Source organism: Microbacterium sp. ARD31 (assembly GCF_031844425.1).
Genome location: NZ_JAUZVE010000014.1, coordinates 112,393 through 169,429, shown reverse-complemented (window position 1 = coordinate 169,429; position 57,037 = coordinate 112,393). Strand labels below are relative to the sequence as shown.

The 57,037-nt window shown below is 72.6% G+C and carries 55 protein-coding genes (2 of these 55 running past the window's edge); 46 read left to right on the top strand and 9 right to left on the bottom strand.

What is annotated here, in order from left to right; all coding sequences use genetic code 11:
- The 5 genes from smc to ftsY all read left to right on the top strand — a co-directional run.
- Positions 1-2,988, top strand: partial view of a chromosome segregation protein SMC gene (gene smc, locus Q9S36_RS27195; RefSeq protein ID WP_311287962.1) — the 3' portion only. It extends 567 nt beyond the left edge of the window; the window shows 2,988 of its 3,555 coding nt (coding positions 568-3,555); its start codon lies off the left edge, out of view; its stop codon occupies positions 2,986-2,988.
- Entirely contained in the window at positions 2,985-3,479 is a 495-nt protein-coding gene (locus tag Q9S36_RS27190; protein ID WP_311287961.1) for a thioesterase family protein, read from the top strand. Before smc ends, Q9S36_RS27190 begins: the two co-directional genes overlap by 4 nt.
- Before the next feature lie 102 nt (positions 3,480-3,581).
- Positions 3,582-3,758 (top strand): hypothetical protein, encoded by a 177-nt coding sequence (locus tag Q9S36_RS27185; RefSeq protein WP_311287960.1) that lies wholly within the window; start codon positions 3,582-3,584, stop codon positions 3,756-3,758.
- A gap of 81 nt (positions 3,759-3,839) precedes the next feature.
- The gene (locus tag Q9S36_RS27180) at positions 3,840-4,763 is read left to right on the top strand and encodes a methyltransferase domain-containing protein (protein ID WP_311287959.1); all 924 of its coding nucleotides are present in this window, start codon (positions 3,840-3,842) and stop codon (positions 4,761-4,763) included.
- Between the two features lie 12 nt (positions 4,764-4,775).
- Positions 4,776-5,921 (top strand): signal recognition particle-docking protein FtsY, encoded by a 1,146-nt coding sequence (ftsY, locus tag Q9S36_RS27175; protein ID WP_311287958.1) that lies wholly within the window; start codon positions 4,776-4,778, stop codon positions 5,919-5,921.
- A 123-nt stretch (positions 5,922-6,044) separates the two neighbouring features.
- Here ftsY and Q9S36_RS27170 read toward each other — a convergent pair whose 3' ends face one another.
- Both Q9S36_RS27170 and Q9S36_RS27165 read right to left on the bottom strand, forming a co-directional pair.
- Positions 6,045-9,023: a glycosyltransferase gene (locus tag Q9S36_RS27170; RefSeq protein ID WP_311287957.1), complete on the bottom strand. Its 2,979-nt coding sequence runs from the start codon at positions 9,021-9,023 to the stop codon at positions 6,045-6,047.
- Positions 9,013-9,957 (bottom strand): rhamnan synthesis F family protein, encoded by a 945-nt coding sequence (locus tag Q9S36_RS27165; RefSeq protein WP_311287956.1) that lies wholly within the window; start codon positions 9,955-9,957, stop codon positions 9,013-9,015. Before Q9S36_RS27165 ends, Q9S36_RS27170 begins: the two co-directional genes overlap by 11 nt.
- A 235-nt stretch (positions 9,958-10,192) precedes the next feature.
- Here Q9S36_RS27165 and Q9S36_RS27160 point away from each other — a divergent pair, with 235 nt between their 5' ends.
- From Q9S36_RS27160 to Q9S36_RS27135, 6 genes are all read left to right on the top strand, one after another.
- Positions 10,193-11,467 (top strand): ammonium transporter, encoded by a 1,275-nt coding sequence (locus tag Q9S36_RS27160; RefSeq protein ID WP_311287955.1) that lies wholly within the window; start codon positions 10,193-10,195, stop codon positions 11,465-11,467.
- Entirely contained in the window at positions 11,464-11,802 is a 339-nt protein-coding gene (locus Q9S36_RS27155) for a P-II family nitrogen regulator (protein WP_311287954.1), read from the top strand. The genes Q9S36_RS27160 and Q9S36_RS27155 overlap by 4 nt, the downstream gene beginning before the upstream one ends.
- 25 nt (positions 11,803-11,827) lie before the next feature.
- Positions 11,828-14,050 (top strand): [protein-PII] uridylyltransferase, encoded by a 2,223-nt coding sequence (locus Q9S36_RS27150; protein WP_311287953.1) that lies wholly within the window; start codon positions 11,828-11,830, stop codon positions 14,048-14,050.
- Between the two features lie 189 nt (positions 14,051-14,239).
- Positions 14,240-15,817: a signal recognition particle protein gene (gene ffh / locus Q9S36_RS27145; RefSeq protein WP_311287952.1), complete on the top strand. Its 1,578-nt coding sequence runs from the start codon at positions 14,240-14,242 to the stop codon at positions 15,815-15,817.
- A gap of 265 nt (positions 15,818-16,082) precedes the next feature.
- The gene (locus Q9S36_RS27140) at positions 16,083-17,312 is read left to right on the top strand and encodes an aminopeptidase (protein ID WP_311287951.1); all 1,230 of its coding nucleotides are present in this window, start codon (positions 16,083-16,085) and stop codon (positions 17,310-17,312) included.
- A gap of 15 nt (positions 17,313-17,327) precedes the next feature.
- On the top strand, positions 17,328-17,690 hold the full coding sequence (locus Q9S36_RS27135; RefSeq protein ID WP_311287950.1) for a hypothetical protein: 363 nt from the start codon (positions 17,328-17,330) through the stop codon (positions 17,688-17,690).
- Here the strand turns inward: Q9S36_RS27135 and Q9S36_RS27130 are convergent, their stop codons facing one another.
- Positions 17,691-18,938, bottom strand: a complete 1,248-nt coding sequence (locus tag Q9S36_RS27130; protein ID WP_311287949.1) for an ROK family transcriptional regulator — start codon at positions 18,936-18,938, stop codon at positions 17,691-17,693.
- An 83-nt stretch (positions 18,939-19,021) separates the two neighbouring features.
- Here Q9S36_RS27130 and Q9S36_RS27125 point away from each other — a divergent pair, with 83 nt between their 5' ends.
- Positions 19,022-21,049 (top strand): glycoside hydrolase family 3 protein, encoded by a 2,028-nt coding sequence (locus tag Q9S36_RS27125; protein WP_311287948.1) that lies wholly within the window; start codon positions 19,022-19,024, stop codon positions 21,047-21,049.
- An 85-nt stretch (positions 21,050-21,134) separates the two neighbouring features.
- A complete protein-coding gene (locus Q9S36_RS27120; RefSeq protein WP_311287947.1) occupies positions 21,135-22,226 on the top strand; it encodes an amidohydrolase family protein in 1,092 nt (363 codons plus the stop codon).
- An 89-nt stretch (positions 22,227-22,315) separates the two neighbouring features.
- On the opposite strand, the gene Q9S36_RS27115 is transcribed toward Q9S36_RS27120, so the two are convergent.
- Both Q9S36_RS27115 and Q9S36_RS27110 read right to left on the bottom strand, forming a co-directional pair.
- Complete coding sequence (locus Q9S36_RS27115; RefSeq protein ID WP_311287946.1) at positions 22,316-22,846, bottom strand: hypothetical protein; 531 nt, start codon at positions 22,844-22,846, stop codon at positions 22,316-22,318.
- A 96-nt stretch (positions 22,847-22,942) separates the two neighbouring features.
- Positions 22,943-23,848, bottom strand: coding sequence for a VanW family protein (locus tag Q9S36_RS27110; protein ID WP_311287945.1), 906 nt, complete (start codon positions 23,846-23,848; stop codon positions 22,943-22,945).
- A gap of 89 nt (positions 23,849-23,937) precedes the next feature.
- Between Q9S36_RS27110 and Q9S36_RS27105 the strand changes: the two genes are divergently transcribed.
- From Q9S36_RS27105 to Q9S36_RS27045, 13 genes are all read left to right on the top strand, one after another.
- On the top strand, positions 23,938-24,807 hold the full coding sequence (locus Q9S36_RS27105) for a GNAT family protein (protein WP_311287944.1): 870 nt from the start codon (positions 23,938-23,940) through the stop codon (positions 24,805-24,807).
- Positions 24,786-25,325, top strand: coding sequence for a 30S ribosomal protein S16 (rpsP, locus tag Q9S36_RS27100; protein WP_311287943.1), 540 nt, complete (start codon positions 24,786-24,788; stop codon positions 25,323-25,325). The genes Q9S36_RS27105 and rpsP overlap by 22 nt, the downstream gene beginning before the upstream one ends.
- A 2-nt stretch (positions 25,326-25,327) precedes the next feature.
- On the top strand, positions 25,328-25,570 hold the full coding sequence (locus tag Q9S36_RS27095; protein WP_311287942.1) for an RNA-binding protein: 243 nt from the start codon (positions 25,328-25,330) through the stop codon (positions 25,568-25,570).
- A gap of 129 nt (positions 25,571-25,699) precedes the next feature.
- Complete coding sequence (gene rimM, locus Q9S36_RS27090) at positions 25,700-26,275, top strand: ribosome maturation factor RimM (RefSeq protein WP_311287941.1); 576 nt, start codon at positions 25,700-25,702, stop codon at positions 26,273-26,275.
- Positions 26,272-27,462, top strand: coding sequence for a tRNA (guanosine(37)-N1)-methyltransferase TrmD (trmD, locus tag Q9S36_RS27085; protein WP_311287940.1), 1,191 nt, complete (start codon positions 26,272-26,274; stop codon positions 27,460-27,462). Before rimM ends, trmD begins: the two co-directional genes overlap by 4 nt.
- Positions 27,463-27,659: 197 nt before the next feature.
- Positions 27,660-28,010, top strand: coding sequence for a 50S ribosomal protein L19 (gene rplS, locus Q9S36_RS27080; protein WP_311287939.1), 351 nt, complete (start codon positions 27,660-27,662; stop codon positions 28,008-28,010).
- Between the two features lie 59 nt (positions 28,011-28,069).
- Positions 28,070-28,882 (top strand): signal peptidase I, encoded by an 813-nt coding sequence (gene lepB / locus Q9S36_RS27075; protein WP_311287938.1) that lies wholly within the window; start codon positions 28,070-28,072, stop codon positions 28,880-28,882.
- An 8-nt stretch (positions 28,883-28,890) separates the two neighbouring features.
- Positions 28,891-29,679: a ribonuclease HII gene (locus tag Q9S36_RS27070; protein WP_311287937.1), complete on the top strand. Its 789-nt coding sequence runs from the start codon at positions 28,891-28,893 to the stop codon at positions 29,677-29,679.
- On the top strand, positions 29,676-29,984 hold the full coding sequence (locus Q9S36_RS27065; RefSeq protein ID WP_210648639.1) for a DUF2469 domain-containing protein: 309 nt from the start codon (positions 29,676-29,678) through the stop codon (positions 29,982-29,984). The genes Q9S36_RS27070 and Q9S36_RS27065 overlap by 4 nt, the downstream gene beginning before the upstream one ends.
- Before the next feature lie 168 nt (positions 29,985-30,152).
- Positions 30,153-30,548 (top strand): YraN family protein, encoded by a 396-nt coding sequence (locus Q9S36_RS27060; RefSeq protein ID WP_311287936.1) that lies wholly within the window; start codon positions 30,153-30,155, stop codon positions 30,546-30,548.
- A complete protein-coding gene (locus Q9S36_RS27055) occupies positions 30,548-32,146 on the top strand; it encodes a YifB family Mg chelatase-like AAA ATPase (protein WP_311287935.1) in 1,599 nt (532 codons plus the stop codon). The genes Q9S36_RS27060 and Q9S36_RS27055 overlap by 1 nt, the downstream gene beginning before the upstream one ends.
- Positions 32,143-33,318, top strand: a complete 1,176-nt coding sequence (gene dprA / locus Q9S36_RS27050) for a DNA-processing protein DprA (RefSeq protein WP_311287934.1) — start codon at positions 32,143-32,145, stop codon at positions 33,316-33,318. The genes Q9S36_RS27055 and dprA overlap by 4 nt, the downstream gene beginning before the upstream one ends.
- Positions 33,319-33,346: 28 nt before the next feature.
- Positions 33,347-34,285: a tyrosine recombinase XerC gene (locus Q9S36_RS27045; protein WP_311287933.1), complete on the top strand. Its 939-nt coding sequence runs from the start codon at positions 33,347-33,349 to the stop codon at positions 34,283-34,285.
- A gap of 106 nt (positions 34,286-34,391) precedes the next feature.
- Here the strand turns inward: Q9S36_RS27045 and Q9S36_RS27040 are convergent, their stop codons facing one another.
- Positions 34,392-34,964, bottom strand: a complete 573-nt coding sequence (locus Q9S36_RS27040; protein WP_311287932.1) for a M23 family metallopeptidase — start codon at positions 34,962-34,964, stop codon at positions 34,392-34,394.
- A 441-nt stretch (positions 34,965-35,405) separates the two neighbouring features.
- Between Q9S36_RS27040 and rpsB the strand changes: the two genes are divergently transcribed.
- The 10 genes from rpsB (at position 35,406) to Q9S36_RS26990 (ending at position 43,920) form a co-directional block, all read left to right on the top strand.
- Positions 35,406-36,401: a 30S ribosomal protein S2 gene (gene rpsB, locus Q9S36_RS27035; RefSeq protein WP_311287931.1), complete on the top strand. Its 996-nt coding sequence runs from the start codon at positions 35,406-35,408 to the stop codon at positions 36,399-36,401.
- 112 nt (positions 36,402-36,513) lie between these two features.
- Positions 36,514-37,326, top strand: a complete 813-nt coding sequence (tsf, locus tag Q9S36_RS27030) for a translation elongation factor Ts (protein ID WP_311287930.1) — start codon at positions 36,514-36,516, stop codon at positions 37,324-37,326.
- A gap of 156 nt (positions 37,327-37,482) precedes the next feature.
- The gene (pyrH, locus tag Q9S36_RS27025) at positions 37,483-38,199 is read left to right on the top strand and encodes a UMP kinase (protein WP_311287929.1); all 717 of its coding nucleotides are present in this window, start codon (positions 37,483-37,485) and stop codon (positions 38,197-38,199) included.
- A gap of 75 nt (positions 38,200-38,274) precedes the next feature.
- The gene (gene frr / locus Q9S36_RS27020; protein ID WP_396653855.1) at positions 38,275-38,817 is read left to right on the top strand and encodes a ribosome recycling factor; all 543 of its coding nucleotides are present in this window, start codon (positions 38,275-38,277) and stop codon (positions 38,815-38,817) included.
- 9 nt (positions 38,818-38,826) lie between these two features.
- Positions 38,827-39,729, top strand: a complete 903-nt coding sequence (locus Q9S36_RS27015) for a phosphatidate cytidylyltransferase (RefSeq protein ID WP_311287927.1) — start codon at positions 38,827-38,829, stop codon at positions 39,727-39,729.
- A gap of 2 nt (positions 39,730-39,731) precedes the next feature.
- A complete protein-coding gene (locus Q9S36_RS27010) occupies positions 39,732-40,508 on the top strand; it encodes a sugar nucleotide-binding protein (protein ID WP_311287926.1) in 777 nt (258 codons plus the stop codon).
- Positions 40,505-41,008, top strand: coding sequence for a histidine phosphatase family protein (locus Q9S36_RS27005; protein ID WP_311287925.1), 504 nt, complete (start codon positions 40,505-40,507; stop codon positions 41,006-41,008). The genes Q9S36_RS27010 and Q9S36_RS27005 overlap by 4 nt, the downstream gene beginning before the upstream one ends.
- A gap of 96 nt (positions 41,009-41,104) precedes the next feature.
- Positions 41,105-41,452, top strand: a complete 348-nt coding sequence (locus Q9S36_RS27000) for a hypothetical protein (protein ID WP_311287924.1) — start codon at positions 41,105-41,107, stop codon at positions 41,450-41,452.
- A gap of 46 nt (positions 41,453-41,498) precedes the next feature.
- Complete coding sequence (rlmN, locus tag Q9S36_RS26995; RefSeq protein ID WP_311287923.1) at positions 41,499-42,620, top strand: 23S rRNA (adenine(2503)-C(2))-methyltransferase RlmN; 1,122 nt, start codon at positions 41,499-41,501, stop codon at positions 42,618-42,620.
- A gap of 91 nt (positions 42,621-42,711) precedes the next feature.
- A complete protein-coding gene (locus tag Q9S36_RS26990) occupies positions 42,712-43,920 on the top strand; it encodes a glycosyltransferase family 1 protein (protein ID WP_311287922.1) in 1,209 nt (402 codons plus the stop codon).
- Here Q9S36_RS26990 and Q9S36_RS26985 read toward each other — a convergent pair.
- Positions 43,898-44,995, bottom strand: coding sequence for a Rossmann fold nucleotide-binding protein (locus Q9S36_RS26985; RefSeq protein WP_311287921.1), 1,098 nt, complete (start codon positions 44,993-44,995; stop codon positions 43,898-43,900). The genes Q9S36_RS26990 and Q9S36_RS26985 overlap by 23 nt on opposite strands.
- A gap of 66 nt (positions 44,996-45,061) precedes the next feature.
- Here Q9S36_RS26985 and Q9S36_RS26980 point away from each other — a divergent pair, with 66 nt between their 5' ends.
- Positions 45,062-45,673 (top strand): GNAT family N-acetyltransferase, encoded by a 612-nt coding sequence (locus Q9S36_RS26980; RefSeq protein ID WP_311287920.1) that lies wholly within the window; start codon positions 45,062-45,064, stop codon positions 45,671-45,673.
- A gap of 24 nt (positions 45,674-45,697) precedes the next feature.
- On the opposite strand, the gene Q9S36_RS26975 is transcribed toward Q9S36_RS26980, so the two are convergent.
- Positions 45,698-46,591, bottom strand: coding sequence for an RIO1 family regulatory kinase/ATPase (locus Q9S36_RS26975; protein ID WP_311287919.1), 894 nt, complete (start codon positions 46,589-46,591; stop codon positions 45,698-45,700).
- Between the two features lie 230 nt (positions 46,592-46,821).
- On the opposite strand from Q9S36_RS26975, the gene Q9S36_RS26970 reads away from it, so the two are divergent.
- The 8 genes from Q9S36_RS26970 (at position 46,822) to Q9S36_RS26935 (ending at position 54,710) form a co-directional block, all read left to right on the top strand.
- Positions 46,822-48,279 (top strand): M1 family metallopeptidase, encoded by a 1,458-nt coding sequence (locus Q9S36_RS26970; RefSeq protein WP_311287918.1) that lies wholly within the window; start codon positions 46,822-46,824, stop codon positions 48,277-48,279.
- Positions 48,279-48,866, top strand: a complete 588-nt coding sequence (locus Q9S36_RS26965; protein ID WP_311287917.1) for an AMP-binding protein — start codon at positions 48,279-48,281, stop codon at positions 48,864-48,866. Before Q9S36_RS26970 ends, Q9S36_RS26965 begins: the two co-directional genes overlap by 1 nt.
- 32 nt (positions 48,867-48,898) lie before the next feature.
- Positions 48,899-49,984 carry a 1-deoxy-D-xylulose-5-phosphate reductoisomerase gene (dxr, locus tag Q9S36_RS26960; protein WP_311287916.1) on the top strand — a complete coding sequence of 362 codons (1,086 nt, stop codon included), beginning with the start codon at positions 48,899-48,901 and terminating at the stop codon, positions 49,982-49,984.
- A 28-nt stretch (positions 49,985-50,012) separates the two neighbouring features.
- On the top strand, positions 50,013-51,356 hold the full coding sequence (locus Q9S36_RS26955) for a M50 family metallopeptidase (protein ID WP_311287915.1): 1,344 nt from the start codon (positions 50,013-50,015) through the stop codon (positions 51,354-51,356).
- 70 nt (positions 51,357-51,426) lie between these two features.
- A complete protein-coding gene (gene ispG, locus Q9S36_RS26950; RefSeq protein ID WP_311287914.1) occupies positions 51,427-52,578 on the top strand; it encodes a flavodoxin-dependent (E)-4-hydroxy-3-methylbut-2-enyl-diphosphate synthase in 1,152 nt (383 codons plus the stop codon).
- Positions 52,579-52,714: 136 nt separating this feature from the next.
- The gene (locus Q9S36_RS26945) at positions 52,715-53,566 is read left to right on the top strand and encodes a GNAT family N-acetyltransferase (RefSeq protein ID WP_311287913.1); all 852 of its coding nucleotides are present in this window, start codon (positions 52,715-52,717) and stop codon (positions 53,564-53,566) included.
- 191 nt (positions 53,567-53,757) lie between these two features.
- Entirely contained in the window at positions 53,758-54,255 is a 498-nt protein-coding gene (locus tag Q9S36_RS26940; RefSeq protein WP_311287912.1) for a sigma-70 family RNA polymerase sigma factor, read from the top strand.
- Entirely contained in the window at positions 54,252-54,710 is a 459-nt protein-coding gene (locus Q9S36_RS26935) for a hypothetical protein (protein ID WP_311287911.1), read from the top strand. Before Q9S36_RS26940 ends, Q9S36_RS26935 begins: the two co-directional genes overlap by 4 nt.
- Positions 54,711-54,716: 6 nt before the next feature.
- Here Q9S36_RS26935 and Q9S36_RS26930 read toward each other — a convergent pair whose 3' ends face one another.
- A complete protein-coding gene (locus Q9S36_RS26930) occupies positions 54,717-56,006 on the bottom strand; it encodes a S8 family serine peptidase (RefSeq protein ID WP_311287910.1) in 1,290 nt (429 codons plus the stop codon).
- 84 nt (positions 56,007-56,090) lie between these two features.
- Between Q9S36_RS26930 and Q9S36_RS26925 the strand changes: the two genes are divergently transcribed.
- A protein-coding gene (locus Q9S36_RS26925) for a CHAT domain-containing protein (protein WP_311287909.1) crosses the window boundary here: on the top strand, positions 56,091-57,037 show its start. Its footprint extends 1,645 nt past the window's final position; only the first 947 of its 2,592 coding nucleotides appear in the window; the start codon lies at positions 56,091-56,093; its stop codon lies off the right edge, out of view.

Here is a 57,037-nt window from a genome sequence, read left to right as displayed (position 1 = left end):
CGCCTTGCCGATCTCCTCTCCGAGATCCGCCGGCAGCTCAAGCCGCTGGGCCGCCAGGCCGAGGTCGCGCGGCAGGCGCAGACCGTGCAGGCTGATGTGCGCGACGCGCGGGCCCGGCTGCTGGCCGACGACCTGGTCACCGCCCGCACCGCGCTCGACCAGGAGATGGCCGACGAGACGCTCCTGAAGGAGCGGCGCGAGCAGGTCGAGGCCGAGATCGCCGCCGGCCGGGAGAAGGAGGCCCGCCTCGAGGCCGCGCTCCGCGACGACCTGCCCCGGCTCGCTGCCGCACAGGAGACCTGGTTCGCGCTGTCGGGGCTCAAGGAGCGGCTGCGCGGCACGGCGTCGCTGGCCGACGAGCGGATCCGCAACGCCGCCGGAGCCGCCGAGGGCGACACCGTCGACTCCGGGCGCGACCCCGACGAGCTCGAGGCCCAGGCCGAGCGGGTGCGGCAGCAGGAGGCCGAGATCGCCGAGCAGGTGGAGCAGCAGCGTGCCGCGCTCGACGCCGCCGTGGTCGCGAAGCGTGCCGCCGAGGAGGCCGCCGCCGAGGAGGACAAGCGGATCGCAGGCCTCCAGCGCGCTGCCGCCGACCGCCGCGAGGGCCTGGCCCGCCTCACCGGCCAGGTCAACGCACTGAAGTCCCGCGCGGAGGCCGCCGATGCGGAGATCCGGCGGCTCACCGACGCCCGCGAGGACGCCGTGACCCGCGCCGAGCGCGCCCAGCGCGACTTCACCGCGCTGGAGACGCGGGTCGCCGGGCTCGACGCCGGTGAGGAGGGCCTCGACTCCGAGCACGAGGAGGCCGTCGCCGCCCTCGACGAGATCGAGGAGCAGCTGGCCCGTGCGCGCGAGGACGCCCAGCAGGCCGATCGCGACCGGGCCGGGCTCATCGCCCGCCGCGACGCCCTCGAGCTGGGTCTCAACCGCAAGGACGGCGCCGGGGCGCTGCTGGCCGCGAGCGAGGAGGTGGGTGGCCTGCTGGGCTCGGTCGCCGCGCTGCTCGACGTCGACCACGGCTACGAGGCCGCTGTCGCCGCCGCCCTCGGCACCGCCGCGGATGCCGTGGTCGTCACCGATGCGCAGGCGGCGATCGAGGCGATCACCCACCTCAAGGACGACGACCTGGGCCGCGCCGGCCTCCTGCTCGGTGGTGCACCGCAGGTGGAGCGGGACTGGCCCGCCCTCCCCGCCAGGGCGACGTACGCCGTCGACGTGGTCACCGCGCCCGACGACGTACGCCCGGCGCTGGCGCGGCTCCTGCACCGGGTCGCCGTCGTCGACGACCTCCCGGCCGCCCGACGCCTGGTGGCAGACCTGCCCGACGTCGTCGCGGTGACCCGCGAGGGCGACCTGCTCGGCGCCCACTTCGCCGCCGGCGGCTCCAGCAGCCAGCCGAGCCTGATCGAGATCCAGGCCGCGGTCGACGAGGCCACCACGCGGCTGGCCGAGGCGACCGCGACGACCGAGCGCCTCGGCTTCGAGATCTCCCGGCTCGAGGCGAGCCGTCACGACGCCCTGAAGCGCGTCGACGTCGCCCTGGCCAAGCTGCACGAGTCCGACGCGACGCTCGCGGCGATCGCCGAGGAGCTCGGCCAGCACGGCTCGCAGGCGCGGGCCGCCAAGGGCGAGGCCGACCGGCTCGAGCGGGCCATCACGACCGCGCGCGAGGCGCGCGAGGCCGACCTCGCCGGGCTCGCGGAGCTCGAGGCCCGCCTGGCCGCCGCCGAGGACGTCACCGACGAGGAGCCCGACACCTCCGACCGCGAGAAGCTGGCCGAGGCGGCCCGCGAGGCCCGCCAGGGCGAGATGGACGCCCGGCTCGCGCTCCGCACCGCCGAGGAGCGGGCCCGCGCGCTCCACGGCCGCGCCGACTCGCTGCTCCGCGCCGCGCAGGCCGAGCGGGAGTCGCGCGCCCGTGCCGCCGAGCGCCGCGAACGCCTGATCCGCGAGGGCCGCGCCGCGCAGGCCGTGTCGGTCGCGGTGCGGATCGTGCTGCACCAGCTGGAGCGGTCCGTCATGGAGGCCGCCGACGAGCGCGCCGCCGTGGAGGAGTCGCGCCAGGGCAGCGAGCAGCAGCTCATGGCCGTGCGCACCCAGCTGCGCGACCTCGGGCGCGAGCACGACGAGCTGGTGAACTCCGTGCACCGCGACGAGATGGCCCGCACCCAGCAGCGGATGCGCATCGAGCAGCTCGAGGAGCGCGCGCTGGAGGAGCTCGGTCTCGACCCCGATGGCCTGGTGGGCGACTACGGCCCCGACACGCTCGTCCCGTTCACCGGTCAGGTGCCCGACGGCGAGGAGCCGCCCGAGCCGACGCCGTTCGTGCGCGAGGAGCAGGTCAAGCGGCTGCGCTCCGCCGAGCGGGCACTCTCCATGCTGGGGCGGGTCAACCCGCTCGCGCTCGAGGAGTTCTCCGCGATGGAGGAGCGCCACAAGTTCCTCACCGAGCAGCTCGAGGACCTCAAGCGCACCCGCAAGGACCTCCTCGACATCGTCCGCGAGGTCGACGCCCGCGTCGAGCAGGTCTTCACCGAGGCCTACGCCGACGTGGAGAAGGCCTTCGACCGGACCTTCGCGCGGCTGTTCCCCGGCGGCGAGGGCCGGCTGGTGCTCACCGACCCCTCCGACATGCTCACGACCGGCGTCGAGGTCGAGGCGCGCCCGCCCGGCAAGAAGGTCAAGCGGCTCTCGCTGCTCTCCGGCGGCGAGCGGTCGCTGGTGGCGGTGGCGTTCCTGGTGGCGCTGTTCAAGGCCCGGCCGTCGCCGTTCTACATCCTCGACGAGGTCGAGGCGGCGCTCGATGACACCAACCTCGGCCGCCTGCTGGAGATCTACGAGGAGCTGCGCGAGAACTCCCAGCTGCTCGTGATCACCCACCAGAAGCGCACCATGGAGGTCGGCGACGCGCTCTACGGCGTCACGATGCGCGGCGACGGCGTGTCCGCGGTGATCAGCCAGCGGCTCCGCGACGCCGAGTCCGCATGAGCGAGCAGTCGGGTGCCCCGGAGGGACCGGTCGCCACGGGGGAGCGCACCCGACCCGCGCGCCCGACCCGCGACGACTACGTCGCCTGGCGCACCGCGACGACCCGGTGGCGCGACGACGACGCCTACGGCCACCTCAACAACGCCACCTACTACGAGCTGTTCGACACGGCCGTGAACGCCTACCTCTACGACGCGACCGGGCTCGACGTGCGCGCCCTGCCGCAGATCGGCGTCGTCGCCGAGACCGGCTGCCGCTACTTCCGCGAGATCGGCTTCCCCGACCCCATCGAGATGGGGCTGGTCGTCGACAAGGTCGGCACGAGCTCGATCGTCTACCGGATCGGCCTGTTCCAGGGCGACTCCGACGAGGCCGCCGCCGAGGGCCGCTTCGTCCACGTGTACGTCGACAACTCCCGCGGCGCCGGTGACCGGCCGGTCGTCCCGATGCCGGACGCCGTGCGCGAGGCCGTCGTACCCCTCCTGCGCTGAGCGGCCGACGGCGCGGTCGACACGGCGGCGGGGATGCGTCGCGGCGCCCGTCGCTGTGCGATGGTGGAGGCGACCGGACCGGACCACCTCGGAGGAACCCCCGTGCTCGCGATCATCCTCATGATGACCCTCGGCGTGCTCGTCGCCGCCGCCGTCGGTGTCTACGTCGCCTACCCCCACCGCGGCGAGCAGATGCCCGTCGCCCCCCAGCTCGGCAACGCGATGCGCAAGGGTGTCGACGCCCTGCCGACGCTGGAGGACTCCGAGTCGCGCGTGTGAGCCTCGGCCCGGTTCCCACGAGCTGGTGACCTCCCGGCGCGGCGTCGCGACGTGACCGAGCAGCGGACTAGCGTGCAGGGCGTGAACGGCGCCCGCCAGCACCTTCCGAAGGGCTACTGCGCGGCCTGCGGATCGATGGTGGGCCGCCAGTTCCGCCCGGGTCCCGACGGGCGGCCCGACGCGGTGTGCCCGCGCTGCGGCAGCCTGGAGCGGCACCGCTTCCTCTCCCTCCTGCTCGGCGTGCTCGCGCCCGAGCTGCGCGACCTCGACACGGTCGTGGAGATCGCGCCGTCGCGGCAGTCGACCGTGCTCCTCGACCGCCTCGAGTGCCGGCGCCGGGTGACCTTCGACGCCGGATACGACGCGCGGACGGTCGACGCGCTGGCCAGCCTGACCGCGCTCCCGCTGCGCGACGACTCGGTCGACCTGCTGGTCTGCTACCACGTCCTCGAGCACGTCCCCGACGACGGCACGGCGATGCGTGAGATCGCCCGGGTGCTCAGCCCGCGCGGGATCGCGCTGCTCGAGGTGCCGATCAAGGGAGGCGTGGCCACCGAGGAGGACCCGGCCGCAAGCCCTGAGGAGCGGGCCCGGCGGTTCGGCCAGCGCGACCACGTGCGGTGGTACGGCGACGACTTCGACGCCCGCCTCTGCGACGCCGGCCTGGCCTCGGTGCGGGTGACCCCGCCAGCGCTGGTGGGGGAGTCGGCGGTGCGGTGGTTCCGGCTGATGCCGCACGAGGTGGTGTGGGTGGCGCACCCGGGCCGGGAGACGGCCTCGCCGATGCTGGCCGGGGGCACCGGCTCGGGCCTCACGGCCGCCTTCGACGCGGTCCTCGCCGACCTGGCGAAGGCGCAGGACCGCCTCGCCCGCTCCCGCGCGCGCGCCGACCGGCTCGCTGCCGAGCGCGACGCGCTGCGCGTCCGCCTGTCCGAGCTCTCCGCCCGGCAGCGGGCGCTCGAGCGTGGGCTGCTCACCCGGCTTCGCCGCGCGGCGCGCCTCTGATTGGATTGGCCCATGGGTGACTGGCTGTATCTGATCATCGGCATCGCTGTCGTCGGCGTGCTCACGCTCGCCGGGCTGCTGACCTCGGGTCGCCGGCGCAGGTCCGTGCCACCGTCGGGCGGTACCGACGTGATCGTCCCGCCGCCGACCGAGGGCGAGACCGCGGTCGCCGCACCGCCGGAGCCGCCGGTCGTCACCGAGGAGTCGGCCGCACCGGCCGCTCCGGTCATCGAGAAGCCGGAGCGCTCCGCCACCCGCATGCAGCGGCTCCGCGAGCGCCTGTCGCGCTCGCAGGGCGGGCTGGGCAGGGGCCTGCTCGCGCTGCTGAGCCGCGACCGCCTCGACGAGGACACCTGGGAGGCGATCGAGGACACGCTGCTCACCGCCGACATCGGTGTGGCCCCCACGCAGGCCCTCGTCGACCGGCTCCGCACGCGGCTGCGCGTGGAGGGCGGGCAGACGCCCGACCCGCGCACGGTGCTGCGCGAGGAGCTGATCGAGCTCGTCGGCACCGACCTCGACCGCCGCGTCCAGGTCAGCGGCACCGACGGCAGGCCCGGCGTCGTGCTCGTCGTCGGCGTCAACGGCGCCGGCAAGACCACGACCGTCGGCAAGATCGCCCGCATCCTCGTCGCGGAGGACCTCACGGTCACCCTCGGCGCCGCCGACACGTTCCGTGCCGCGGCGGTCGACCAGCTGGCCACGTGGGGCGAGCGCGTCGGCGTGGAGGTCGTGCGCGGTCCGGAGGGCGGGGACCCCGCGAGCGTGGCGTTCGAGGCGGTGAAGCACGGCATGGACAACGGCGTCGACACCGTCCTCGTGGACACCGCCGGCCGGCTGCAGAACAAGGCCGGCCTGATGGACGAGCTCGGCAAGGTCAAGCGCGTCATCGAGAAGCAGGCCCCGGTCACGGAGGTGCTGCTCGTCCTCGACGCGACGACCGGCCAGAACGGCCTCATCCAGGCCCGCGTCTTCAGCGAGATCGTCGACGTCACGGGCATCGTGCTGACCAAGCTCGACGGCTCCGCCAAGGGTGGGATCGTGGTCCAGGTCCAGCGCGAGCTCGGCGTCCCGGTCAAGCTCGTCGGCCTCGGCGAGGGCCCCGACGACATGGCGCCGTTCGACGCCGCCGCCTTCGTGGACGCGCTGCTCGGCTGACGCCCGCCCGCCCGTTCAGTGATCCCCGGTCAGCCGGGGATCGCTGAACATGTCAGGCCGTGCACGGGCCGACAAGTTCAGCGAGAGCCTGACAAGTCCGGGGTCGCACCCCCCGTTCGTCGATCAGCGGCGGGCGAGGATGCGGCGCACGGCGTCGTCGATCAGCGTCTCGGCACGCTTGTCGAAGCTGTGCTCGGCGATGATCCGGGTGGCGATCGCGCGGCGCGCCTCGTCGTCGGGGAAGGCGTCGTACGGCGGTGCGATGAGGCGGGCGAGCTCGTGCTCGTTGTCGAAGGGCAGCACCAGGCCCGAGAAGATCTCCTCGAGCCCGTCGATGCGGTCGCTGAGGATGCGCGCACCGCAGGCGGCGGCGTCGAAGAGGCGGTTGGAGGCGAAGCTGTCGCGCCGCATGTCGAGGTGGTGGTCGTTGAGGACCACGCCGGCGGAGGCGTAGAGGGCGCCGACCTCCTCGTTGGCCACCCCGCCGGAGGCGATCTGCTCGCGGTCGACGAACTCGGTCCAGTCGTTGCCGTGCAGCGTGAGGTCCGCGCCGATGGCCAGCGCGCTGCGCACGGCGTACCGGTAGACGCCTCGCGAGTTGCCGACGAACAGCACGGCCGGCCCGGTGTCGGGCCGGGCGCGGTCGGGGTGGAACCAGCGCGTGTCGGTGCACTGGAGCAGCGGCTCGATGGGGGTGCCCCACTCGCGGGTCATGCGCGCGGACCAGCTCGTGCTGGCGGCGTAGACGTGGTCGTAGCCCGCGACCTCCTCGGGCGTGATCATGTCGGGGTGGCTGATGATCCACTCCACGTTGAGCAGCCCCGGGCGGGGCGTGACGCGATCGAGCCCCCGCAGCACGAGGAGCACGTCGTCGTGGTCGCGGGAGTCGCGCTCGCGGGCGTCGCGGCGGTCGATGGCCACGTGCTGGCCGCGCCGCTCGAGCGCGTCGGCGAGCGAGCGGGCGAAGTAGGTGTCGCCCCAGCGGTCGCCCCGGTTGGCCGCGGGCGCCGCGATGTCGATGGCCCACCGCAGCCGCGGCGGCGACTCGTGCACCCCGCTCACGGGCCGCAGCACCAGCTCGGGCACCAGGACGGCGGGTGAGTGCCGGTCCTCGGGGTCGGCGCACACCCGTCGGTTGCGCCGGTCGGTGACCTCGAGCCCCGCTTCGCGCAGCAGGTCGGGCGCGGTGTCGGGCGGGGGCGTGAGGCCGCTCGACCGCAGCGAGGCCATCGCTCCGATCAGCTCCTCCGGTCCGGCGTAGTCGGTGCGGGAGGTGATGACCGCGTCGGGCACGACGACCGAGTCGCCGAGCCCGGCGTGGCGGGCGCGCAGCCCGAGGTCGGTCTCGGCGAGGACCGAGTGGAAGCGACCGCTGAGGCCGCGCAGCGCGACGGCCGTGTCGGTGCGCAGCGCGACGAGCGGGGCGGCCGGCGCGGCGACGGCGCACTGGCCGATGCGCACCGCGTCGCTCGTGGGCAGGCCGGCGAGGAAGAGCTCGGGGTTGGGGTTGTCGGCGTCGAAGCGGGCTCCCGCGCTCAGCACCACGCCGTCGAGGTCGACGACGAGGGGCTGCGCCAGGGCCACGCCGGGTGCGCGGAGCACGTCGGCCAGCCGCTCGGCGATCGGCTGGCGCGGCGGCGTGGCCTCGGGGCGGATCAGCAGCAACGTGCTGCCGTCGGCCTGCGCGATGCCGATGTTGGTCGCCGCCGAGGTGGAGACCGCGGTGGGCACCGAGACGAACCGGGCGCCGGAGATGACCGCGGCGATCGAGGCGGCGAGCACGTGGTGGGCGCGCCGCAGCCGCACGCCGACGAGGAGCAGCTCCGAGCCCTCGCGCGGCAGGGAGCTGAGCCACTCCACGGTGCGGCGCGGCTCGGGGCCGACCGGCAGGACGTGGGTGACGAGGTCCTCGGAGCGGGGGCGGGCGGCCGCGGCGTCCCAGTCGACGAGCTGGCGCTCGAGCACCACGGAGTCCCAGTCGTCGTCGTAGCCGCCCCCGCCGGCGTCGGGTCGCCGCAGCACGGGCACGTCGACCGGGACCGGCTCGTGGTCGCGGGTGAGGCGCAGCAGCAGGTCGCGCTCCGCCGACCCGCCGAGCGACTCGTCGAAGCCGCCGACGTCCTTGATCGCCGTACGACGCAGCAGCGCCGTCGCGAGGTCGACCGGTCGCCCGCCGACCAGCTCCAGCCGCGAGCGGCCGACCGCCCCAGCGCCGGCGAGGACCGCGGCGGCGCCGGAGTCGTGGGCGTGCGCGAGGAGACCGGCGAGCATGTCGGGCAGCCACTCGCGGCCCGGCGGCAGGAACGCGACGTGCTCAGCCGTGCTGTGCTCGAGGGCGGTGTTGAGCGCCCGGGCGTGCCCGCAGCGCGACTCCCGGACCAGGGTGATCCGGTCGTCGAAGGCCGCCATGCCCTGGAGGACCCAGGCGGTGTCGTCGTGGGAGCCGCGGTCGACCGCCACGAGGTGCCAGTCGGCGAACGTCTGGGCCTGGAGGGACGCGACGGTCTGCCGGACCAGCGGACCGCAGTCCTGGGCCGCCATCACCACTGTCACGGCCGGTGACGTGCCGAGCTTCTGCGGTAGCTCGGGCGAGGGTCCCAGCAGCCCGGGCCGCTCGAGCACGACCTCCTCACGCCAGGCGGTGGCCGCCTCGATCGCGGCCGCGCGGTAGGTCCCCCAGGAGACCTTCCGGGGCAGGATCCGGGTGGGCAGCGCGGTGCCGGGTCCGGACACCGAGAGCCAGTAGGACAGCGCGCCGTAGGGGTGGTGGCGGGCCTCGGGCATGGCCGCGAAGATGATCCGCGGGTCGACCAGCGGGTGCGGCGCGATCCGGTTGCGGCGGCGGCGCTCGGAGACGTACCAGAGGACGGGGTGCTGGCCCGAGCGCTGCCAGGAGCGGCGCCGGCCGATCCACTGCGCCTCGAAGAGCGGGTGCGGAGAGACCTCGCCGGCGTGCACCGCGGCGCGGGCGGCGTCGTACGCCGAGCCGAACCGGGTGCCGAGCTGCGCGGCGACGAAGTCGACGTCGACGAGCCCGGAGTCGACGAGCACCTCCGCCGGGTCGTCGAGCCTCACCTGGTGCTGGCGGCGCTCACCGCGCATCGGAGTACCTCACGCGCGGGAACAGCGGCTCCAGCGCGAGCGGGGTCGGCAGCAGCCGCTCGGTGTCGCGCAGCGGGTAGTACTGCGCGGTGTCGGCGAGGAACTGGCGCACCCCGTCGAAGCGCTCGGGGAAGCGGCGCTCGCACAGCTCGAGCAGCCGGTCGGCGTCGAGGTTGTAGGGGTCGTAGCGGAGGGTGTCGATCTTGACGTAGGGGAGGCGGGCGTTGTCGAGCACCCGGTCGGCCAGGCTGCGGGCGGGGTTCCAGGGCTCGTTGGCGCGCTCGCGCCACTCGCGCACCTCCGCGCGCGTGCGCGGGAAGGAGGAGCGGTGCGCCGCCCACCAGCGCATCCGCTCGCGCGCGATGCGACGGTCCTCGGGGGTCTCGACGAAGTAGGTGTCGGAGCAGAAGCCGGCCTCGTAGAGCCGGCGCGACATGCCGATCTCGTAGCGGCGGATCACCTGGCGCCGCTTGGAGATGGGCTCCATCTCCTCCCAGAACTCCGTGAACGCGTGTGATGCGACCACCCACGGACGGAAGGCGACGAAGAACGACTGGATGTGCGGGGCGAGGCGCTCCGCGGCGGTGAGGCCCCAGAAGTCGCACGGCCGGGTCGCCATCTCGTCGAAGACAGGAGCATAGGAGTCGAGGGCGAAGACGTAGGTGTCGTTGCAGACCACCACCTCGTCGTAGGCCGTCAGGTCGCCCGCCGCGTCGAGGCCGACCTTGTAGCTGAAGAAGTCGTAGCCGTAGTTCGCGCGCTCGACGACCTGGGCACGCTCGTTGAGCCACTCGCGCGCGGAGTCCTGCAGGTGGGCGGTCGTGCAGACCAGCAGCTTGTCCACCGACGCGGCCAGCGCCTCGACCTGGCCACGCACGTGCGGCCGAAGATCTCCGGCGACGTCGTAGTGCGCCATCACGGCCAGTCTGGACACGGCCGAACACTAACAAGGTGGCTCAGCGGGCCGTCCTGTTCACACACCCGTAACACGAGGCGGCATTCCGTTGCCTGCGCGCAACATGCGTCGCCGCCGTGCGAAACCTCCTCCGCGCAGGCTTCCGACGAACGCGTGGACCCCTGCATGACAGCGGCGTCATGACCCCGGCGGACCACACCCGTACGTTTCCTGCCCGATCCCTGGAGGTTCTGTGGACGGCTATTACGCCTTCATGCTGGTGGCGACTGCCTTCGTCCTGATGATGACGGTGCCCGCGCTGGCCCTGTTCTACGGCGGCATGTCCCGGTCGAAGTCCGTGCTCAACATGATGATGATGTCCTACGTCGCCGCCGCGATCGTGGGCATCCTGTACGTCGCCGTCGGCTGGTCGATGGGCTTCGGCGGGAACGGCACGCTGTTCGCCAACCCGCTCGAGCTGCTCTGGCTCGACGGCGTCTCGACCGGTGACTACATCTTCGTGATGTTCCAGATGACCTTCGCGATCATCACCGCCGCCCTCATCAGCGGGGCGGTCGCCGACCGGATGAAGTTCTCCGCGTGGGTGCTGTTCGTCCCGCTCTGGGCGGTGATCGTCTACTTCCCGATGGCGCACATGGTCTTCAGCTGCACCGACGACTCGCTCATCTGCGGCCGCATCGGCGCCCAGGACTACGCCGGCGGCACGGCGGTCCACATCAACGCCGGTGTCGCGGCCCTCGTCCTGGTGCTGCTGCTGGGCAAGCGGATCGGCTGGCCGCGCGAGCAGATGCGGCCCCACAACCTGACGCTGACCATGCTCGGCGCGGGCCTGCTGTGGATGGGTTGGTACGGCTTCAACGTCGGCTCGATCGTCTTCGGCGACGACCCGGAGACCCAGTTCCCGCTCGAGACCGGCCGCACCTTCGCCACGACCACGCTGGCCACCATGGCCGCCATCCTCGGCTGGCTGCTGGTCGAGCGCCTGATCCACAAGAAGGCCACCTCGCTCGGTGCGGCCTCGGGCATCGTCGCGGGCCTCGTCGCGATCACCCCGGCCACCGGTGCGGTCAACCTCTCCGGCGCCGTGGCCATCGGTGCCATCGCCGGTGCGGTGTGCGCCTGGGCCGTCGGGCTGAAGTACAAGCTCGGCTACGACGACTCGCTCGACGTGGTCGGCGTGCACCTCGTCGGTGGCATCATCGGCACCGTGCTGATCGGGGTGTTCTCGACCTCCGAGGGCGCGGGCGGCGTCGACGGACTGCTGTACGGCGGCGGCTTCGGCTCGCTCGGTGACCAGGCGCTCGGCGTCGTGGTGGCCGTCCTGTACTCCGGCGTCCTCACCGCGGTCATCGCCCTCGCCGTGAAGTACACGATCGGCCTCCGCCTCGACGAGGAGGACGAGGTCAACGGGATCGACCTCGCGGCCCACGGCGAGTCGGCGTACGACCTGCACAGCGGCACCAGCGGCGGCTCGTCGAGCGTCCTCGCCGCCAGCACCGCCACCCGCACGGAAGGAGTCAACGCATGAAGCTCGTGACCGCGGTCATCAAGCCGCACAAGTGGGAGGACGTCCGCGAGGCGCTGGAGACCTTCGGGGTCGCCGGGATGACGGTCTCCGAGGTCAGCGGATACGGCCGCCAGAAGGGGCACACCGAGGTCTACCGCGGTGCCGAGTACGACATCGCGCTCGTGCCCAAGATCCGCCTCGAGATCGTCGTCGACGACGCGGACGCCGACGACGTCGTCGGCATCATCGTCAAGACCGCGCAGACCGGTCGCATCGGCGACGGCAAGGTCTGGGTCAGCCCGGTCGAGACCGTCGTCCGGGTCCGGACCGGCGAGCAGGACGCGTCCGCGCTCTGATGGTCGACGTCTCGGGCACCGTCTCATGACCGCAGCGCATCGCCAGACCAGGGCCACCTCGGCCGACGAGCTCTGCCGGCAGGCGTACGCCGCCTGCGACGGGCCCGTCGCCGGGGTGGCCCTGGTCGCGGTCGGGGGCTACGGGCGCGGGGAGCTCGCGCCGCACTCCGACCTCGACGTGGTCCTCGTCCACGAGGACTCCGTCGACCTCGGCGGGCTCGCGAGCGACCTGTGGTACCCGCTGTGGGACTCGGGCCGCAAGATCGACCACTCGGTCCGGTCGATGAGCCAGGTGCTCGAGGCGGCCGGCGACCTCAGGGTCGCGCTCGGCCTGCTCGACGCGCGGCACCTCGCCGGCGACCCGGGGCTCAGCCTGCGGCTGCGCACGACCATGCTCGCCGACTGGCGGCGGCAGGCCCGTTCGCGCCTGCCGGAGCTCAAGGCGCTGACCCGCAAGCGCCACGACGTGACCGGCGAGCTGGCCCACGCCTCGGTCCCCGATGTGAAGGAGGCCGAGGGTGGGCTGCGCGACGCGGGCGTGCTGAAGGCCATCGAGGCCAGCTGGCTCGTCGACGCGTCCACCCCGGCGCTGGAGGCCGCCCGGCTGATGCTCCTCGACGTCCGCGACGAGGTGCAGGACCTCGCGGGGCGACCGGGCGACCGGATCGCCCCCGAGATGTGGGGACCTCTGGCCGAGCGGCTGGGCCTGCCCGACGCCGGGGCCGCGCAGCGCCACGTGCGCTCGCTGGGTCGCCGGATCACCCACCTGTCCCGCCTGGCGTGGCGGCGTACCGATGCCGTCCTGGCCCGGCCGACGGGGGAGAAGGGGCGCCGCACGCCCGCCCTCGAGCGGATCGCACCCGGCATCGCCCTGTCCCGCGGAGAGGTGGTCCTGGACGCGGGGACCAACCCCGGCGACGACCCGACCCTGCTGCTGCGCGCGGCGGCCGAGGCCGCCAGCCGCGACGCCGTGCTCGCCCCGACCACGGCCGCCCGGCTGGTGCGCGACGGCGCCGAGCTCCCGACGCCCTGGCCGGCACCTGCACGCGACGCGCTGGTGCGGCTGCTCGCCAGCGGCCCTGCCCTGCTGCCCGTGTGGGAGACCCTCGACGAGGTCGGGGGCATCGAGTCGTTCCTCCCCGAGTGGGAGCAGGTCCGGCTGCTGCCGCACGCCTCGGCGATCCACCGCTTCACCGTCGACCGCCACGTCGTCGAGACCTGCGCCGAGGCCGGTGCCCTGATCCGCGGGGTGCGGCGTCCCGACCTGCTCCTGGTCTCCGCCCTGCTGCACGACATCGGCAAGGGCTCGCTGCACGACCACTCGGTCGCCGGTGAGCCGCTGGCCCGCAAGGTCGTCACCCGGATGGGCTTCACCGACCTCGACGCCGAGGTGGTGGCCTCGCTCGTGCGCTGGCACCTGCTGCTGGCCGGTCTCGCCACCACCCGCGACCCCGACGACCCGGCGACGACCGCCGAGCTGCTCACCCACGTCCCCGACGCGGCGAGCCTGGAGCTGCTGCGTGCCCTCACCGAGGCCGACGCCCGGGCGACCGCGCCGGCGGCCTGGACGTCGTGGCGGGAGTCGCTCGTGGACCGGCTGGTGTCCCGCGCGGGCCAGGCGCTCGGCACGGAGATCGTGCCGGTGGTCCCCGTCGAGGCGCTGCCTGTCCCCGACGCCGTACGCCGCGACGCCGGGGCGGTCTCGGTCGAGATCACCCCGCACGAGGTCGGCGCCACGGTCACCGTCATCGCCGCGGACCGTGTCGGCCTGCTGGCCGATGTCGCCGGTGGCTTGGCCGCGCTGCGGGTGCCCGTCAAGGCGGCCCGCGCGTGGGCGCAGGTCGACGCCGACGGGGAGTGGGGCGTCAGCGCCTGGGAGGTGCCCGACGCCTACCTCGACGCCACGGTCGTCCGCGAGCGCATCGGGCGGGTGGTCGAGGGCAGCCAGCGGCTGCCCGACCTGGCCGAGCGGCCGACCGGCGAGCTGCCGCCGATCGTGGAGGTCCGCCCGGACGCCTCACGCGCCTCGCTGGTGCTCGAGATCCGGACGTCGGACCGTCCCGGCGTCGTGCACCGCGTGCTCACCACGCTCGCGGGGCTCGGCCTGACGGTCGCCTCCGCCCACGTGTCCACCCTCGGCCCGCAGGCGGTCGACGTGTTCTACGTCCAGGAGGTCGGCGGCGTCCGTCCCACCGAGGAGCGTGCCGCGGCGGCCGCCCACGCCGTCCGCACCGCCCTCGGCGGCTGACGTCCCGACTCGAGCGGACCTGTGGCCGCTCGAGCAGGCGAATGCGGGGCACCCAGCGACCACATCCCGCACCCAGTCCCGCCGAGGGCCGGCACGGCGCCGATCAGGTGCGACCTAGCCGCGACGGATACGCTTGAGCGTCGTACCACTCCTGACTTCAGCCATCGATGCGAGGGATTGACCCACACCGTGTTCGCCACACTCTCCGACCGCCTTGCCGACACCTTCAAGAACCTGCGGGGCAAGGGCCGGCTCTCCGAGGCCGACATCGACGCCACCGCGCGCGAGATCCGCATCGCGCTGCTCGAGGCCGACGTCGCCCTGCCCGTGGTCAAGGAGTTCGTCGGCGCGGTCAAGGAGCGGGCGCGCGGCGAGGAGGTCAGCGGGGCCCTCAACCCGGCCCAGCAGATCATCAAGATCGTCCACGAGGAGCTCGTCGCGATCCTCGGTGGGGAGACCCGGCGCCTGCGCTACGCCAAGAGCGGGCCCACCGTCATCATGCTCGCCGGCCTCCAGGGCGCCGGCAAGACCACCCTGGCCGCCAAGCTGGCGCTCTGGCTCAAGGACCAGGACAAGACCCCGATGCTGGTCGCCGCCGACCTGCAGCGCCCCAACGCGGTCCAGCAGCTCCAGGTCAACGGCGAGCGGGTCGGCGTACCCGTCTTCGCGCCCGAGCCGGGCAACGGCACGGGCGACCCGGTCGCCGTCGCGCGCGCCTCGATCGAGGAGGCCCGCCGCAAGCTCCACGACGTCGTCATCATCGACACCGCCGGTCGCCTCGGCGTCGACGAGACGCTGATGAAGCAGGCCGCCGACATCCGCGACGCGGTCCAGCCCGACGAGGTGCTCTTCGTCGTCGACGCCATGATCGGTCAGGACGCGGTCACCACCGCGCAGGCCTTCCTCGACGGCGTCGGGTACGACGGCGTGGTCCTCACCAAGCTCGACGGCGACGCCCGCGGTGGTGCGGCGCTCTCGATCCGCTCGATCACCGGCAAGCCGGTCATGTTCGCCTCCAGCGGCGAGAAGATGACCGACTTCGACCTGTTCCACCCCGACCGGATGGCGTCGCGCATCCTCGACATGGGCGACATGCTCACCCTGATCGAGCAGGCCGAGAAGGCCTTCGACTCCGAGCAGGCGATGAAGGCCGCGGAGAAGCTCGGCACCAAGGGCGGCTTCACGCTGGAGGACTTCCTCCAGCAGATGATGCAGATCCGCAAGCTCGGCTCGATGACCAAGATCATGGGGATGCTCCCCGGCATGGGGCAGTTCCGCGACCAGCTCGAGAACTTCGACGAGCGCGAGATCGATCGCATCCAGGCGATCATCCAGTCGATGACCCCCGCCGAGCGGGAGAACCCGAAGATCATCGACGGCTCCCGCCGCGCCCGCATCGCCAAGGGCTCGGGCCGCCAGGTCTCCGACGTCAACCAGCTCGTCGACCGCTTCTTCGAGGCGCGCAAGATGATGGAGCAGATGGCGCGCGGCGGCGGGGTGCCCGGCATGCCGGGGATGCCGGGGATGCCCGGCCTCGGCGGCGGCAAGCGTGCCGGCGCCCGCCAGCAGCCGCAGAAGGGCAAGAAGGGCAAGAAGCGCGTCTCCGGCAACCCCGCGAAGGCGGCCCAGCAGAAGGCAGCCGAGAAGGCCGCCGCGGCCGAGAAGGCCGGCAACCCCTTCGGGAACCCCGACGGCGCGGAGGTCGACTACGAGAAGGCCGCCGAGCAGCTCAACCTCCCCAAGGACTTCTCCCAGTTCCTGAAGTGAGACGAGCAGCCGGGATCGAGCGGAGCGAGATCCCGGCGTGGGCTCGGCCAGGTTGAGCAAGCGACGCGACTGAGGGACGAAGTCGCACGAGCGCGTCGAAACCACCCAGCCCGGAGATCGAGGGGAGTCCCCGGATATCCGGGGACTGCTGCGGGATCGTGGAGCATCCGAGCCGCCAGGTGACCCGGATCTTCCACATTGTCTGGGGGACGCGTCGACACCCGCATGTCTTCTCCGCAGCCCCGCCGGCTGGTTGAGTGAGGCCATGACCGAGCCGTTCGACCACCTGCTGGAGAAGTACGCCCGCCTCGTCGTCCGCGTGGGTGTCAACGTGCAGCCGGGCCAGGAGGTCGTCATCAACGGCCTGCCGGAGCAGGCGGAGGCGGCGCGCGCGATCGCCGACGAGGCGTACCGGGTGGGCGCCTCGCGGGTGCGCATCGACTACGTCGACCCGCACGTCCAGCGCGCGGCCGTCGAGCACGGCCCCGAGGACCAGCTCGGCGTCTCGCAGGACCACGAGCTCGCCCAGGTCCGCGCGTGGAAGGACAGCAAGCCGGCCCTCATCAGCCTCACCGGCAACCCCCACCCCGCGCTGATGGAGGGGCTCGACCCGACGCGGCTGGCGAGGTCGACGCCCATCGACCTGATCCAGCAGGTGATGCCGCTGATCGTCACCAACCAGGTCGCCTGGACCGTGGTCGGGGCGCCGACCAAGGGCTGGGCCGACAGCGTCGGCGTCGCCGACCTCGCCCAGCTGTGGGACGCCGTGGCTGTGGCGATGCGTCTGGACCAGGCAGACCCGGTCGCCGCGTGGCAGGCGCACGTCGCCAAGCTCCGGGCCCGCGCCGAGATCCTCAACGGGCACCGCTTCGACCGCGTGCGCTACCGCGGGCCCGGCACCGACCTCACGCTCGGCATGGCCGCGGGGTCGCGCTGGATCGGCGGCGCGCTGGAGAACCAGGACGGGGTCGAGTTCGTGCCCAACATGCCCACCGAGGAGGTCTTCATCTCCCCGGACTGGCGACGCGCGGAGGGCCACGTCCGCACCTCCGCCCCGTTCTTCCTCGCCTCGATGGGTGCGCTCGTGGAGGACCTCGCCCTGGAGATCAGCGACGGCACGATCACCGGCGCCACCGCTACGCGGGGCGAGGAGGAGGTCCAGGCGCAGTTCGACCTGATCCCGCGCTCGCGCCACCTCGGTGAGGTCGCCATCGTCGACTCGGACTCCACCGTGGCCCGGACCGGACTGGTCTACAAGGACATGCTGTTCGACGAGAACGTCGGCTCGCACGTCGCCTGGGGGATGGGCTACACCAGCGCGATGGACGGCACCGTGGAGCTCTCCCCGGAGCAGCGCCTCGCCCAGGGGCTCAACCAGTCCGACACGCACGTCGACATCGTCATCGGCAGCCCCGAGGTGCAGATCGACGGGATCCACGCCGACGGGTCCGTCGTACCGGTGACGAGGGGCGACGAGTTCGTGCTGTCGGACTAGCGCGATGATGGACCGATGGTCTCGGTCCTGGTCGTCGACGCCGCCAACGTGGTGGGCTCGGTCCCCGACGGGTGGTGGAAGGACCGCGCGGGGGCGGCCCGTCGGCTCCACGAGCGGCTCCTCGTCGCCGACACGCCGTACGACGAGGTGGTGCTGGTCCTCGAGGGCCAGGCCAAGGGAGGTGTGCGGGCAGGCCGTGACGGGCACGTCACCACGGTCCACGCCTCCCGCGACGGCGACAGCGAGATCCGGACCCAGGCGCGGCGCGCCGCGGAGGGCGGGCGCAGCGTCGTGGTGGTGACCGCCGACCGGCTGCTGGCCGCCAACGTCGCCCCCGCCCAGGTCCTCAGCCCGTCCTGGCTGCTCGACCGGATCTGATCAGTCGCCCGCGGTCACCATCGCGACCGCCATGGTCACGGCTCCGACGACCTCGGCGCGCTCGCGCAGCTCGCCCGACCTGACCTGGACCGCCGCGGCGGCCGCCGGCTGGGTGTAGCGGTCGAGCGCCTGACGAACGCCGCCGATGACCGAGGCCGCGCTCCCGAGCGGTCCGCCCATGACGACCATCGAGGGGTTGAGGTGGTTGGCGAGGTCGGCGAGCGCCCGTCCGATCGTCGTGCCCGCGTCGGACAGCACCCGGCGCACGCCGGCGTCGCCCGACGCCTCGAGGTCGAGCACCCGGTCGACGGTGAGCTCCTCGTCGTGCGCGGGCTGCAGCACGGCCAGGAGGTGCCGCGCGGAGACGCGGGTCTCGAGGCAGCCGCGATTGCCGCACCGGCACACGACGCCGTCCTCGCCGACCTGCACGTGGCCGATCTCGCCGGCCATGCCGGTGGTCCCTCGGTGCACCCGTCCGCCGAGCACCAGTCCCGAGCCCACACCGCTGGCGAGCTTCACGTAGACCACGTCCTGGTGGCCGCGGGCGGCGCCGTGCCGCACCTCGGCGAGCACCCCCAGGTTGGCGTCGTTGTCGACGATGACCGGCGCCTGGATGCGCTTGGCGAGCTCCTGTGCGGGATCGATCCCACGCCAGCCCGGCAGGATGCCGGTGCTCACCGTGCCGGTCGCGCGGTCGACGGGGGCAGGCACGCACATGCCGGCCGCGTGGACCCCGCCCGCATCAAGGCCGGCGACGGCCAGGGTCTCGCGGACCAGGGCCGCTGCCAGGTCGAGGGTGCCCGGTCCCGTGGCGTCGACGTCGAAGCGACGGACGTCCTCGGCGAGCACCGCGCCGGTCGGTCCCGCCACCGCGACCCGGACGTGCCCGTGTCCGACGTCGACGCCGACCACGCCACCCGGGGGAGTGGCGAGCTCGACGAGGACCGGCGGGCGGCCCGACCCTCCCTTGTGCGGGCGGCCGGTCCTCGTCTCCCGCACCTGTCCGGCCCGGAGCATCTCGTTGACCAGGCTGGAGACGGTGGTGGCGGACAGGCCCGTGGCGCGGGCCAGCTCGGCCCGGCTACTCGGTCCCCCGACGACGAGGTGGCTGATGAGGAGCCGCCGGTTCGCCCGTCTCAGGTCCTCCAGCGAGCCGCCCCGCGAACGCGGCCGGGCGGGCGCCGTGACACCGGGCGGGTTTGTGCGGGAACCGGCGGAAAGATCGGCGTCGGGGAGACCTTTCGACATTGACGCGCACGATAGCGGCTTCCTACGTTCGATGTGACGGGCGTCACGTCGACGCTCTCCCACTCGGGTAAGGGAGCACCCCCATGCAACGACCTCTCCAGCGACCTCTCCAACAACCGCTGCGAACACGTCTCCGGGCCGCCGTCGGCGTCCTCGCCGCGGCAGCGCTGTCCACCACGATGCTCGGCGTGCCCGCGCCCTCGGGTGCCGGGACGCAGGACGCGTCGCAGGCCCCGGCAGGCGCGGCCTACCGCAACGCGAAGCTGCCCATCGGCAAGCGGGTCGACGACCTGCTCGGCCGGATGACGCTCGCCGAGAAGATCGGGCAGATGGCGCAGGCCGAGCGCGCCGACGTCGACGCGGACCCCTCGCTCATCACCACCTACGGGCTCGGCAGCCTGCTCTCGGGCGGCGGCTCGACGCCGACGCCCAACACGCCCGAGCAGTGGGCTGACATGGTCGACCGCTTCCAGCGGGCCGCCCTCGACACCCGGCTCGGCATCCCGCTGATCTACGGCGTCGACTCGGTGCACGGCCACGCCAACCTCATGGGGGCCACGGTCTTCCCGCACAACATCGGCCTCGGCGCGACCCGGGACCCCCGGCTGGTCGAGCGGATCGGCGAGATCACCGCGCAGGAGACCCGCGCGACCGGGCCGCAGTGGGCGTTCGCCCCGTGCCTCTGCGTCGCCCGCGACGACCGCTGGGGCCGCACCTACGAGTCGTTCGGCGAGGACCCCGACCTCGTCACCTCGATGACGACCGCGATCCGTGGCCTGCAGGGCCGCCCCGGCCAGCTCGACGACACCGACCACGTGCTGGCCTCGGCCAAGCACTTCGCCGGCGACGGCCTGACGACCTACGACGAGTCGCTGGCGGGCACGGGCGCCTACCCCATCGACCAGGGGGTCGCCGAGGTCGACCGGGAGACGTTCGACGAGCTCGCGCTGGCGCCGTACTGGCCGGCCGTCCGCAAGTACGACGTCGGCTCGGTCATGCCGTCGTTCTCCAGCGTCGACTGGACCGAGGACGGTCTCGGCGACCCGATCAAGATGCACGCCAACGGTGAGCTGATCACCGAGACGCTCAAGGGCGACATGCGCTTCGACGGCATCGTCATCTCCGACTGGCGCGCGATCCGGCAGCTGCCCGGCACCTACCGCGACCAGGTCGAGGCGTCCGTGCTCGCCGGCGTCGACATGTTCATGGAGCCGATCCAGGCGCCCAACAACCCGTCCGGCTGGGACGAGTTCATCCCGACGCTCACCGACCTCGTGGACAGCGGCGAGGTGCCGGTCTCGCGCATCGACGACGCGGTCCGGCGAATCCTGACCAAGAAGTTCGAGCTCGGTCTCTTCGAGCACCCGTTCACCGACCGCACCCACATCGACGACATCGGCAGTGACCGGCACCGCCGGGTCGCCCGCCAGGCCGTCGCCGAGTCCCAGGTCCTGCTCAAGAACGAGCGCCGGGCGGTGCCGCTGCCGCGCCGCAAGCCCGTCTACGTCGCGGGCGCGAAGGCCGACAGCATCGGCGACCAGGCCGGTGGGTGGACCATCACCTGGCAGGGCGGCTCGACCCACCAGGTCCCGGGGAACACCATCCTCGACGGCGTGCGCGGCGAGGCGACCCACGTGACCTGGAGCGCCGACGGGTCCAGGCCGGTCCCGAAGGGAGCGTCCGCGGTGGTCGTCGTGGGCGAGACGCCGTACGCCGAGGGGTTCGGCGACGTCGGCGGCCCGCAGTGGGCCTGGGACCCGGCCGACAACGGCGTGCCGCGTCCGCCCCAGACCATGGAGCTCACCCAGGCCGACCAGGACCTGGTGACGTCGGTCTGCGCGAAGGTGGAGACCTGCGTCGTCGTGCTGGTCTCCGGTCGCCCGCTCGTGCTCGAGCCGTCGCTGCTCTCGCAGGTGGACGCCGTCCAGGCGGCGTGGCTGCCGGGCAGCCAGGGCGAGGGCGTCACCGACGTGCTGTTCGGCCGCAAGCCCTACACCGGCAGGCTCCCGGTGAGCTGGCCCCGGGCGGTGTCGCAGGAGCCGATCAACGTCGGCGACGCCGACTACGACCCGCTGTACCCCTACGGCTGGGGCCTGCGCGCGAGGCGCTGACCGCTGCCGTCCGGCCCTCCGTGGCCCGGCCCGCACGGGGTCGGGCCACGGTTCGGGCCCCGGTCGTCCTCGCTAGGGTCGGTGCATGTCGCACACGAGCCCCCAGCGCTTCCGCGGACCGGTCCTGCCCGACGGCGAGGCCCGCGACCTGTACGTCGTCGACGGCCGGATCACGTTCGAGCCGCAGGCGGGTGCCGACACCGTGGCGGAGGGGTGGATCGTGCCCGGGCTCGTCGACGCCCACTGCCACCTCGGGCTCGACGACTTCGGGGCGACCGATGACGCCGCCACCGAGCAGCAGGCGATCGACGACCGCGACGGGGGAGCACTGCTCATCCGCGACGCCGGGTCGGCCGCCGACACCCGGTGGATCCACGACCGCGACGACCTGCCGCGGCTGATCCGCTGCGGGCGCCACATCGCCGCGACGAAGCGCTACATCCGCAACTACGCCCACGAGGTCGAACCGGCCGACCTGGCGACCTACGCCGCGCAGGAGGCTCGCAACGGCGACGGCTGGATCAAGCTCGTCGGCGACTGGATCTCCCGCGAGGAGGGTGACCTCGCGCCGTCGTTCCCGGCCGAGGCGTTCGCAGCGGCCATCGACGCCGCCCACGCCCACGGCGCGAAGGTCACGGCCCACTGCTTCGGCCACGGCGTGCTGCCGGGGCTGATCGAGGCCGGCATCGACTGCATCGAGCACGGCACGGGACTGACCGAGGACCTCATCGACGCGATGGTGGCGCGCGGCACCCGGCTGGTGCCCACGGTGATGCAGCTCGACAAGTTCCCCGAGCACGCCGCCGCCGGGCAGGAGCGGTTCCCCGACTACGCCGCCACCATGACCGACCTCTACGCCCGGATGCCCGCCACGATCATGGCGGCCCACGAGGCGGGGGTGCCGATCTACGCCGGCTCCGACGGTGGCGGCATCAGCCGCCACGGCAACATCGCCGGTGAGATCGAGGCACTGGTGCGCATCGGGATGCCGGCCCACGACGCGCTCGGCGCCGCCAGCTGGCGCGCCCGCGAGTGGCTCGGCGTCGACGGCCTCACGGAGGGGGCCTCGGCCGACTTCGTGGTCTACGACCGCGACCCGGTCGAGGACCTGTCGGTGCTCCGTACGCCGAGGGCGATCGTGCTGCGAGGCGCGCTGGTCGGCGACCGCAGAGGATGACCGGGGATGACGACGGGGGCATGACGAAGGGCGGCCACCCAGCCGGGTGACCGCCCTCCGAGGGGACCGTCAGGTCGTGGTCGGGCTCGTCAGCCGAGCTCCGCCTGCGCGGCCTTGACGTGCTCGCGCGCGGCGCGGATGTCGGCCTTGGTGCTGGTGGCGGTGATCGCCAGGGCGGCGTCCTCCGCGGCGGTGAGGTGCTCGACGGCCTCGGCGTCACTGGCGGCCGACTCCTCGAGGCGCTCGGCCTTGGCCAGGACGTTGGCGACGATGCGGAAGTTCTCCACGCGGAAGGAGCGCAGCTCCTTGCGTACCGCCTTGGTGTCCACGGTGCTGTCCGCGGCCTCGACCGCGGTCTTGAACTCGCCGAGGTCGGTGCGCGCCTCGCCGATGTTGGCGACCAGCGTGGCCTCCGTGTCGTCCGCCAGGCGGGTGACCGCGTCGCTCGTCGACATCCGGTCCAGGCGCGCGTCCTTGCCGGCGATGTCCTTCAGCAGCTGCTTGGTCTGCCCCTTGACGGAGTGGTCCGGCTTCGCGGGCTGTGCCGTGGCGAGCCCGGAGGGGGCCACCAGGGCAGCGGTCGCCACGAGGCCGGCGGTCAGACGGATGGTGCGCTTCATCGAGGGTTCTCCTCTGGTCGGGGGATGCTGTACCGGGCGAGAGCATGCCGCAGCCGTCTGGTCTAGACAACCCGTGCGGCCCTTCGGCGCGTCGGGTCAGCGCTGGCCCGGCCCGTCCAGGTCCACGACCTCCACCCCGGGCCCGGGCTCGTAGACCACCAGCGCGCAGTTGGTCCTCACGAGCTCCTCGCCGACCTGGTCTCCGGTGCGGCGGTCGAGCACCCGTCGCCAGACCTGGTTGCGCCGGTAGACCCGGCCGTCGCGGCGCAGGAACTGCTCGTCGCGCGCCTCCACCCGGTAGGCGTGCTCGGGGCGCGTGTCGGCACGCAGCTGTCCGTGGAGGTACCGCTCGCCGACCCACGTGCGGACCTGGAAGGTGTACGCCGTGTCGTTGCGGACGACGAGGTCGACGTAGTTGTAGACGATCGAGCACCCCACGCCCCACGGCAGCACCCGACCGCGGTCCGGGAACGGGTCGAACGAGTGCTCCGAGCGCTCGACCACGGTCAGCGGCGAGTGCAGCACCATCCAGTGGACGAGGTTGGCCAGCTGGCAGATCCCGCCGCCCACCCCCGCCTCGGCTGCACCGTTCGAGAGCCTCATCCCCTCGACGTACCCCTTGCGACGGGTGCAGTTGCCCACCACCCGGTTGAACGACAGGGTCTCTCCCGGCCGGATCACGACACCGTCCAGGCGGCCGGCAGCGAGCCGCAGGTTGGTCACCTTGCTGTGCTGCAGGTGCATCTGCGCCGGGTCGAGCTCGCGCAGCAGCAGCGAGCCGTGCTGCTTGACCCGGACCGGCAGGTCTGCGGCGGCACGGGTGCGCGCCCACACAATCCGACCCGACCACGCGTCCCGCACCCACCGCGTACGACGTCGCCCCCGGTGCACCGCGACGGCGACGGGCAGCAGCCAGGGGTGGCGCTGGGTCGGGCGTGGGGGAGCGGTCAGCCGCGCCGGGAGCTCGAGGGGGTCGAGGTGCCCCGCGTGCGCTGTGGTCATGACCGGTAGACGCGGGGGGAGCGCGCGTGGTTGCCGGGCGGCACGGAATCGGTTTGTGACCGTCACGCCGGCTCGATGAGGATGGACCCATGACGACCGCCGTGGACCTGTACCCGCCCTTCGGCCTGCGCGTGGTCGCCGGTCCGCTCGAGCTGCGCGGGCTGACCGACGAGCTCATCGTCGAGCTGTGCGCCGCCGCCGAGGCGGGCATCCACGACCCGGGCGAGATGCCGTTCTACTTCCCCTGGACCGCCGCGCCGGCCGGCGAGCTCGGCCGCAACACCGCGGCCTACCACTGGGGCAAGCGCTCGACGTTCTCGCCGGACGACTTCTGCCTCGACCTCGCGGTGCTGCTCGACGGGCGGGTGATCGGCAGCCAGGGGGTCGCCGCGAAGAACTTCCCGGTCACCCGGACCGGCGAGACCGGCTCGTGGCTCGGCCGGGAGTTCCAGGGGCGGGGCCTCGGCACCGCGATGCGCCGCGCGATGTGCGCGCTGCTGTTCGACCACCTCGGCTTCGAGGAGATCACCTCGGCGGCGTTCATCGACAACCCCGCCTCCCTCGCGGTCTCGCGCAAGGTCGGCTACCAGCCCACGGCGATGACCCGCCTCAAGCGGCGCGAGGGGAGCTGGCGCTCAACCAGGGCCTGGTCCTCACGCCGGAGACCTTCGTGCGCGGAGACGTGCCCGTCGAGGTGCACGGCGCCGAGGCGGTCCGCGCCTTCATCGGTCTCGACGCGGCCGCGTAGCCCGCGACGGGCGCGGATCGGACCGGATTGGTCGTGCGCGGCGTACGTCTGGCAGAATCTTTCCTCGTGTCCTGCGCGCCCGGACCCTCTCATCCGAGCGACGCAGCGCCCATCGAGTGACCGGACCCGGTGCCCCCACCTGGGAGAGGGTCGCTCACCCACGACAATTTCTGAGGAGACACCACAAACGTGGCCGTCAAGATTCGCTTGAAGCGCCTGGGCAAGATCCGGGTGCCGCAGTACCGCATCGTCGTCGTCGACTCCCGCAAGAAGCGCGACGGCAAGGTCCTCGAGGAGATCGGCAAGTACCACCCCACGGAGGAGCCGTCGCTCATCGACATCGTCTCCGACCGGGCGCAGTACTGGCTCGGCGTGGGCGCCCAGCCCTCCGAGGCCGTCGAGGCCCTGCTCAAGGTGACCGGTGACTGGCAGAAGTTCAAGGGCCTGCCGGGCGCCGAGGGCACCCTCAAGGTCAAGGAGCCCAAGCGCTCCAAGCTCGACATCTTCAACGAGGCCCTCAAGGAGGCGTCCGCCGAGCCCAAGGGCGCCGCGGTGACCACCAAGAAGAAGGCCGACAAGGCGGAGAAGACCGAGGAGCCGGCAGCCGCCGAGGTCCCCGCGTCGGAGACCCCTGAGGGCGCCGCCGAGGCCAACGCCGACCTGGAGAACGTGACGGCCGAGGACGCCGGCAAGAACACCTCCGGCGTCGACGCGGACAAGCAGGCCTGATCGTGCTGGCCGAGGCCCTCGAGCACCTGGTGCGTGGCATCGTCGACCACCCCGACGAGGTGACCGTCCGCGACAAGCAGCTGCGTCGTGGCTCGATCCTCGAGGTCCGGGTCCACCCCGACGACCTCGGAAAGGTGATCGGCCGCAACGGCCGCACCGCGACGGCCTTCCGCACCGTCATCTCGGCCCTCGCGGGCCGCGGCGGTGCGCGTGTCGACTTCGTCGACACCGACCGCCGCCGCTGACGCGGCGCACCGCCTCATCGACGGGCGTCACCCCTTCCGGGGTGGCGCCCGTCGCGGCGTCTCGCCCCCGACACCTCGGTCCTCGAGTCGCTGGGAGGCTCACCACCCGGTCCCTCTACGCTGGGCCGCGTGAGCGAGGACAGCAAGGCCGACATCGAGGTCGTGGTCGGCCGCATCGGCAAGCCCCACGGCATCCGCGGCGAGGTCACCCTCGACGTACGCACCGACGAGCCGGAGAAGCGCTTCGCCCCCGGGAGCGTGCTGCGCGCCGAGGCGCCCGCCGGCGCCGACCGCCGCCCGTCCGTCCTCACCGTCGCCCGCGCTCGCTGGCACCAGAGCACCCTGCTGGTCACCTTCGACGAGCTCGCCGACCGCAACGCCGCCGAGGCCGCGCGGGGCACCGTCCTCCACGCCACGATCGCCCACGACGAGGTGCCCGAGGACCCCGACGAGTTCTACGACCACCAGCTCGTCGGCCTCGAGGTGGTCGACCTCGACGGTGTCCCGCTCGGCTCCGTGAAGGGGCTCGTCCACGGCTCGGCGCAGGACCTGCTGACCGTGCGCACCACCGACGGTCGTGACGCCCTCGTGCCGTTCGTCAGCGCCCTCGTGCCGGAGGTCGACCTCGCCGCCGGCCGCGTGGTCGTCGCGGACCGGCCCGGCCTGGTCTCGCCGTTCCCGGACGAGGGCGAGCCCGGCGCATGAGGATCGACGTCGTCACGATCTTCCCCGACTACCTCGCCCCGCTCGGGCTGAGCCTGCCCGGCAAGGCCCGGGACCGGGGGCTGCTCGACCTCCACGTGCACGACCTCCGCGACTGGACGACCGACCGGCACCGCACCGTCGACGACACCCCGTACGGCGGTGGCGCCGGGATGGTGATGAAGCCCGAGCCGTGGGGGCGCGCCCTCGACGCCGTCGCCCGCGACGCGACCATCGTGTTCACCACGCCGAGCGGGGAGCCGTTCACGCAGGCGCTCGCCGAGGAGCTCAGCACCCACGAGCACCTCGTCTTCGCCTGCGGCCGCTACGAGGGCATCGACCAGCGGGTCGTCGAGCACGCCGCGACCCTCGGCACCGTGCGCGAGATCAGCCTGGGCGACTACGTCCTCAACGGCGGCGAGGTCGCCGCGCTGGCGATCACCGAGGCCGTCGTACGGCTGCTGCCGGGCTTCATGGGCAACGCCGAGTCCCTGGTCGAGGAGTCCCACGCCGACGGCCTGCTGGAGTACCCCGTCTACACCAAGCCGGCCTCCTGGGAGGGCCGCGACGTCCCCGAGGTGCTGCTGTCGGGCGACCACGCGCGGATCGCCGCCTGGCGGCGCGAGCAAGCACAGCGGCGCACCGCGGAGCGGCGTCCCGACCTCCTCCCGGCGACCGGTGCGGTCGGCGCGCTGGCCGACCTCGACGTACGCCCAGCGGTGCCCGCGGACGCAGGTGAGCTCTACACCCTCCAGCGCGCGTGCTGGCTCCAGGAGCTGGAGGCGAACCCCGGCGTGGAGATCCCGGCGCTGCGCGAGTCGCTCGACGACGTACGCCGGGGGCTGGGGGAGTGGACCGTGATGGTCGCGCGCGAGCCGTCCTCGGGCCGCCTGGTCGGCGCCGTGCGCGGCCGCCTGGACCGGCACGGCGAGTGGGACATCGGACGCATCATGGTCGCGCCGGACCTCCAGGGGCGCGGCCTCGGGCGGGCTCTGCTCGAGCTCGTCGAGGCACTCGCGCCCGCGGAGGTCGAGACGTACGTCCTCTTCACCGGCGCGGGGTCGGTGGACAACATCCGGATGTACAAGAGGGCAGGGTTCCGGATGCGACCCGACCGGAAGGCCCCGGCGGGTGCCGTCGTGCTGACCAAGAAGGCGGCCACCGGGGCTGGACAGCGGATTTCACGCTGACGGTCCGCTCTGGCAGACTTCTCCACTGGTCACTCGACGCCAGGGTCGCCCGGACGCATCCACGATGCACCACCCCGGGGACCCGCCGGACCGCACCTGCCACAGGGGGCGCACCGGCCCGGCCCCCTCGAGCCCGACCGACACGACCAGCACCATCGATACCGCGGCTGACCTGTGGCACTCGCGAGGAGCACGACATGAGCAACGTGATCGCCGACCTCGGCAACACCATCAAGCGCGACGACGTCCCGGACTTCCGCGCCGGTGACACCGTCAAGGTCCACGTCAAGGTCATCGAGGGCAGCCGCTCCCGTGTCCAGGTCTTCCAGGGCGTGGTCATCCGCGTCCACGGCTCGGGCATCGGTCGCACCTTCACCGTCCGCAAGGTCTCCTTCGGCGTCGGTGTCGAGCGCACCTTCCCGCTGAACTCCCCGATCTTCGAGACGATCGAGGTCGTGACCCGCGGTGACGTCCGCCGCGCCAAGCTGTACTACCTGCGCAACCTGCGCGGCAAGGCCGCCAAGATCAAGGAGCGCCGCGAGTCCTGATCCGGCGGGGTCCGCGCCGCGAGGCGGGAGTTCGACCAGTGACTGGTTAGTCTCTGCGCGTGACTTCAGACGACCGCGGTTCCACGTCCCTCTCGGCGGACGAGGAACCGCGGTCGTCGCGTTCGGGGGGCGACCGGGCGCGGCGGAACGGCAAGCCGCGGCGCAAGCAGCTGCCGCTCTGGCAGGAGACGATCCTGCTGCTCGGCGTGGCCCTCGTCCTGGCCATCGTCATCAAGACGTTCTTCGTCCAGGCCTTCTACATCCCGTCCGAGTCGATGGAGCCCGGCCTCATCCTCAACGACCGGATCCTCGTCGAGAAGCCGTCCTACTGGGGTGACGCCGGCCCCCAGCGCGGCGACGTCGTGGTCTTCAAGGACCCGGGCGGGTGGCTGCCGCCGACCGAGGCCGCGGGCCCGACCAGCCCGGTGGCCAAGGTGATGGCCAAGATCGGGCTCTACCCCACCGGGGGACACCTGGTGAAGCGGGTCATCGGCGTGGCCGGCGACACCATCACCTGCTGCGACGACCAGGGGCGCCTCCAGGTCAACGGGCAGCCGCTCGACGAGGACGACTACGTCAAGCGCAGCGGCGCCACCTGCAACGGGCCGATGCCCGACAAGTGCGCATCCGACTGGGAGGTCGGCCCCATCCCCGAGGGTCACATCTTCGTCATGGGCGACAACCGGTCGCGCTCGGCCGACTCGTCCTTCCACATGTGCCAGTCCGACGAGACCGAGTGCGTCCCGGGCGACGAGTTCGTCCCGGTCGACCTGGTCGTCGGGAAGGTCTTCGTGCTGCTCTGGCCGGCCGACCGGTTCCGCTGGAACGACCGCCCGGACAGCTTCGAGGACGTGCCCGACCCGACCTCGTGAGGTCTGTCGTGAGCCAGTCCACCCACCTGTCGGTCCCGGTCCCGGCGCCCCTCCCCGGCCCGGTGACCGTACGTCGTGACGCCGGCCTCTACGGCTACGAGCGGGCGCTGCGGCGTGCCGGCCTCGAGCCGATCGCCGGCGTCGACGAGGCCGGTCGCGGTGCGTGCGCGGGGCCTCTGGTCGCCGGGGCCGTGGTGCTGCCCCCGGGCAAGGCCGGGATCGTGCCGGGCCTGGCCGACTCCAAGCTGCTCACCGAGGCCGCGCGCGAGCGCGTCTACGCCCAGGTCGTGCGCCGGGCGCTGGCCTGGTCGGTCGTGGTCATCGACTCCGAGGAGTGCGACCGCCTGGGCATGCACGTGGCCAACGTGGAGGCGCTGCGGCGCGCGGTGGCCCGCCTCGGGACCCGGCCGTCCTACGTCCTCACCGACGGCTTCCCCGTCGACGGGCTGGGCGTCCCCGGGCTGGCGGTGTGGAAGGGCGACCGGGTCGCCGCCTGCATCGCCGCTGCCTCGGTCGTCGCGAAGGTCACCCGGGACCGGCTCATGGTCGGCCTCGACGGGGACTGGCCGTCGTACGACTTCAAGACGCACAAGGGCTACATCACCGCAGAGCACGAGGCGGCGCTGGCCGAGCACGGCCCCTGCCCCGTGCACCGCATGAGGTTCGTCAACGTCCGGCGTGCCGCCGGACTCGAGCCGATCGCCGGACCCGGCGAGGACCCGGCCACTAGGGTCGGTGGGGAAGGGCCGGGACAGCCGTCGGGCGCGTGGCCCGACACCACCGAGGAGGACGCATGAGCGCCGAGGATCTCGAGAAGTACGAGACCGAGATGGAGCTCACCCTCTATCGCGAGTACCGCGACGTGGTGGGCATCTTCAAGTACGTCGTGGAGACCGACCGGCGCTTCTACCTCTGCAACCAGGTCGACGTGAAGGCCCGCTCGGAGAGCGGCGACGTGTTCTTCGAGGTCTCGATGAGCGACGCCTGGGTGTGGGACATGTACCGCCCCGCCCGCTTCGCCAAGAACGTGAAGGTGCTGACGTTCAAGGACGTCAACGTCGAGGAGCTCGCCTCGCAGGACATCGACCCGCCGAAGGACTGAGCGCCCGGCTCACCTGGGCCGCCACCCGTCGCCACCCGGGCCACCCACCGTCCACAGCCCGGCCTGCGGACGGTTCCTCCACAGGCCGGCCGCGGCACCCGTCGTCACCGTCGGTGCGCGCCGGTGTGCTGGTGCCTTCCCGATCTGCCCGACCGGAAGGCACCCACGATGGCCCGCACTCCCGCTTCGCTCGTCCCGGACCCGATCGCCGAGCACAACCGCCGGCTCGGCCGGCGCGGCGAGGAGCTCGCCGCCCGCCACCTGGCCCACCTCGGCATGCGGGTCGTCGACCGCAACTGGCGGTGCGAGGCCGGCGAGATCGACCTGGTGCTGCGTGACGGCCCGGTGCTCGTGATCTGCGAGGTCAAGACCCGGTCCTCGACCGACTACGGCGCGCCGCTCGAGGGCGTCGACCGGCGCAAGGCCGACCGGCTGCGCCGGCTGGGCGCCCGCTGGCTCCGCGCGCACGACTGCCACCCGGAGGACATCCGGGTCGACCTGGTCGGCGTGCTCGCCCCGCCCGGTGGCCCGGTCGAGATCGAGCACGTCGCGGGGATCGGCTGATGGCGTTCGCGACGGCCCGCTCACTCGCCCTCAAGGGCGCCGACGGCCACGTGATCGACGTCCAGGTCGACGTCTCACCGGGGCTGCCCAACACGACCGTGGTCGGCCGGGTCGACAAGACCCTGTCCGAGGCGCGCGAGCGGGTCCGGATGGCGATCAACAACGACTGCGGCCGGTGGCCCGCGACGAAGCGGGTCACGATCCTGCTCGCTCCGGCCGACCTGCCCAAGGGCGGCACCCACTACGACGTGGCGATCGCCGTCGCCGTCCTCGCGGCCGACAAGCAGCACGACGACCTGCAGCCCGAGCACCTCGCCGGGTGGGGGTTCATCGGCGAGCTCTCGGTCTCGGGCGGCCTGCGGCCGGTGCCCGGGATCCTCCCGATGGTCCTGGCGGCTGCCGCGCACGGCATCACGCGGGTGTGCGTGCCCGAGCCGCAGGCCGCCGAGGCGGCGCTGGTCCCGGGGATGACGGTGTTCGGGGTCCGCTCGCTCGCCCAGGTCTCCGCCGTGCTGCGCGACGTCGAGGTCCCCGAGGCCGAGCCCGTGGTGGCACCGTCCGCGAGCCCGTTGGCGACCTGGCGCGGCGAGGACCGGCTGGCCGACCTCGACCTGCGCGACCTCGACGGCCTCGAGGACGTCCGCTACGCCGTCGAGGTGGCCGCGGCCGGAGGTCATCCGACGATGCTCATCGGCCCCCGCGGCACCGGCAAGACATCGATCGCGGAGCGGATCCCGTCGATCCTGCCCGACCTGACGACCGAGCAGGCGTTGGAGGTGACCGCGCTGCACTCGGTCGCCGGCACGCTCCCCGACGGCAGCGGACTGCTGCGCCGTCCGCCGTGGTTCGCCCCGCACCACTCCGCGACGGCCGCGAGCGTGCTCGGCGGCGGCACGGGTCGGGTCCGCCCGGGCCAGGTCAGCCTGGCGCACCACGGGGTGCTGTTCCTCGACGAGTTCCCCCACTTCCGCTCCGACGTCATCGAGGCGATGCGCCAGCCGCTGGAGTCGGGGGAGGTGACGATCGCCCGGGGCGAGGAGTCCGCGACCTATCCCGCCCGGTCCCTCGTCGTGCTGGCCGCCAACCCGTGCCCGTGCGGCAACTTCCACGGGCTGTCCGGAGGCAGCTGCGACTGCTCCGAGGTGCAGCGCCTCCACTACCGGCGCAAGCTCACCGGCCCCATCCTCGACCGGGTCGACATCTGGATGGAGGTGCGCCCGCAGGCGAGCGGGAGCGGGTCGTTCGGCCCCGCCCCCGAGTCGTCCGACGACGTCCGGGCCCGGGTGACCGAGGCCCGCGCGCGGCAGGCCCACCGGTTCCGGCACTGCACCTGGCTGCTCAACTCCTCGTGCCCCGGGCCGGTCCTCACCGAGCACTGGCCGCTCGAGCCGGAGGGGCAGCACCTCGTCGACACCGAGCTGTCGGCGGGCAGGCTCACCCGCAGGGGCCTCACGCGCGTGCAGCGCCTGGCGTGGACGGTCGCCGACTGCGCCGGGATCGACCGGCCGGGGCGGGAGGAAGCCGAGATCGCCCTGGCGCTGCGGTCCGACGACTCCGCGCGCAGCCTGCCCGCGCGCGTCGTCCGGGTGGCCTCGTGAGTGCCGCGAACCGTCCGTGCGAGCCGTCCCCCGCCGAGCCGCCGCGCCTCGTGACCGAGGCCGAGCGCCTGGCACGGGTGGCCCTGAGCTGCGCGGTGGAGCCAGGTGACGGCACGACGTCCTCGCTGGTCGGCCAGCTGGGCGCCGAGCGGGCCCTCCAGCGCTCACTGTCCGCGACCGAGGGCGAGCCGGGGGAGATGCTTGCGGCGCGGCTGCGCGCGGTCGACGCGGCCCGCCAGCTCGACCAGGCCGCTCGGTGCGGCATCCGGTTCCTCGTCCCGGGCGACCCCGAGTGGCCCCCCGGCCTCGACCAGCTCGACGACGCGATCACCGACGACGGGTTCGGGGGCACGCCGCCAGGGCTGTGGGTGAAGGGCCCGATGCCGCTCACCGAGCTGGCCACGTCGGTCGCTGTGGTCGGCTCCCGGGCCGCCTCCGTCTACGGCGTCGAGATGACGCGCGCGGTCTGCGCCCACCTCGCGCTCGCCGGCGTGCCGGTCGTCTCCGGCGGAGCGCTCGGGATCGACGTCGAGGCGCACGGGGCGACCCTGTCGGCCGACGGCGTCACGGCCGCCGTCCTGGCGTGCGGTGTCGATCGGGTCTACCCCGCCCAGAACCGTCGGCTGCTCCACCACCTCGCCAGCGAGTTCGCCGTCGTGTCGGAGCAGCCACCCGGCTCCGCGCCGACGCGGCCCCGGTTCCTGGCCCGCAACCGGCTCATCGCCGCCCTGACCAGCGGCACGGTGGTGGTCGAGGCGGCCCTGCGCAGCGGGGCCCTCAACACCGCCGGCTGGGCCGAGAGCCTGAACCGCCACGTGATGTGCGTGCCGGGCCCCGTCACCAGCTACACCTCCCGCGGCGTGAACAACTTCCTCCGGGAGGGTAGGGGCACCGTGGTCACCCACGGGGCCGAGGTCCTCGAGCTCGTCGGGGCGGCGGGGGAGCACCTCGTGGACCCGCCGCGTGGCGAGACCCGCCCGCGCGACGACCTCACCTCCGTCGAGGCGAAGGTCGTGGAGTGGGTGCCGGTCAGCGAGCCCGCGCAGGTGGAGTCGATCGCCCGCCTGTCCGGGCTCCACCTGCGCACCACCGAGGGCGCCCTGCGTCGGCTGAGGTCGAAGAAGCTCGTCCAGCTGAGCGATGAGGGTTGGCGCCTCGTGCCTGACGCGTGACGCGGCCGCGCCCACCTAGGCTGCTGGGGTGAGCGACGAGGAGGAGCAGGCCGGGCTGCCCGAGCCGATGGTGCGCCTGCTCGGCGACTACGAGCGCCACCTCGTCTCCGAGCGTGACCTGACCCCCCACACGGTCCGGGCCTACCTCGGTGACGTCGCCAGCCTGCTCGACCACTGCGTGCGCCTCGGCCTCGACGACGTCACCGAGCTGGACCTGCGCACCCTCCGCAGCTGGCTGGCGCGGCTGCAGACGACGGGGTGCAGCCGGACGACGATCGCGCGTCGGGCGACGGCGGCCCGGGTGTTCACGGCGTGGCTCCACCGCACCGGCCGCCTGCCCGCCGACCCGGGCGCGGCGCTCGGCTCACCGAAGAAGCACAAGACCCTCCCGCCGGTGCTGCGTGCCGACGAGGCCGAGGCGCTGATCCGCGCCGCGGCCGACTTGGCCGACGACGGCACACCGGTCGGGGTGCGCGACGTGGCGATGCTCGAGCTGCTCTACGCGACCGGCGTACGCGTGGGGGAGCTCGTCGGGCTCGACCTCGACGACGTCGACCCCGAGCGTCGGGTGGTCCGGGTGCTCGGCAAGGGACGCAAGGAGCGCTCCGTGCCCTACGGCACCCCGGCCGGTCGGGCGCTCGACCGATGGCTGTCCGTCGCTCGCCCTGCCCTGCGGGTGGAGGGCTCCGGGCCTGCGCTCTTCCTCGGCGTGCGCGGACGCCGCATCGACCAGCGCGCGGTCCGCGACCTCGTCCACCGGCGGATCGCCGACGTGCCCGGCGCGCCCGACATCGGCCCGCACGGCCTGCGCCACACCGCCGCGACCCACCTCCTCGAGGGGGGCGCCGACCTGCGCTCGGTCCAGGAGCTGCTGGGCCACGCGTCCCTCGCGACCACGCAGCTCTACACCCACGTGACCACCGACCGGCTCCGTCGCGCCTACCAGCAGGCCCACCCCCGCGCCTGACCTCCGCACCTCCTTGTCCGTCATACGGATCCGCACCGGTGGGGTCGGTTTCGTCTGACGGACCAGGCGATGGCCGGAGTGGGGCGGGGACGGGCGGGGACCGGGGTCAGGCGAGCCAGTCCACGGGGCGACGCCAGGTCTCCAGCAGGGGAGTCCACGGCAGCCTGAGGGTGACCGGCTCGTCGCGCCAGAGCGGCAGCAGCCGCACCGGCCCGGAACCGACGAGGGTGAGCGGGTCGAGGTACTCCTGGCCCTCGCCCGTGCCGCGGACCAGTCCCCAGTGCAGGCAGCTGGCGGGGAAGCAGTGGCTGTCGGTCGTGGTGAGGCGGCCCAGGACGTCCCCGGCCGCCACCTGCTGGCCACGCTCGACCGTCGCGACGACCGGCTCGTACGTCGTACGGCGGGCGCCGTGCAGCACGGTCACGACCGGCTTGCCCCCGATCGACCCCACGAAGCCGATCGTGCCCGGGAGGGCCGCCCGCACCGCCTGGCCGGGGTGGCCGCGCAGGTCGACGCCGCGGTGACCGGCGGCCCAGGGCGCCGGCGGCGGCTCGAAGCCGCGGACGACGGCGGGCTCGGGGTCGAGCGGCCACACGCCACGAGGCTCCTCGAGGTGGGCCTGCGCGGGCGTGGCGAGGAACAGCACGACGGCGAGAAGGCCTCCGACGACGGATCTCATGCCGTGATCGTCGGCCTCCACCGGACGACCGGCGACGAGCGGCGCCCACGGCTGTGGACGGCCGGTCGGGCGCCCGGGCTGTGGACGGTCAGTGGCCCGGGACAGGTGGCCCCGATCCACGCTCAGCCGCGCCCGTGCAGCGATTCGCGCAGCGGGGATCGGCTGGCCTACGATGTGCGGAGCAGTCCACCCGGACTGACTTCGCACGCTCGCTGACCGCGGCGGAATGCTCCTCCGGTTCCGCACCGCCCGTGGGCGTCGGCCCTCAGTTCCCACCAGCTCCTCCATCGGATCGGGTGCGGATCGGACCGGCGCGTGAGCGTCAGGGCTCCCGGCACCCGCCGGGCGCAGCAACTGAAAACAACAGGAGTCACGCTCCCGGCACGGCCTGCTTCAAGGCCGGGCACATCGGTGAGCGCCTCCGCGACAACAGGAGAACCCATGGCAGTCGTCACCATGCGCCAGCTGCTCGAGAGCGGCGTCCACTTCGGTCACCAGACCCGTCGCTGGAACCCCAAGATGAAGCGCTTCATCATGACCGAGCGCAACGGCATCTACATCATCGACCTGCAGCAGTCGCTGGCCTACATCGACCGCTCCTACGCCTTCGTCAAGGAGACCGTCGCCAAGGGCGGCGTCATCATGTTCGTCGGCACCAAGAAGCAGGCCCAGGAGGCCATCGCCGAGCAGGCCACCCGCGTCGGCATGCCCTACGTCAACCAGCGCTGGCTCGGCGGCATGCTCACCAACTTCCAGACCGTGCACCAGCGGATCAACCGCCTCAAGGAGCTCGACGAGATCGACTTCGAGAACGTCGCCGGCTCGGGTCGCACCAAGAAGGAGCTCCTGCAGATGAAGCGGGAGCGCGACAAGCTCGACAAGACCCTCGGCGGCATTCGTGAGATGTCCAAGGTCCCCTCCGCGGTGTGGATCGTCGACACCAACAAGGAGCACCTGGCCGTCGAGGAGGCGCGCAAGCTCCGGATCCCGATCATCGGCATCCTCGACTCCAACTGCGACCCCGACGTCGTCGACTTCCCGATCCCGGGCAACGACGACGCCATCCGCGCCGTCGGCCTGCTGACCCGCGTGGTCGCCGACGCCGTGGCCGAGGGCCTCATCGCCCGCTCGGGTGCCAAGGCCGGCGACGCCGACGAGACCGTCGGCGCCGAGGAGCCGCTCGCCGAGTGGGAGCGCGAGCTCCTCCAGGGCGACGCCGACCAGGCCGCTGCGGCCGCCACCGGCGACGCCACTGCCGAGACCCCGGCGTCCGAGTCCACCGGTGCCGCGTCCGAGGCCCCGCAGGCCGAGGCTGCCGCTGAGGCCGCCACCGAGGCTCCCACCGAGGCTCCCGCCGCCGACGCGCCCGCCGCCGACGCCCCGGTCGCCGAGGACGAGGCCGCCACGCCGGCCGAGGCCGAGCAGAAGCAGGACTGATCGTCGTACGCCGGTCGCCCGCCCCGCGCGGTGGGCGACCGGCGCACGCGTCACGTCCCACCCACCCCTCTGGCTCCGCCGAGCCAGCCCCCTGAGTCAAGGAAGAAGGACCATGGCCAACTTCACCGCCGCCGACGTCAAGAAGCTCCGTGAGCTCACCCAGGCCGGGATGATGGACTGCAAGAAGGCGCTGACCGAGACCGACGGCGACTTCGACAAGGCCGTCGAGCTGCTCCGCGTCAAGGGTGCCGCCAAGGCCGCCGCCCGCGGCGCCGAGCGCGAGACGGCGGCCGGTCTCGTCGCCACCGCCGGCAACGCGCTGGTCGAGCTCAAGAGCGAGACCGACTTCGTCGCCAAGAACGAGGACTTCATCGCCAAGGCGCAGCAGATCGCCGAGGTCGCCGACACGGTCAAGGCCACCGACACCGCGGCCCTCAAGGCCGCCGAGCTCGACGGCAAGACCGTCGGCGAGGTCGTCGAGGACCTGGCCATCACCATCGGCGAGAAGATCGAGCTGGGCGAGGTCGCGTACTTCGAGGGCAACACCGTCACCTACATGCACAAGCGTGCCGCCGACCTGCCGCCCGCCGTGGGCGTGCTCGTCGAGTTCGAGGGTGACGAGGCCGCTGCCCGTGGCGCCGCGATGCAGATCGCCGCGATGAAGGCGCAGTACCTCACCCGCGACGAGGTCCCCGCCGACCTGGTCGAGTCCGAGCGCTCCATCGCCGAGCAGAAGACCCGCGAGGAGGGCAAGCCCGAGCAGGCGATCGCCAAGATCGTCGAGGGTCGCCTCGGTGGCTTCTACAAGGAGATCGTCCTGCTCGAGCAGGAGTCGGTCACCGAGTCCAAGAAGTCGGTCAAGGCCGTCCTGGACGAGGCCGGCACCACCGTGAAGCGCTTCGCCCGCTTCGAGGTCGGCGCCTGAGCCACGGCTCACCCGCAGCACCCACCGGGGCCCGTACGACGTCGTCGTACGGGCCCCGGTCACATTTCGCGCGGCCCGACCGGCTCCGGGTTCGACCCCCGACCCCACTGGCCGGTAGGTTTCTCGGGACCCACCAAGCCGTGTGAAGGGATCCCAGTGACGGCCTACAACCGTGTCCTCCTCAAGCTCTCGGGTGAAGTGTTCGGTGGCGGTGAGGTCGGGCTGGACCTCGACGTGATCAACGCGCTGGCGGGCGAGGTCGCCGAGGTCGCCAAGTCGGGCGTCCAGATCGCCATCGTGGTCGGCGGCGGCAACTTCTTCCGGGGCGCCGAGCTCCAGCAGCGCGGCATGGAGCGTGCCCGCGCCGACTACATGGGGATGCTCGGCACCGTGATGAACTGCCTCGCGCTGCAGGACTTCATCGAGAAGCACGGTGTCGAGACCCGCGTCCAGACCGCCATCACGATGGGCCAGGTCGCCGAGCCCTACATCCCGCGCCGCGCCATCCGCCACATGGAGAAGGGCCGCGTGGTCATCTTCGGCGCCGGTGCCGGCATGCCGTTCTTCTCCACCGACACCGTCGCCGCCCAGCGTGCGCTGGAGACGCGGTGCGAGGTCATCCTGATGGGCAAGCAGGGCGTCGACGGGGTCTACGACTCCGACCCCAAGACCAACCCCGACGCGGTGAAGTTCGACCACCTCAGCTACGACGAGTACCTTGCCCGCGACCTCAAGGTCGCCGACGCCACCGGCATCGCGATGGCGCGCGACAACAAGATGGACATCGTGTTCTTCAACCTCTCGACCCCGGGCACCATCGGCCGTGCCGTGCGGGGTGAGAGGATTGGCACGCTGGTGAGCAGCACCGCCTGACCGGCCCGGCCGGGCACGCCGCGAGCACCACACCCCGACGCACGAGGAGAGAGAGCAACCGTGATCAACGACGTCATGAACGATGCCGACGCCAAGATGGGCAAGTCGGTCGAGGCGACCCGCGAGGAGTTCGCCGCGATCCGGGCCGGCCGCGCCAACCCGGCCATGTTCGCCAAGATCACGGCCGACTACTACGGCACCCAGACCCCGCTGCAGCAGCTCGCGAGCTTCACCTCGCAGGACGCCCGCACGATCCTCATCCAGCCCTTCGACATCGGCGCCATGGGCAGCATCGAGAAGGCGATCCGCGACTCCGACCTGGGCGTCAACCCGGCCAACGACGGCAAGGTGCTGCGCTGCGTCTTCCCCGAGCTGACCGAGGAGCGCCGCAAGGAGTTCATCAAGCTCGCGCGGGCCAAGGCCGAGGACGGCCGGGTGTCGGTGCGCAACGTGCGCCGCACGGCCAAGCAGGCCCTGGAGAAGCTCGAGAAGGACGGTGAGGTCGGCAAGGACGACGTGACGGGTGCCGAGAAGCGCCTCGACGCGGTCACCAAGACCCACACCGACAAGATCGACGAGCTGCTCAAGCACAAGGAATCCGAGCTGCTCGAGGTCTGAGCCCGTTCCATGACGACCCCTGACAGTCCGCCGGCACCGGAGGCCCCGCAGCCGCCCGTGCCCAAGGACCACGGCCGCGCGGGCCGCGACCTGCCCGCTGCCATCACCTCGGCGGTGGTGCTGGTCGCGGCGATCCTGCTGTCGCTCTTCTTCTGGAAGACGGCGTTCATGGGGATCGTCGCCGCCGCGGTGGCCGTCGCGGTGTGGGAGCTGCACAAGGGGCTGTCCGCCAAGGACATCGACATCCCCGAGCAGCCGCTCATGCTCGGCGGCGTCGTGATGGTGGTCGTCGCCTACTTCTGGGGCGCCCCGGCGCTCGTCACCGCCACCGCCGTCACCGCCCTGGTGATCATGCTCTGGCTGCTGCGCCGCGGGGTGGCCGGCTACGTCAAGAACGCCACCGCCTCGGTCTTCACCCTGGTCTACGTCCCGTTCCTCGCCTCCTTCGTGGCCCTGCTGCTGGGGGAGGGCGGCACCACCCCGTCGTTCGGCCTGGACCTCGACGACAACGGGGTGCGCGGTGTCATCACCTTCATCGCGATCACCGTGGCCTCCGACACCGGCGGCTACGTCGCGGGCGTGCTGTTCGGCAAGCACCCCATGGCGCGGGTCATCTCCCCGAAGAAGTCGTGGGAGGGCTTCGGCGGGTCCGTGGTCGCCACCGTCGCGGTCGGTGTGTGGCTGGTGACCTCCTTCCTCGGCGGCGACTGGTGGGTCGGCGTGCTGCTCGGCCTCATCGCTGCGGTGATGGCCACGCTCGGCGACCTGTGCGAGTCGGTGATCAAGCGCGACCTCGGCATCAAGGACATGAGCCAGGTCATCCCGGGCCACGGCGGCCTGATGGACCGCCTCGACTCGCTCCTCGCGACCGTCGCACCGATCTGGCTGGTGCTCTACTACCTGGTCTTCTGACCGTGCGGATCCTCGTGACCGGTGGCCGCACCGGCTACCTCGGCCGGCACGTCGTGGCCGCTGCGGCGGGGCACGACGTGGTGGCGGTCGGCTCGGCCGACGCCGACGTCCGCGACCCGGCCGCCGTGCAGGCGCTGCTGGCGGCCCACCGCCCGGATGCTGTCGTGCACACCGCCTACGTCCAGTCCGACTGGGCCGTCACCGCCACGGGTGCGGCGCACGTGGCGCTGGCCGCGGCGGCGTTCGACGCACGGCTGGTGCTGGTGTCGAGCGACGTCGTCTTCTCCGGCGACGACATCCACTACGACGAGTCGGCCGCTCCTGACCCGATCACCGCCTACGGCGCCGCGAAGGCGGCAGCCGAGACGACGGCACTGGCCGTCTGCGAGGACGTCGTGGTGGCCCGCACCTCCCTGATCCTGGGGGACGGCGCGTCCCAGCACGAACGGCTCGTCCATGCTCTCGTGGGCGGTGCAGAGGGGGCGCTGTTCGACGACGAGGGACGCTGCCCGGTGCACGTCGGCGACCTCGCCGCCGCCCTCGTCGAGCTCGCGGTCGGCGACCACCGGGGCGTGCTGCACGTCGCCGGCGCGGAGGCGATGAGCCGGCTCGAGCTGGGTCGCCTCATCGCGCGGCGCGACGGGCTGGACCCCGACGCGTTGCGGGGGACCAGCCGCGCGGGGCTGCCGGGCCCCGTCGACGTACGCCTCGACTCCACGCTCGCCGCGAGCGTGCTGACCACGCGCCTGCGCGGCGCCCGGGAGTTCCTGGCCCCATGACCCTCCACCTCGTCCGCCACGGCCGGCCGCTGGTCGTCCCCGGCACTCCGGCCGCCACCTGGGACCTCGACCCGGCGTCGTACGACGACGTGTGGGCGCTGCGCGCCCGCCTGCCGGTCCGGGCGGCTTGGTTCACCTCACCGGAGCCCAAGGCCGTGCAGACGGCGCAGCTGCTGACCGACGGCGACGTCGGCGTCGTCGACGAGCTGCGCGAGCACGAGCGGTCGGGGGAGTGGGTCGACGACTTCGAGGGGGCTGTGCGGCGCGCCTTCGGGCACCCGGACCGGCCCGCGCTCGACGGGTGGGAGCCGCTCGACGACTGCCGGGCGCGCGTCGTCCCCGCCGTGCGGCGGATCCTGGACGTCCACGGCGCCGAGGACGTGGTCCTCGTCGGCCACGGGACCGCGTGGACGCTGGTGGCCGCCGAGCTGGCCGGCGAGCGGCCCGACCTCGACCGGTGGGCCGCGCTGCGGATGCCGGACCTCGTCACGCTGGGCTGACGCCGATCCGCGCGGGTCCGGCGTCGTACGCGTCGAATCCCCGGTGACAGCGTGCCGGGCACGGCCCTGGGGTCCCGACCGCCTAGGCTGAGGTCCGTGGAGACGGGACAGGTCGACCAGGTCGAGGAGCAGCGCGACCGCAGCTTCGAGTGGTGGCACCACAGCCACCCGACGTTCGCCGCCATCGCCGGCTTCTTCGCCGGCATGCTCTACGTCACAGCCGTCCCGGGGGCCTTCGTCGGCGTCCTGCGCCTGCTCTTCAGCTACGAGACGGCCGAGCAGCTGTTCCCGTTCGTCCTGCTCGCGCTGGTGCTGCCGATCGTCCTGCTGGTGAAGCGCAAGACCCGTCGTTTCGCCCAGTTCATGTTCGTCGGGATGATCGTCACGGCGATGGTGGTCCTCGGGGTCGCCTCGCTGGTGCTCTACTTCATGGTCGACGCCTGAGCCGCTGAATCGCGCGGGCAGCCGTCCGGGTGGGACACTCGGAGGGATGTCCGAGCCGATCAAGACCCTTCCCCTCGTCCTCAACGAGCCGCGCGGCCGCAAGAAGCCGCCGCGGCACCTAGCCGACCTAGACGAGCCGGGGCGCAAGGCGCTGCTCGAGGAGATGGGGCTGCCCGGGTTCCGCGCCAAGCAGCTCTCCACCCACTACTTCGGCCGTCTCGTCGACGACCCCGAGCTGATGACCGACCTCCCCGCCGGCCAGCGCGACGACCTCGTCGCGGCGCTGCTGCCCGAGCTGATGACGCCCCTGCGGACCATGGAGGCCGACAAGGGCACCACCCGCAAGACGCTCTGGAAGCTCTTCGACGGCGCGCTGGTCGAGTCGGTCCTCATGCGCTACCCCGACCGCGCCACCATGTGCGTCTCCAGCCAGGCCGGGTGCGGCATGGCCTGCCCGTTCTGCGCCACCGGCATGGGCGGCCTCCAGCGCAACATGTCGACCGCCGAGATCGTCGAGCAGGTCGTCGCCGGGGCGCGGTCGCTGCACCGCGGTGAGGTCCCCGGTGGTCCTGGCCGGGTCTCCAACGTCGTCTTCATGGGGATGGGCGAGCCGCTCGCGAACTACAAGGCCGTCGTCGGCGCGGTTCGCCGCCTCACCGACCCCTCACCCGCCGGGCTCGGGATGAGCGCGCGCGGCGTCACCGTCTCCACCGTCGGCCTCGTGCCGCGGATCAGGCAGCTCGCCGACGAGGGCATCCCGGTGACCCTCGCCCTGAGCCTGCACGCCCCCGACGACGAGCTGCGCAACGAGCTGGTCCCGATCAACACGCGCTTCTCGGTGGCCGAGACCGTCGACGCGGCCCACGAGTACTTCGCGAAGACCCACCGCCGCGTCTCCATCGAGTACGCCATGATGCGCGGCATCAACGACCAGGCCCACCGCGCCGACCTGCTCGCCGACGTGCTCAACGAGCGCGGCCACGGCTGGGTGCACGTCAACCTGATCCCGCTCAACCCGATCGAGGGCTCGAAGTGGACCGCCTCCGACCCCGCCGACGAGCGCGAGTTCGTCCGCCGGCTGGAGGCCAAGGGCGTCCCCACGACCGTCCGCGACACCCGCGGTCGCGAGATCGACGGCGCCTGCGGCCAGCTCGCCGCCAAGGAGTAGGACGCCCCACCCCCGGAGCGCCACGGAGCGTTCACGTGTCCGTCGTACGGGTCGGGGCCTGCGTTGCGGCGCGCTTCCTAGCGTCCGGGACATGGACCTGCTCGAGAGGCGGCGTCGCAGCCGCACCCGTCCGGCGAACCTCGTCCCCCTCCCCGTCACCCCGCCCGTCACCCCCCGGCTGCGCGTCCTGGTGGTCACCGAGTCCTTCCTGCCGCAGGTGAACGGCGTGACCAACTCGGTGCGCCGCGTGCTGGAGCACCTCGCGGCCGAGGGCCACGAGGCCGAGCTCGTCGCCCCGACCGGTCCGGCGACGTACGCCGGCTTCCCGGTCACGCTCGCCCGCGGCGCGAGCCTGCCGTTCTACTCGGGGTTCCGCATCGGCCTGGAGACGCGCCGCCGGTTGCGCGCCACCATGGAGCGCTTCCGGCCGGACGTGGTGCACATCGCCTCGCCCGCCACCCTCGGCTACCAGGCCGCGCGCTCGGCCCGTTCGCTCGGCATCCCGACGGTCGCGATCTACCAGACCGACCTGGCGGGCTTCGCCGACCGGTACGCCGTCCCGGGCGGCGCGCGCGCCATGGAGTCGCTCACCCGTCGCATCCACCTCGGCGTCGACCGCACGCTGGCTCCGTCGACCGCCAGCATCGACCAGCTCGCCCGGCTCGGCGTCACCGACGTCGCCCGCTGGCCGCGGGGAGTGGACCAGGTCCTGTTCACGCCCGCGAAGCGCGACGAGGCACTGCACGCGGAGCTGGCCCCGCACGGCGAGCGCCTCGTCGGGTACGTCGGGCGCCTCGCGCCCGAGAAGGAGCTCGAGCTGCTCGCGCACGTCGACCGCGTCCCGGGCGTGCGCCTCGTGCTGGTGGGCGGCGGTCCGGAGGAGGCGCGGCTGCGGGCGCTGCTGCCCGACGCGGCGTTCCTCGGCGTGCTGCACGGCGAGGAGCTGGCCCGGGCCTACGCGACGCTCGACGTCTTCGTGCACACCGGCCGCCACGAGACCTACTGCCAGTCCGCGCAGGAGGCGCTGGCGAGCGGCGTGCCGGTCGTCGCGCCGCGCGCGGGAGGCCCGATCGACGTCGTCGACGACACCGTCGCGGGCTACCTCTACGAGCCGGGAGACGCAGCCGCGCTCGCCGCGCACGTCGCGCGACTGGTCGCCCAGCCCGTGCTGCGGCGACGCATGTCGCACGCCGCCCGCGCGAGCGTGCGCGAGCGCACGTGGCAGGCCGTCAACGACGTGCTGGTCGGCCACTACCGTGACGTGGCCGCGCCCGCTGTCAGCCGGCGTCGCGCCGGCTGACGACGTCGACGACCAGCTCAGCAGCCTCCTCGACGCTGTCGACGAGGTGGACGTGGGGCTCCATCGGGCGTCCGCGGGCGAGGGCCTGCAGCAGTGGCCAGGCGGGGAGGTCCTCGGTCCAGTGCCGCCGGCCCACCAGCACCATCGGCGCGACCGCGGACGCGTCGGCGTAGTAGTTCTCGCAGGCGTCCTGGAACACCTCCTGCACCGTGCCGCCGGCGCCGGGCAGGAAGACGATGCCGGCGTCGCAGACCTCGAGCAGCACGGCCTCGCGCGGGGCGTTGCGGAAGAACTTGGCGACCGCCGTCGCGAGGACGTTGGGCGGCTCGTGCCCGTAGTGCCACGTCGGGATGCCGAGCGACTCCCTGCCCGCACCGCCGACCCGGTCGACGACCTCGAAGCCCGCGCGGGCCCAGGCGCCGACGTCCGGGCGGAAGGACGGCACCGCGGCGAGCGTCGCCAGCGCCTCGTCGAGGCCGTCGGGGACGAACGCGCCGAGGTTGGCCGCCTCCATCGCTCCCGGGCCGCCGCCGGTGGCGACGGTGAGGCGGCGACCCAGGGAGTGGCCGAGCCGGGCCGCGTCGGCGTACCCCTCGGTGCCGCGCTCGAGGGCATGGCCGCCCATCACGCCCACCACGGCCCGTCCGGAGACCCACGCCTCGAGCGCCTCGTCGACGTGGTGGTCGTGGAGCGCCTGGGCCAGGGCCTCCTCGTGGTTGCCCCCGCTGCGGGACCAGGCGTACGCACGCGCGTCGAGGCTGTCGGCGTAGCGCGGGGCGTCGTAGAGGTCGCGCGGCGCGTAGAGGCTCGCGCGGTAGGGATCGACCGGGATGCCGGGGATGTCGTGCAGCACCACCCCGCCGGCGCGGCGTACGGCCTCGTCGTCGCCGTCGGCGAACTCGCAGCCGAGGAAGAGCGACTGTGCCAGGGACCGCTCCAGCAGTGCGGGCCCGCGCGCGGTGAGGTCCAGCCCCAGCACGCGCCAGCCGGCGAGCGACCTGGCTCCGGCGGCCAGTCGCCGGTCGAGGTCGGCCAGCGTGGTGATGTCGAGGACGCGTCCGCGGGAGTGCTTCACCCCGCCAACCTAGAGGCCACCGCGAACAGGCTGTCGACCGTCCGCAACCGCTCCTAGGCTGCCGGGATGAGCCGTAGCGCGAGCCACCCCACCCGTCACCTCGTCGACGGGCACGAGGTCGTGCCGCTGACGCCGCAGACGTGGCACCTGTTCGAGGGGCTGGCCGGCCGGACGGGCCTGTTCAGCGGCTGCTGGTGCGTCCACTTCCACTGCTACCCCGACCCGCCCGAGCGCGAGGAGATGGGCAACCGGGCCTTCAAGCAGAAGCTGGTCGAGGACGGCGTCGCGCACGCGGCGCTCGTGCTCGGGGGGGACCGTGCGGTCGCCTGGGCCGAGTACGGCACGGTGGCCGAGCTGCCGAACATCCACCACCGCAAGCAGTGGGAGGCCGAGACCGACCAGCCGCCGGACCACCGGATCACCTGCCTGTTCGTCGCGAAGGACCGCCGTCGCACTGGGCTCGCCGAGGTGGCTGTCAAGGGCGCGCTCGTCCTGATCGCCGAGGCCGGCGGGGGTCGTGTGGAGTCCTACCCCCACGACCTCCCGCCGGACAAGAAGACCTCCGCCTCGTGGCTCTACAACGCCACCCGGACCATGTACGAGCGGATCGGCTTCACCTACGTCCGCCCCAAGGGCCAGGGCAACTGCGTCATGGAGCTGGTCGTGCCGCCCGCCTGACCAGCCCGTCTCACCCAGCCGGTCTCAGAAGGCGTGCGCCATGAGCTCGCCGAAGAGCTCCTGCTCGTCGGCGTCGAGCCCGCGGGAGCGGAACCACGCGCACATGTTGGCGCAGTCGCGCAGCAGGAAGTCCATCCCCTGGGGATTGCCCACGAGGTCGACCATCTGCGGCAGGTCGATGATCACCAGCCGGTCGCCGGCCGCGAGGGTGTTGTACGGCGACAGGTCGCCGTGGACCAGCCCGGCCTGGACGAGCGTGGCGAGCGCGTCGCGCAGCTGCTGGTAGTACTCCTCGACGACGGACCGCTCCGGGCGGACCTGGGCGACCCGGGGCGCGGTCTCGGTGTCCCCGTCGACCGTGACGGTGATCCACTCCATCATGATCTCGGTCTCGTCGATCTGGACGGGGTAGGGGACCGGCAGGCCGAGCTCCCAGCACCGGCGCAGGGCGTTCCACTCCGAGATCGCCCACTCGCCGGCCGCGACCTGGCGGCCCCAGGTCGACTTGCGCTTGAGGGCGCGCTCGTCGCGGGACCGCTTCATGGAGCGGCCCTCGGTGTAGGCGGCCGCGCGGTGGAAGGTGCGGTGGTCGGTGTCGCGGTAGCGCTTGGCCGCCATGACCACGGCGGTCTCGGGCCGGTGCGGGTCCTCGCGCTCGACGAGGAAGACGTCCGCCTCCTTGCCGGTCTTGAGGACGCCGAGCTCGGTGTCGATGGCGCCGCTGGAGGTGACGACCCAGTCCGGGCGCGGCTCGGGACCCCGCATCAGGGCCTCGAGGTCCTCCCAGCGGGACCATCGTTGACTTGCGCCGAGCTCGTCGGCGTAGGTGTCGTAGGTGAAGACGAACGACTCGTCGATCCCCTCGAGGGGCGAACGGTCGTCAGGCCGGAGGAAGTCCTCCGGGAAGGTGTGCGTCAAGGTAGGTGCTCCGTGTGTGCGAAAGGTGGTCGGCGGGCAGGCCGAGGACAGCGATGGACATGTCACGGCTCCTTTCGGACGGGGCACCGAGATGCGGGCAGCACCCGGTGTGGCGGAACGCCGGGACCATGGTCGGGGGCGACGGGTGCGTGCCGCAACGCATTTACGCGACGAGGGGCAGCCCGACCGAGCGGGCAGCGACCGGAGGACGGACGCGCTAGGTTCGGACGGTGACCACGCGCGCCACCCGCCCCCTCCTGTCCACCGCGCTCTGCGCGGCCCTGACCGTCGCCCTGACGAGCGCCACCGCCATGGGGCCTGCCACCAGCACGGCCACCGCGGAGTCGCCGCTGGCCGCGGCCGACGGCGCGGCGGGCATCGGCGACGCCTACTGGCCGCTCGACGGGAACGGTGGCATCGACGTCGCTCGCTACGACATCGTCAACCGCTACGACCTCGGCTCCAGGCGGTTGGCCGGGCGCACGACGGTCGAGCTGGTCGCCACCGCCGACCTCAGCAGCTTCTCCCTGGACTTCCTGCTCGACGTCGACGCCGTGACCGTGGACGGCGCCGAGGCCGGGTTCACGAAGTCCGACGGCGGGCACGAGCTGCGGATCACCCCGTCCGCCCCGCTCGCCGCGGGCAGCAGGCACACGGTGGTCGTGACGTACGCCGACAAGCCGGGCCGCTACTCCTACGCAGGCGAGCGCAACTGGCTCGCCGACGGCCACGAGGTCGTGACCATGAACGAGCCGCACATGGCACCGTGGTGGTTCCCCGCCAACGACCACCCCCTCGACAAGGCGGTCGTCGACGTGAAGGTGCGCGTGCCGAACGGCCGGGAGGTCATCTCCAACGGCAAGCTGCGCGGCAGGAAGGTCGGCAGGGATGCGACCACGTGGCACTGGCGCGCCGACGAGCCGATGGCGCCCTACCTCGCCTTCTTCGCCGCCGGCGACTTCACCATCGCCCGGGGCAAGCACCGCGGGCTGCCCTGGCTGGTCGCCGTCTCCGACCGGCTCGGCGCGAACGACCGCGCGGCGAGCATGCGGCTGATGAAGCGCACGCCCGACGTGGTCGCCGGGCTCGAGAAGGATCTCGGTGACTACCCGTTCTCCGTGGTCGGCGGCCTGACGACCTCGCTCGACCCGGGCTTCGCCCTGGAGAACCAGACGCGCCCGACCTACCCCGCGGTCGGCGGGAGCTACACCAGCCTCGTCGTCCACGAGCTGGCCCACCAGTGGTTCGGCGACGACATCGCCGTGCAGCAGTGGCGCGACATCTGGCTCAACGAGGGCTTCGCCAGCTTCATGGAGTGGCGCTGGAGCGAGACCCACGGCAAGCGCACCGGGCGCGAGATCCTGAAGTCCTACTACGACTCGATGACGGCACAGTCGGAGTTCTGGAAGGTGACCGTCGCCGACCCCGGGGCGGAGAAGGTCTTCGACGGCGCGATCTACGGCCGCGGCGCGATGACGCTGCAGGCGCTGCGCAACCGCGTCGGCGACGAGGTGTTCTGGCGGATCCTCCGCACCTGGATCAAGGAGCAGCGCGGCGGCAACGGCGCGACCGCGGAGTTCGAGGAGGTCGCGGCGCGCGTCAGCGGTCAGGACCTCGGCGCCTTCTTCACCGCCTGGCTGCGCACCCCGTCCAAGCCTGCCGCGACGGCCGACAACGGCCTGACCTGATGGAGGTCACCTGGTTCCGGGCGCCCAGCGGGGACGATCCCGGCACGCTGAACGCCTGCTACAACGCCCTCGACATCCACGTGATCCGCGGGCGAGCCGACGACGACGCGGTCACGCTCGAGGGCACGTCCCGGTCGTTCGCCTGGCTGCTCACCGAGGTCGCGGCATGTGCCGGCGTGCTGCGGGCGTTCGGCACCGGCGTGGGCGACCGCGTGGTGCTCGGCTCGCTCCCGACGGAGGCCGGCGTGATCGCGGTGCTGGCGGCCGCGCGCGTCGGCGCGGTGGTGGCGTACGACAACTCGGCCGGCGCGGAGGGTCCGGTGCAGGTCCGCACCGTCGAGGGCGCCGTGGTCTTCACCGTCGACAGGGAGGACCTGCCTTGGGACGTCGCCATGCGGGCCGGGCGCACCGACCCCGCCCCGTCCGCGGATGTGCCCGGCGACGCGATCCTGGCCCGCCACCGCGACGACGAGCTCAGCGTGCTCGCCGCCCTCGGCGCGTCGGACGACCACAACGTCCCGGTCCCCGACGGCGCGAAGGTGGTGGAGGTCGGCGGCCTGCGGTTGTGGTCGTTCGACACGCCGTAGGACCGCACGCGTCACCTGACACACTGGCGCCCGTGACTGCGCGCGACATCGTGATCCTCGGCTCGACGGGATCCATCGGCACCCAGGCGCTCGACCTCGTGCGCGCCCACCCCGACCGGTTCCGGGTGGTCGGCCTCACCGCCGGGGGCTCGAACCGCGCGCTGTTCGACGCGCAGGTCGCGGAGTTCGCGCCGGCGTACTCAGGGCTGGGGGAGGAGGCCTCCACCGAGGCGGCCGGTCGCGCCTGCGACGTCGTGCTCAACGGGATCACCGGCGCAGTCGGGCTGCGGCCCACGCTCGCGGCCCTCGACGCCGGCACCACGCTCGCGCTGGCCAACAAGGAGTCGCTGATCATCGGCGGCCCGCTGGTGAAGGAGCGCGCGCGACCCGGGCAGATCGTGCCGGTCGACTCCGAGCACAGCGCGATCGCGCAGAGCCTGCGCGCCGGCTCCGCCTCGGAGGTGCGCCGCCTCGTGCTGACCGCGTCCGGCGGGCCGTTCCGCGGCCGGACCGCCGCCGAGCTCGCCGACGTCACCCCCGAGCAGGCCCTGGCCCACCCCAACTTCGCGATGGGCCGCGTCATCACCACGAACTCCGCGACCCTGGTCAACAAGGGCCTCGAGGTGATCGAGGCGCACCTGCTGTTCGACATCCCCTTCGACCGCATCGACGTGGTCGTGCACCCGCAGCAGCTGATCCACTCGATGGTGGAGTTCGTCGACGGTGCCATCGTCGCCCAGCTCGGCCTGCCGACGATGCTGGTGCCGATCTCGCTGGGCATGGGGTGGCCGGACCGGGTCCCCGACGCCGAGACCCCGATCGACTGGACGAAGGCGTCCGATTGGCGCTTCGAGCCGCTCGACGACGGGGTCTTCCCCGCCGTCACGCTGGCGCGCGCCGCGGGCGAGCGCGGCGGCACCGCCCCGGCGGTCTACAACGCGGCCAACGAGGTGGCGGTCGACGCCTTCCACGAGGGCCGGCTGCGGTTCCCCGACATCGTCACCACGGTTTCCCGGGTCCTGGACCTCCACGACGTACCATCGAGGGAGCACTTCACCGTGGACGACGTCCTCGCCGCCGACGCCTGGGCGCGCGCGGAGGCGTCGGCCCTCATCTGACGCCCGAACCCGAGAAGGATCCCCCTGCATGACCGCCCTGCTCTACACCCTGGGCGTCGTCACGTTCGTCGTGGCGATCCTGGCGTCGATCGGCCTCCACGAGTTCGGCCACCTCATCCCGGCCAAGAAGTTCGGGTGCAAGGTCCCGCAGTGGTTCATCGGCTTCGGACCGACGGTGTGGAGCAAGCAGATCGGCGACACCGAGTACGGCGTCAAGGCGATCCCGCTCGGCGGCTACGTCAAGATCGTCGGGATGCTGCCCCCGGGCGCCGAGGACCTCGTCGAGGAGACGACGTACGACGAGGACGGCGAGCCGGTCCACAAGGTGCGCCGCTCGAACACCGGCATGTTCACCCAGCTGATCTCCGACGCCCGGGCGGCCGAGTGGGAGTACGTCAAGCAGCACGACACCGACCGGCTCTTCTACCGCCTGCCGTGGTGGAAGAAGGTGATCGTGATGGCGGGCGGACCGATGGTCAACATCGCCATCGCCTTCTCGCTGTTCGTCATCCTGTTCGCCACCTACGGCAACCCTCGCGACGAGGTGGTCGAGCCGACCGTCGCCGCGGTGCCCGAGTGCGTCATCCCGGTGTCGGAGGAGCGCACCACCTGCGAGGCCACCGACCCGGAGACCCCCGCGCTCGCGGCGGGCATCCGGCCCGGTGACGAGATCGTCAGCTTCAACGGCACGCCCTTCCGGGACTGGGAGTCGTTCCAGTCGCTCATCCGCGCCAACGCCGACGGCGACGCCGTCATCGAGGTGCGCCGCGACGGTGAGCTGCTCACGCTGGAGACCAACACCACCGTCACCCTGCGCCAGACCTCCCTCGAGGACGAGACCCTGACCGAGGTCGGCTTCCTGGGGATCCAGCCCGAGGTCCACCTCGCGACCGGCGGCCCGCTCTACACCGTGGGGCAGATGGGGACGATGACCGTCGAGACGGTCGAGGCGCTCGGCCAGCTGCCGGTGAAGGTCTACGAGGTCGGCCGCGCCATCGTCGGCCTGCAGGAGCGCGACCCCGAGAGCCCGGTCTCCATCGTCGGCGGCGGGCGCTTCGCCGGCGAGGCGGCCAGCGCCGACTTCCCGCTGGTCGACAAGCTCGTCACCCTGCTGTTCCTCATCGCGAGCTTCAACTTCTTCATCGGCATGTTCAACTTCGTGCCCCTGCTGCCGCTCGACGGCGGTCACATCGCCGGTGCCCTCTACGAAGGGCTCAAGCGTGGTCTCGCCCGCCTGCGCGGTCGTCCCGATCCGGGGCACGTCGACGTCGCCAAGCTGCTGCCGGTGGCGTACGTCGTGGGGCTGGCGATGCTGGTGATGGGCGTCGTGCTGATCGTCGCCGACCTCGTCGTGCCGCTGCACCTCAGCTGACCCGTCGGCTGAGGCCACGCTCACGTCCGCCGACTCGGGTCCGCGGGGTCCGGCCTCCTAGACTGGCGCCATGACTTCTGTCGGCCTGGGCATGCCCGCCCTCCCGCCCCCCGTGCTGGCCCCCCGCCGCAAGACCCGCCAGATCAAGGTGGGGTCGGTGGGTGTCGGCAGCGACTCGCCGATCTCGGTCCAGTCGATGACCACGACGCTGACCTCCGACGTCAACGCCACGCTCCAGCAGATCGCCGAGCTCACCGCCACCGGCTGCGACATCGTCCGCGTGGCCTGCCCGAGCCAGGACGACGCCGACGCGCTGCCGGAGATCGCGCAGCACTCGCAGATCCCGGTCATCGCCGACATCCACTTCCAGCCGAAGTACGTCTTCGCCGCCATCGACGCCGGCTGTGCGGCCGTCCGGGTCAACCCGGGCAACATCCGCAAGTTCGACGACCAGGTGAAGGAGATCGCCCGCGCCGCCAAGGACCGCGGCACCTCGATCCGGATCGGCGTCAATGCCGGCTCCCTCGACAAGCGGCTGCTCGAGAAGTACGGCAAGGCCACGCCCGAGGCGCTCGTGGAGTCCGCCGTGTGGGAGGCCAGCCTGTTCGAGGAGCACGACTTCCACGACTTCAAGATCTCGGTCAAGCACAACGACCCCGTCGTGATGGTCCGCGCCTACGAGCTGCTCGCGGAGGCCGGCGACTGGCCGCTGCACCTCGGCGTCACCGAGGCCGGTCCGGCGTTCCAGGGCACGATCAAGTCCTCGGTCGCCTTCGGCGCCCTGCTGTCGAAGGGCATCGGCGACACCATCCGTGTCTCGCTGTCCGCCCCGCCGGTCGAGGAGGTCAAGGTCGGCCTCCAGATCCTGGAGTCGCTGAACCTCCGCCCGCGCCGGCTCGAGATCGTCTCCTGCCCGTCCTGCGGTCGCGCCCAGGTCGACGTCTACAAGCTCGCCGAGGAGGTCACCGCCGGCCTCGACGGGCTCGAGGTGCCCCTGCGCGTCGCGGTCATGGGTTGCGTCGTCAACGGCCCGGGCGAGGCCCGCGAGGCCGACCTCGGGGTCGCGTCCGGCAACGGCAAGGGCCAGATCTTCGTCAAGGGCGAGGTCGTCAAGACCGTCCCGGAGTCGCAGATCGTCGAGACCCTGATCGAGGAGGCCATGCGCATCGCCGAGGGGATGGAGTCCGTCGAGGGCTCGGGGGCGACCGTCTCGGTCTCCTGACGCTCGGGTGATCCCCGGCTGACCGGGGATCGCTGAACTTGTCAGGCCGTGCACGGGCCGACATGTTCAGTGAATGCCTGACAAGTCGGCCTCACGGCTCGCCGCGGGCACCCGGCGACATGAGTAGGCTCCCCACGTGCTGAGGACTCGCGAGCAGGTGCGCGTGCTGGGCCCGGCCGACCGGGACCGCTTCATCGCGCTCGCGGAGCAGGACCCCGTGGTCAACGTGTTCGCCGACTACCGCGCGCGCCTGACCAACCTCGACGAGCGGTGGCTCGGTGGGCAGGTGTGGGGCCGGTTCGTGGGCGACGACCTCGTCGCCGGCTGCCACCTCGGCGCAAACCTCGTCCCGGTCCAGTGCACGCCCGACGACGTGGTCGCCTTCGCCGACGCCGCGCTGCGCCGGCGCAGCACCGTCGGGACGATCGTCGGCCCCCACGACGTCGTCGCCTCCCTGTGGGACGCGCTCGAGCCGCGGTGGCAGCGGCCGCGGGAGTTCCGCGCGCGCCAGCCGCACCTGGAGATGAGGAGGGTCCCCGACGTCCCGGGCCACCCCGACGTACGTGTGACGACCCCGCGCGACCTCGAGCAGCTCTACCCCGCGTGCGTGGCGATGTACACCGAGGAGGTCGGCGTCTCCCCGGAGAGCGACGCGGGCGGCGGCGACCTCTACCGCGCGCGCGTGCAGCAGCTGATCGGGCGGGGCTGGTCGATGGCGAGCTTCGACGACGACGGCGTGGTCTTCAAGGCCGAGGTCGCCTGCCTGACGCCGTACGCCGCTCAGGTGCAGGGCGTGTGGGTCCGTCCCGACCGGCGGGGGCAGGGGCTGGCGACGAGCGGCATGGCGGCGGTCGTGGCCCACGTCATCGGCTCGGGGATGGCGCCCGTCGTCTCGCTCTACGTCAACGAGTGGAACGCGCCGGCCCGGGCGACGTACGCGCGGGTCGGCTTCGAGCAGACCGCCACCTTCGCCACGCTCATGTTCTGAGAGTGCGCCGGAAAGCGCGAAAAAGATTTCGCGCCGGACGTATCAGCACGTCGCTGACCCCTACCTGAGAGGACATGGGGACAATGGTCACCATGTCGGAGAACCGAAGGGCTGAGGGGGAGCTCGAACAGTCACCGTGGGAAACAGCCAGTGGGGCGTTCACGGCGTGGCGTGCAGGGGACGCCGCCGCCGTGGACGATCTGGTCACCGCGATGACACCGGTCCTCTGGCACGTGGTGAGGGCCTACGGACACGACCGCCAGTCGGCGGAGGACGTCATCGCGACGACATGGCTCGGTTTCGTCCGTCTGCACCAGACCATCAACGACCCCAAGGCTGTCGCGTCCTGGCTGATCACCTCAGCCAGGCGCGGCGCCGCAGAACATGCCAGGAAGGCACGGCGTGCCTCCCCGGTGGAGGACGAGAAGCTCGCCGTGGTGCTCCCCGACGTGGAGTCCGCGGAGGAGCTCGCCGTGCTCGACGACGAAGCTGCGCGGTTGTGGCGGGCCGTCGCGAGCGTGGACGAGCGCTGTCGCAAGCTGCTGCGCGTCATCGCCTTCATGGAACGACCCGACTACCAGTCGCTCAGCAAGGAGCTCGACATGCCCGTCGGGAGCATCGGACCCACCCGGGCCCGGTGCCTGGCCAAGGTCAGGACCGCACTGATGGACGAAGGAGGGGGACGATGAACGCCTCGGACGACAGCCTGCTCGACGACCTGCGCGAGATGTGGCTCCTCGCCGACCCGCCCCCTCCGGGGCTCACGGCGACCATGATCGCGACCGTCGCGGCCGCCGACCTCGACCAGGAGTGGGAGCTCCTCGTCCTGGTCCGCGACTCCGCCGACGAGCCGGCCGCGCAGGTCCGCGGCCTCGCCTCGGCCCGCATCCTCTACTTCACCGCCGCCGAGGGCTGGTCCCTCGACGCCGAGATCGACGGCGACCAGGTGCGCGGTCAGCTGCTCGACTTCGACGGAGACATGGGGTCCGTCGAGGTCGCGCTCGAGTCGCGCGCCGGTGAGCGCTGGTCGTCCGGCCTCGACGAGGTCGGCTTCTTCGCGATCACCGCCGAGGTGAGCGGCGAGGTCCGCTTCACCGTCAGCAACGGCACCGGCAGCGCCAGTAGCCGGTGGATCGAGGTCTGAGGGGACTCAGGGCGCCGGCACGAACGGGTGGCGCAGCTCCATGTGGGGTCCGACCACCGGGTCGGAGTCGTAGACCGCGCGCGCCAGGACCTTGTCGCACGCCTCGGCGGGCGAGACGCCGTGCTCGCCGATGTAGCGGGCGATCAGGCCGGCGACGACGGGCGCCGCGAACGACGTACCGCTCCATCGGGCCATGCCCGTGCGGAACTCGCGCATGTCGCCCTTGGCGGGTGTCTCGCGGCACTTGTAGCTGCCGTCGGGGAACGCGTTGACGTGGTTGCGGCCGACGGCGTAGACGTCCGCGGACACCCCGTAGTTGGAGAACTCCGAGATCCGGCCGTTCCGATCCAGCGACCCGACGCCGACCGCCCAGGGGAAGGCGGCCGGCCAGAACGGCGCGGCGGTGGAGTCGTTGCCGGCGGCCGCGACGAGCACGCACTCGCTGTCCCTCAGGTGCTCCTCGTAGAAGGTCTCGAAGGCGGCGGACGGCAGGTCCATGCGGGTGCGGCAGCCCGCCGACAGGTTGATGACCTGCGGGTCGCGCTTCATCGCCTCCTCGAGCTGCACGACCATGTCGGACTCGAGGATCCCGCCGCCGCCCACGCCGCCGATGCAGAAGCCGTCGACGTGGACGTCGGCGTCCGGTGCCAGGCACCGCACGACGCCGGCGATGAACGTGCCGTGACCGGCGTACCGCCGCAGGTGGGCGGGATCGTTGAGCTCGTCGTCGCCGGTGACGCCGTCCAGCCACGGCGTACGCCCGTCGGTCGCGGAGGTGGGGTTCCAGCCGGTGTCGACGACCACGACGGTGACGTCGCGCGCCACCTTCTCGAGCCTCGGCTCCCGCGGCGGCCACGGCTCCTTCAGACCGGTCTCCTCCGGCTCGATGGCGGGGCAGAGATTGCCACCGCCTCCCGGAGAGACGTGGACCCAGTGGTCGGGCGTCGCCTTGCCCCGCTCGAGCCCGGCCTCCTCCAGCGCGTCGAGGACCTCCGGCACCGACTGGCCCTCGGTGCGCTCGGGGAGCAGGTAGCGCACGAGCGCGTCACCGAGGAGGGTCACGTCGTCGCGCCGCGGCTCACCCTTGAAGAGCCGCTCGCCGACCTGGCGGGCGATCCCCTCGAAGTCGTCCACGTCGGCGCGGCGCACGAGCACGCGGTCGGGGTGGTAGAGGTAGGTGAAGTCCGCCGGGGCCTCGGTGTTCCAGGCCACCTGGTCCTCGTTGGCCCGGCGGAACGCACGGAGCTGGTCAGTGGTCTTGCGTCGCCGGTCGTCGCCGATCATCCAGTCGCCCATGGTCCCGACGCTAGTGCCGTCCAGCAGACCCTGACGAGGATTTTCCGACTTCTTGGGCGGCAGATCCGCAAGGATGGCCGGACAATGACAACCAGGCACGAAGCAGAGGAGGTGTTGCGCAACCTCTTCTCCGACCCTGACGCGGCTCAGGCCCGTGCGCGGGACGAGCTCATCGCCGCGGCTGACCCCGTCGTGTCGTCGATCGGCCACCAGGTGCTCGGCATCGTGCTGCGTGACCGAGGACTGATCGAGGAAGCACTCGTCGAGCTGAAGCGTTCGCTGCGCCTGGCTCGCAGGTCGGGCGACCGGGAGCGTCGAGCCGACGCCCGCGCGACGATGGGGGCGTCGCTCGCCGTGGCCGGACGAGTCCGGGAGGGCCTCAGGCATCTCGATCGGGCCGCGCAGGAAGCCGAGGGCGTTGCCCGCGCGCGCGTCCTGTATCGACGAGCATGGATCTTGGACCTGATGCTCGCCGACTTCGAGCGCAGCGCGAGCGAGCTGCGAGAGTCGCGGAGGATCTTCGCCGATGCTGGCGACGACGTGTGGGAGCGGCAGACCCTCAACCTCGAGGGGCACGTCGAGGTCGGACTCGGCGACCTCGAGGCTGCCGCTCGGGCCTTCGCCACGTTCGGAGAGCTCGCGACCTCCGGCGGTGACAGGTCCGACATGGGCCTCGCGCGGCACAACACCGGGTGGCTGGCGTATGTCCGAGGTGACCTGCCCCGGGCGTTCGAGCTGTACGCCGACGCCAGCAGGCGCTACGACGCGTTGGGCGTCACCAACGTGGACCTCGTCTACGACCGGTGCCTGGCCTACCTCGCTGCCGGTCTGGCGACCGACGCTCTGGACGTCGTGGAGCGGGCCCTCGTCGCGCGGCCACTGCTCCCCCGCGAGGAGGCCGACCTCCTCCACGCCGTGGGGGAGGCGGCGCTCGCCGCCGGCGAGTGGGCGCGCGCCACGACCGCCGCCGAAGACGCGAGCCGTCTGCTGCGCTCGCAGTCGCGACACGTCCCACGGCTGCACGCCGACCT

Bases quoted from the DNA above. Each gene is read 5' to 3' on its own strand.
- Q9S36_RS27065 (WP_210648639.1), top strand. From the start codon at position 29,676: ATGAGCGCCGAGGATCTCGAGAAGTACGAGACCGAGATGGAGCTCACC.
- Q9S36_RS27130 (WP_311287949.1), bottom strand. From the start codon at position 18,938: ATGTCGAAAGGTCTCCCCGACGCCGATCTTTCCGCCGGTTCCCGCACA.
- Q9S36_RS27190 (WP_311287961.1), top strand. From the start codon at position 2,985: ATGAGCGAGCAGTCGGGTGCCCCGGAGGGACCGGTCGCCACGGGGGAG.
- frr (WP_396653855.1), top strand. From the start codon at position 38,275: ATGAACGATGCCGACGCCAAGATGGGCAAGTCGGTCGAGGCGACCCGC.
- Q9S36_RS26980 (WP_311287920.1), top strand. From the start codon at position 45,062: ATGAGCCGTAGCGCGAGCCACCCCACCCGTCACCTCGTCGACGGGCAC.
- trmD (WP_311287940.1), top strand. From the start codon at position 26,272: ATGAGGATCGACGTCGTCACGATCTTCCCCGACTACCTCGCCCCGCTC.
- Q9S36_RS27015 (WP_311287927.1), top strand. From the start codon at position 38,827: ATGACGACCCCTGACAGTCCGCCGGCACCGGAGGCCCCGCAGCCGCCC.
- Q9S36_RS26965 (WP_311287917.1), top strand. From the start codon at position 48,279: ATGGAGGTCACCTGGTTCCGGGCGCCCAGCGGGGACGATCCCGGCACG.
- Q9S36_RS27120 (WP_311287947.1), top strand. From the start codon at position 21,135: ATGTCGCACACGAGCCCCCAGCGCTTCCGCGGACCGGTCCTGCCCGAC.
- rpsB (WP_311287931.1), top strand. From the start codon at position 35,406: ATGGCAGTCGTCACCATGCGCCAGCTGCTCGAGAGCGGCGTCCACTTC.
- ftsY (WP_311287958.1), top strand. From the start codon at position 4,776: ATGGGTGACTGGCTGTATCTGATCATCGGCATCGCTGTCGTCGGCGTG.
- tsf (WP_311287930.1), top strand. From the start codon at position 36,514: ATGGCCAACTTCACCGCCGCCGACGTCAAGAAGCTCCGTGAGCTCACC.
- Q9S36_RS27125 (WP_311287948.1), top strand. From the start codon at position 19,022: ATGCAACGACCTCTCCAGCGACCTCTCCAACAACCGCTGCGAACACGT.
- Q9S36_RS27005 (WP_311287925.1), top strand. From the start codon at position 40,505: ATGACCCTCCACCTCGTCCGCCACGGCCGGCCGCTGGTCGTCCCCGGC.
- Q9S36_RS27105 (WP_311287944.1), top strand. From the start codon at position 23,938: ATGACGACCGCCGTGGACCTGTACCCGCCCTTCGGCCTGCGCGTGGTC.
- Q9S36_RS27140 (WP_311287951.1), top strand. From the start codon at position 16,083: ATGACCGAGCCGTTCGACCACCTGCTGGAGAAGTACGCCCGCCTCGTC.
- Q9S36_RS27040 (WP_311287932.1), bottom strand. From the start codon at position 34,964: ATGAGATCCGTCGTCGGAGGCCTTCTCGCCGTCGTGCTGTTCCTCGCC.
- Q9S36_RS27060 (WP_311287936.1), top strand. From the start codon at position 30,153: ATGGCCCGCACTCCCGCTTCGCTCGTCCCGGACCCGATCGCCGAGCAC.
- Q9S36_RS26935 (WP_311287911.1), top strand. From the start codon at position 54,252: ATGAACGCCTCGGACGACAGCCTGCTCGACGACCTGCGCGAGATGTGG.
- rlmN (WP_311287923.1), top strand. From the start codon at position 41,499: ATGTCCGAGCCGATCAAGACCCTTCCCCTCGTCCTCAACGAGCCGCGC.
- Q9S36_RS27170 (WP_311287957.1), bottom strand. From the start codon at position 9,023: ATGCGCGGTGAGCGCCGCCAGCACCAGGTGAGGCTCGACGACCCGGCG.
- Q9S36_RS27135 (WP_311287950.1), top strand. From the start codon at position 17,328: ATGGTCTCGGTCCTGGTCGTCGACGCCGCCAACGTGGTGGGCTCGGTC.
- Q9S36_RS27160 (WP_311287955.1), top strand. From the start codon at position 10,193: ATGCTGGTGGCGACTGCCTTCGTCCTGATGATGACGGTGCCCGCGCTG.
- Q9S36_RS26990 (WP_311287922.1), top strand. From the start codon at position 42,712: ATGGACCTGCTCGAGAGGCGGCGTCGCAGCCGCACCCGTCCGGCGAAC.
- ispG (WP_311287914.1), top strand. From the start codon at position 51,427: ATGACTTCTGTCGGCCTGGGCATGCCCGCCCTCCCGCCCCCCGTGCTG.
- rplS (WP_311287939.1), top strand. From the start codon at position 27,660: ATGAGCAACGTGATCGCCGACCTCGGCAACACCATCAAGCGCGACGAC.
- Q9S36_RS27155 (WP_311287954.1), top strand. From the start codon at position 11,464: ATGAAGCTCGTGACCGCGGTCATCAAGCCGCACAAGTGGGAGGACGTC.
- Q9S36_RS27110 (WP_311287945.1), bottom strand. From the start codon at position 23,848: ATGACCACAGCGCACGCGGGGCACCTCGACCCCCTCGAGCTCCCGGCG.
- Q9S36_RS26930 (WP_311287910.1), bottom strand. From the start codon at position 56,006: ATGGGCGACTGGATGATCGGCGACGACCGGCGACGCAAGACCACTGAC.
- Q9S36_RS27055 (WP_311287935.1), top strand. From the start codon at position 30,548: ATGGCGTTCGCGACGGCCCGCTCACTCGCCCTCAAGGGCGCCGACGGC.
- Q9S36_RS27115 (WP_311287946.1), bottom strand. From the start codon at position 22,846: ATGAAGCGCACCATCCGTCTGACCGCCGGCCTCGTGGCGACCGCTGCC.
- Q9S36_RS27150 (WP_311287953.1), top strand. From the start codon at position 11,828: ATGACCGCAGCGCATCGCCAGACCAGGGCCACCTCGGCCGACGAGCTC.
- Q9S36_RS26955 (WP_311287915.1), top strand. From the start codon at position 50,013: ATGACCGCCCTGCTCTACACCCTGGGCGTCGTCACGTTCGTCGTGGCG.